The sequence below is a fragment of the Pseudomonas sp. genome (genome assembly GCF_030684895.1).
In the GTDB taxonomy this organism is placed as follows: domain Bacteria; phylum Pseudomonadota; class Gammaproteobacteria; order Pseudomonadales; family Pseudomonadaceae; genus Aquipseudomonas.
Window position 1 is genome coordinate 1 of record NZ_JAUXXP010000039.1, and the last position, 57,671, is coordinate 57,671.

Below are 57,671 nucleotides of genomic sequence, written 5' to 3' on the forward strand. Positions count from 1 at the left end.
TGATGGTGATACCGCCCGGGTCGAGCTTGATGAAGCTGCCCCCGGCCTTGAGGGTCAGCTCGATGCCCGCTTCGATGACCATTTTCTGCCCGGCCTTCAGATGAATCTCGCGGCCCGCCTTGGTCAGTTGTGCGGTGCCCAGTTTGATGTGCTGGTCTGTAGCCACCGTCAGGTGGTCCTGGGGTTTGACCTCCACCTTGCGGTCGGCGGTGACGGTGAGGTGTTCCTCGGCCAGCAGTTCGGTGTAGCTGTTCTTCTCCACGGTGTCGTGGCGCTCGTTGCCGACGCGGATCTTCTGGTCGTGTTCGATGTTCTCGTCCCAGTCGCGCTGGGCATGAATGTAGATCTGCTCGGCGCCCTTGCGATCCTCGATGCGCAGTTCGTTGTAGCCACCACCGCCGGGGCTGCTCAGAGTCTTGAACACGCTGCGCGTCTTGTTCGCCGGCAGGTCATAGGGCACCACGTGTTCGGCGTGGTACAGGCAGCCGGTGACCAAGGGCTGGTCGGGGTCGCCTTCGAGGAAGGTGACCAGCACTTCCATGCCGATGCGCGGGATGGCGATAGCGCCGTAGCCATCGCCGGCCCAGCTGGAGGAAACGCGCAACCAGCAGCTGGTCTTATCGTCTGCCTGGCCTTCGCGGTCCCAGTGAAACTGCACTTTGACCCGACCGTATTGGTCGCAGTGGATCTCTTCACCCGCGGGGCCGGTGACCACGGCAGTCTGGCTGCCGAGCACCTTGGGTTTCGGGTGCTTCAGTGCTGGGCGATGCAGCACATCCCAGGGTGTGGCGCTAAAGCGGTTGCGGTAACCCTGCTGGAAGCCGTCACTGACCTGGGTGTGGCTGGTGACGGACTCTTCCAGCACCTGCGGCTGTTTGCCTTCATGGCTGATTTCCGTCAGCAGCCAGAGCTGGTTCCAGTCATCACGCGGATGCGCGCTGAGGTTGAGGAAGTGGCCGCTGACCAGCAGCGGCTGGTCGCTTTCACCAGTGGCCAGTTCGTAGTCACTGCGGTGGCGTTCCAGGTTGCGTTTGGCCAGGTGTTTGCCGCGCTCGCGCTCGACAAAACGACCGGGGTAGTCGTAGTCCTCGAGGTCGGGTTGGAACTCGCTGTTGAAGGCCGCTTCCATCAGCAGTTTGGGCTTTTCGAAGTTGTAGTCGCGGCGGGTGACGCGGTTGCTGCGGGTTTCCAGGCGCAGGGCGAAGCGCTTGATCACTGGCTCGTCGGCAACCAGGCCGGAATCCTGCTGGTACGCAGTGGGCGCCAGCTTGGGGAACACCGTCTGGTCGTCACCGAAGACCAGCACATGGCTTTGTTCGCTGTGCTGGAAGTGGTAGTGAATGCCTTCTTCCTCGCACAGGCGCTGAATAAAGTGCAGGTCGCTTTCGTCGTACTGCACGCAGTATTCGCGCTCCGGGTAGACGCTGGGGCCGAACTGGAATTTATAGGCATTGCTCTGAATGCCGTGCTCTTCGAGCACCTGGCTGATGATCTTTTCCACGCTCAGGTGCTGGAAAATCCGCTGATTGATGCGATGCGCCAGGTAAGCCAGCTGCGGACGTAGAGTGATGTGGTAGCGGGTCATGCGCTTGCCGGAATCACCCTGGGCGACGCGGTAGACCAGGCCATGCACTCCCCCACCATCCTGGGTAAAGGCAAGAAATGCCGGTTGGTGCAGCAGGCTTTCCAGATCGAGATCAGGGCGCTCGCTGATCAGCGTCAACTCGAATACAAAGGGCTGGCTGATGGCTTCACGGCCGGTGAATTCGAGTACCTGCAGATCGTGGCTGAGGCCATCAATCGCCAGGGTGAAGCGGTTAGGTGCCAGGCTTGTGGCAAGGTTGGCGGCGTTGCCAGTCAAGGCGCGAACGACTGCAGAGGCTGATACCGCACTGCTTCTGGCGTTGGAGGCGACCGCTGCAGCCGATGTTGGCGATGTCACGACCGCAGCAATATGCGTTTCGGGCTTGGGGTGAAACAGAAAATTACGGCAAAACACACAGTGGATTTCGTCGTACTGTAGGCCGTTCTTGCTCAATTCATTAAAAACATCGCTCAGGGCAATGCTGCTGTTCTGCAGTAGCAGGGTCGGAGTTTTGCGGTTGCGCACGGTGAGGATGTCGACCCCTTCGAGCTTGGCACCATAGGCAATGCTCGAGTACTGATCGTCGCTGTATTTGGAAACCAAATAATTGCGGGTGGTCGTACCCGGCCCCTTGCGCTCGTGCACCTCAACTTCACCGCGCATCACATTGCCCAGCCCAGGGTCTTGCAGGGTCTTGCCATCCGGTCCATAGAACACCAGCGAGCTGTTAGCAGGCACGGACAGGTGCATGCCGGGCACATAGGCACCGTGGCTGGTGATGATCAGTTTCTTGCTCGGTTGTCCTGGCGCTTTTTGGAACAGGTAGAAGTGTTCGCCAAGCGCAGTTGCATTCGCTGGAGTAGGTTTCACGCGAAGACTCCTACATGGCCACGTTGCGGCTGGACAAGCACAGCGCTGAGGGGATTGACGTAACTCTGATTGGCGGCGTTGAACATGCTCTTCTCCTTAAGCCTTACACGTCAGCCGGGCTGATATTCAGCCGCTGCATGCGGTACAGCAGGGTGCGGCGCGGCAGGCCCAGCTCACAGGCGGCGCTGGTCTGGTTGCCACGGTTCTTGCGCAGGCAGTCGAGCAGCAGGCTGCGTTCGACGCGCTCCATGCGCTCGCGCAGGTTCATGCCGGGGTCATCGTTGCCGCCGGCCTGGCGCAGGTCGAAGTGTTCCGGCAGCAGCTCGCCGCCTTCACACAGCAGCACGGCGCGTTCGACCTGGCCTTTGAGTTCGCGCACGTTGCCGGGGAATGGGTAGCGGGCCAGGTGATCGAGGGTGCTGTCGGCCCAGCGGCACTGGTTGCGCTGCAAGAAGGTGCTGGCCTTGTCGGCGAAGTAGCGCGCCAGGGTGAGGATGTCCTGATCGCGCTCACGCAGGGCCGGCAGCTCGATGGGGAACTGCGCCAGGCGATAGAACAGGTCCTCGCGGAAACGGCCTTCTTCCACCAGGTTGCGCAGGTTGTGGTGGGTGGCGGCGACGATGCGCACATCGACTTTGTGCGTGGCGGTGGAGCCCAGCGGGCGTACTTCGCCTTCCTGCAATACGCGCAGCAGTTTGGCTTGCAGGCTCAGCGGCATATCACCGATTTCATCGAGGAACAGGGTGCCGCCATTGGCCGCATCGAACAGGCCCTGATGGTCGCGGTCGGCGCCGCTGAAGGCGCCTTTGCGGTAGCCGAACAGTTCGCTTTCCAGCAGGTTTTCCGGCAGCGAGGCGCAGTTCTGCACGACAAAAGCTTTGCTGCGGCGCAGGCCACAATCGTGGATGGCGCGGGCCACCAGCTCCTTGCCGGTGCCGGTTTCGCCGGCCAGCAAAACGCTGACCGGGTTGTGCAGCACTTTGCTGATCAGTTGGTAGACGCTGCGCATCGCCGGGCTGTCGCCAATCAGGCCGTAACCGCTGGCGCAGGGCGTGCTGACCACGGCAACCGGCTGTTCGCTGCGCGGCGAACGCAGGCGCTGCAGCAGGTGCAGTTGGGCGACAACAAAGCTGCCCAGATGGCCGAGTGAGTCGGCAAACCCTTGAAGTTCACGCGCGCGCTGGCTGGCAATCAACAGCAGGCCAGTGACGCTTTTCTGCTCATCCAGCAGCGGCTGGCACAGCAGGCTGCGCCAGGGCTGTTGCGCCTCGGGGAGGAAACCGGTCTGGTGCAGGCTGCTGTCCAGCTCATTGAGGCTGAGGGTCTGGTTCTGACACAGGCAATACTGCAGCAGCTGTTCGCCGTCGTAGTCGCTGGACAGGCTGGCGTCGGCGCGCGGTTGTAGCTGGCCGTCCTGCCATTCGGCAGACAGGGTCAGGCGTGTGTGGGTGTCGTCGAGCAGGTACAGCTGGCTCAGTTCGCTGCCGGACAGCTGCGCAGCGCTTTCCACCAGGCCGCCGAGCAGGGCGTCGCTGTTGGCCGCGCGCGCCAGCGTGGCGAAGCGTTGCAACAGCGCTTCGGCATAGCGTAGCGGCTGCGGCACCTGGCTGAACATCAGCGACACGTTAAGCGAACTCACAAACCACCGTTCCTTCGCCGTCCAGGGTGGCGTGTACGCGCTGCAGGCTTTCGCCACTGGCCATGGCGTCGAGCAGGCGGTCGACCACCAGCGGTTGCAGGTGCTGGTCGATCAGGTGATCGATCAGACGCGCACCGCTGTCGCTGTGGCTGCAACGTTCGGCGAGATGTTCCAGCAGCGCCGGGCAATGGCTGAACTGCAGCTGACGGCGCTGCAGGCGCTCGCCGAAACGCGCGAGCTTGAGGCCGACCAGCTCGTTGAGCACCTCGCCATTGATCGGGTAGTACGGCACCACGCGCATGCGCCCGAGCAGCGCCGGCTTGAAGTGCTGAGTCAGGGTCGGGCGAATCGCCTGCTCCAGGTCTTCCGCAGTCGGGCGTTGGCCGCCCTGGCAGAGGCTGGCGATACGCTCGCTGGCGAGGTTGCTGGTCATCAGGATCAGGCAGTTGCGGAAGTTGATCTCGCGGCCTTCGCCGTCGTTGGCCACGCCTTTATCGAAGATCTGGTAGAAGACGTTCATCACGTCCGGATCGGCCTTTTCCACTTCATCGAGCAGCACCACCGAGTAGGGTTTCTGCCGCACGGCTTCGGTGAGCATGCCGCCTTCGCCATAACCCACGTAGCCGGGTGGCGCGCCGATCAGTCGGGAGACAGTGTGCTTCTCCTGGAACTCGGACATGTTGATGGTGGTGAGGAAGCGCTCGCCGCCGTACAGCAGATCCGCCAGGGCCAGTGCGGTTTCGGTTTTTCCGACGCCGCTGGGGCCGACCAGCAGAAACACGCCGACCGGCGCATCGGCGCGATTGAGGCCGGCGGCGGTGGCGCGCATGGTGCGGTCCAGCGCGGCGATGGCTTGCGCCTGGCCGCGTACGCGCAGGCCGAGGTCGCGGGCGAAGGTCAGCACCTTGCTGTTGTGCTCGCGGGCCAGCTGGCTCAGCGGTACGCCGGTCCAATGGCTAATCACTTCGGCCACCAGACGCGGGCAGACCTCGAAACTGACCAGGCGCTCATTCACCTGGGCGCTGGCCAGTTCAGCCTGCACGGCGCGCAGTTCGTCTTCCAGTTGTTCCAGCTGCAGCGCCTGGCCGTTGCTGTCTTCAGCTTTGGCTTCGGCGTCGGTAGGGTTATGGCGCCGGCTGGCGCATTGCTTGCGCAATTCCAGCAGGCGCTCGGCCAGCTCACGCTGCACTGCCCAACGGGTTTCGATCTGCTCCAGTTCGGCGCGGGCCTGGCTCAGACGTGCTTCGAGTTGTTCGAGGATGTCGCTGTCGATGTTCAGGCCGGCTTGCATATCCCGGCCCATGGCCTCGCTCTGCCGTTCACCTTCGGCGATCTCGCCACGCAGGCGCTCCAGGGCTTCCGGGGCTGCGGCCAGGCTGATGCGCACACGGGCGCAGGCGGTGTCCAGTACATCGACGGCTTTGTCTGGCAGCTGGCGGCCAGCCAGGTAGCGCGCAGAGAGTTCGGCGGCGGCAACCACGGCGTCGTCACGCAGGTAGATGCCGTGGCTTTTCTCGTAAACAGGCGCCAGGCCACGCAGGATGGTTACGGCTTCATCGACTGTTGGCTCATGCAGCTGTACCGGCTGGAAGCGCCGGGCCAGGGCCGGGTCCTTCTCGAAGTACTTCTTGTATTCGCTCCAGGTGGTGGCGGCGATGGTGCGCAGCTCGCCACGCGCCAGGGCGGGCTTGAGCAGGTTGGCCGCGTCACCACTGCCGGCCTGGCCGCCGGCACCGATCAGGGTGTGGGCTTCATCGATAAACAGGATGATCGGCTTGGGCGAGCCTTTGACCTCATCGATCACGCCCTGCAGGCGGCGCTCGAACTCACCTTTAACGCTGGCACCGGCTTGCAGCAAGCCGAGGTCCAGGCACAGCAGTTCGACACCTTTGAGTGCATCCGGCACTTCGCCTGCAGCGATACGCAGGGCCAGTCCTTCGACGATGGCGGTTTTACCAACACCGGCTTCACCGACCACAATCGGGTTGCTTTTGCGGCGGCGGGCGAGGATGTCGATCATCTGGCGGATCGCTCCGTCGCGGCACAGCACCGGGTCGAGCTTGCCGTCGCGAGCCTGCTGGGTGAAGTTGTGGGTAAAGCGCGAGAGGTTCGATTCGCCACCGGCTGCGGGTTTACCTGCAGCGGTTTGCGGTTGCTGGGCCATGGCGAATTCGCGCAGGCGCTCGGCATTCAGCTTGGCCAGCAGTGGTTGATAGTGGCTGCCGGCGTAGCGCATCGGATTGCGCAGCAGGGCGAGGATCAGCGCGGCTTCATCAACCTGGCTCTGGCCGAGCTCCAGGCTGGCGACCAGCAGGGCGTCCTGCAGCCATTGCACCAGTTCGGTGGCAAATACCGGGTTGCGCGATTCACTGTGTTCGCCGCGCGGTTGCAGGGCGCGGGCCAGCTCGCCAGCGTCCACTTCGGCATCCTGCAGGGCGCGCGGCAGCAAGCCTTCCGGGCGCTCAAGCAGGCCGAGCAACAGGTCTTCCACCAGAATCTTGCTGCCACCGCGCACCACGCAGCGCTCGGCGGCGCATTCCAGGTCATGTTTGCTGGCAGCGTCGAGGGCTTGCACCAGTTGCTGTAAATCGACGTTGATCATTTCATCAATCCTTAATGGGGGCGAGCTGCACGGTTAATGGCGAGCCGCGTTGGTTCTGTGACTGCGCCAGGCAAGGCGTGGGACGCCGGCGATGGCATTCCCTCGGCAAGTCCCGCAACGCGGCATGGCGCAGTCACAGAACCAACCCGTAGGGGCGCGGCCAGAAAGCCGCAATCCAGCGTTATTCGTCGTTCATTTGGAGTCACCAAACTTCACTCCTCATGCCTTGGCTTGCGGCTTTCTGGTCGGCGCCGCGGCCGTCATTAACCGTGGAGCTCGCCCTGGCGCTGCCGAGGGTGACCACGCCGTCGGCGTTGTCACGCCCCAGCCAAGTGGTCCAGCCCAGCAGGCAGGGGTTGTCCGCGCCGAGGCGCAATTCGCGTATTTCGTCCTGGCGCAGTTCCAGGCGGATGTCGTAGTCCAGCGGGTCGCGCAGGGTGAAGCGCACCAGCGCGCAGAGCGGTTGGTAGCCGCTGCCGATGGGCAGAAATTCATGGAAGCGATCCCAGTTCAACTGGCGTACATGGATGCGGAACTTGCCGCCGCGGTCACGCACGAACTCGCCGAGCACTAGGCTTTCTCCTAGTTGGCTGTTGGCCAGGCCGAGGCGGTTGCGCTGCTCACCGAGGATTTCCACCTGACGCTCCAGGCACTGCTCGATATGCAGGTCGGCATGCTTGAAGTAGTAACGCAGCACCGATTCGATCAATGCTGCCGAGTGCGCGCGCAAGCTAAGCAGGCCGAGGTAGGGCAGTAGGCGTTTCCAGTTCAGCTCTTTGGCCTGGCGAATGGTTTCGCCGCCTAAGCCGATCAGCGCAAACAGGTGCGCTGAGAACGCGTCGGCCGCGCCGCTCTGAAAGCGCGTGTGGTAGCGGTATTTCTGCCAGGTGGGCAGCAGTAGGCGTTGCAGGCGGTTATTGAACAGGTCGAGGAAGTCGCGGGTCGGGTTACCATCTTCGCTATCGCCCAGTGCCTGCTCGCCGTAGAACGCAGGGAGCGGTGAGCCGGCCCCGAACAGGCTGACCAGGTTGATGCGCAGGCGCGCGCGCAGCTCACCGTGTTCTTCGAAGAATTGCACGCGATCAATATCGCTACCGGGGAACCCCATGCTCGGGTTGGCCTGCAGTTCCAGTCGCTGATACAGCGCCTCCTCATCCAGTTCAGGATGAGCAGCCTGCAAGCGTTCCAGCACCAGCTGCACACCCTGGAACAGGCTGTACTCGCGGATGCCCCGGCTAAGCCGGTTTAGAGCAGGGGCTGTTGCCCCATGCGCGGCGTCCATTGGTACACCTCTCCCTGTGTGCTCTGTACGCGCAGCTCGTGGTACGAGTTCAAGCTGGCATACAGGGCAAAAAATTCATTGAGTACGGTGGCGAAGAGGAACAGGTCGCCCTCGCCTACATAGCCCTCTGGGTTGATCGTCAATTGGGTGCGCACGCCACGTACCGGCAAGCCGCGGTGCAGGCGATCGACGTGCTGGTGGCTGATGCTTTTCAGACCATCGAGCAGGCGCTTGCTGACCTTCTCCGCGTGCTGGTCGTAGTAGCGTGGCAGGTCATAAGTTTCGAGAATGACTTTGAGTGCCTCGACGTTGGCCAGCGATAGGTAGTTCAGCGACATGTTGCTGATCAGTTTCCAGAGAAAGTCGCGGTGCAGTGGCGGTGCATAGCTCGGCGTCACGGCACTGATATTGCGGAAGGTGAGGAACTCCGGGGTGTCCTCACTGGGCATGCAGATATCCCCCAAGCCCAGCTGACGCGGCAGGTTCTGGTTGGTGCAGGTCAGCTCAATCGACAGGGTTTCATGCTGATCGAGGTTACGCAGGCCGAAGCTCAGGTAGGTTTCCAGACCATCGCCCAGTAGTGACGGCTGCTGGCGCACACTGTAGTGCGGGCGCGCCAGAGGCACATCGAAACTGGCGTCATGTTCGAAGGATTCAAACGGTACGTACTCTTCATAGCCCTTGCCGCCGGGCTTCCAGCCGGTGACGCGATCCACCGAGAACACCCCGCAATGCTCGGAGTCGAGTTCCGAGGGCAGCAGCAGGTATTGGTCCTGTTTGCCGTCGAGGCGAATCGGGATGGCGTCGTGGGCGAACAGGTTAACCACCGGCGTGCAATACAGGCGCACGTTATCCAGGGTCGGGCGGATGCGTTGCACGCCAGCCTTGTGGATATCGAAACGCAGCTCGATGCCGCGCGCCTGCTTGAGTACGTCTTCGGGCACGCGCTTGAGCACATCCAGGCCGAGCAGGTCGACGAACAGGAACTTGTCCTGGAAGGCGAAATATTCCTGCAGGTAGCGGTAGCCACGGAAGGTGTTCAGCGGGTAGGGAATCAGCGCCTGATCTTCGGCAAAACCCACCGGCTGAACGTTGCTGGCCGGCAGCTGCAGTGGCAGCAATGGGCGATCATCCGCGCCCTGTAAGGGCTTGCCGGCCGCATTCAGCAACACCAGCTGCACACCGCCGAGGTGGCGCAGCAGGCTCAGGTACAGCAGCTGACTGATATAGCGCTCACCGGACAGGTGCAGACGCAACTGCTTGAGGTCGAGATCACCCAGATGGCCATCGGCACTCATCGCCAGGCGCAGGCTGAGCAGCGCACCATCACCCTTGACCGAGTAATCCAGGCCATTCAGGGCCAGTGGCAGCACTTCGGTGGCAAAGGCGGTGCGGAAGCGGCAGGTCACGCCCTGGATCGGCTTGGATTCCACCGGCGTATGGCGTGGCACCAGCAAGGCACCGCCAGGGCGTTTAAGCGGGTCGAACTGCAACATGCTGAACGCCGGCAGCGGGCGCATATAGTTCGGCCACAGCAAGTGCATCAGCGAATGGGTCAGCTCCGGCAGCTCGTCATCAAGCTTCTGCCGCAAACGCCCAGTCAGAAAGGCGAAGCCTTCCAGCAGCCGCTCGACATCCGGGTCGCGCCCGCTCTGCCCAAGAAACGGCGCCAGCGCCGGGCTGCGCTCGGCAAAACGCTTGCCGAGTTGGCGCAGGGCGGTGAGTTCGCTCTGGTAGTAGTGGTTAAAAGACATTCAGCAGTTCGTCCTTGTGGCTGTGTCGGCTCAGCCGCCAATCAGCACGGTGCCGGAACCGGCGATCACCGGGTTGCCATGGCTGCCCACGGTGCCGAGCACGGTGGCGGGCTTGTTGTTGATCAGCACGGTGGGAATGACCGCGCTGGCCAGGGCGCTGCCGCAGCCGGTGGGGTCGCCCATGCGGGCGGCGGGCAGGCTGTCGAACAGCACGTCGGGGGAGCCGGCGACAATCGGGTTGGTGCCGTGGCCGGGAATCGGGCAGGCGGTTGGGTCGCTGACGCGGGCTGCGGGTTTACCGGACATGGGCTCTCCTTAATTGACCTTGACCTGTCCGCTGCCATCCAGGCGCGCGGAGAAACTGACTTGGCGTTTAAAGCCGTCCACTTCCAGCAGGCCTTCGATGGCAAAGGCCAGGCTTAGCGGGTTGTTGTCGCGGGGCAGGGAAATCACCCGCACGTCGCTTAAACGCGGTTCGTACGCTTCGATAAAGCGTTCGATGGCGATACGCGCCTGCTGCAGCGAATCGTGCAGCGACAGGCGCATATCGTTGAGATCGGGCAACCCGTAGTCGGGCAGCGTTTGCACGCTGCCCGCCCGGGTGCTGAGCATTTTCGCCAGGTGGGTAGCCACCGACGCCATGGCGGCGACCTCGCGGCTCCAGCCAGCGCGCTGGCTGGCTTCACCGCCGAGGCGTTCGAATAGGCTTCCGTAACCTGACATAAGGATGCTTATTCCTTGTCCAGCTTGCCGACGAGCGACAGGGTGAAATCGGCACCCATGTACTTGAAGTGCGGACGCACGTTGAGGCTGACGCGGTACCAGCCCGGCTCACCATCCACATCACTGACGATCACCTGAGCGGCGCGCAGCGGACGGCGGCTACGGACTTCGGAGCTCGGGTTTTCCTGGTCGGCAACGAACTGGCGGATCCACTTGTTGAGTTCCAGCTCCAGGTCGGTGCGCTCTTTCCAGGCGCCGATCTGCTCGCGCTGCAGCACTTTCAGGTAGTGGGCCAGACGGTTGATGATGAACATGTACGGCAGCTGGGTGCCGAGCTTGTAGTTCAGTTCAGCCGTTTTGCCTTCTTCGCTGATGCCGAAGAACTTCGGCTTCTGCGCCGAGTTGGCGGAGAAGAATGCGGCGTTGTCGCTGCCTTTGCGCATGGTCAGGGCGATAAAGCCTTCTTCGGCCAGCTCGTATTCACGACGGTCGGAGACCAGCACTTCGGTCGGAATCTTGGTTTCGATTTCGCCCATGCTTTCGAAGTGGTGCAGCGGCAGGTCTTCTACCGCGCCACCGCTCTGCGGGCCGATGATGTTCGGGCACCAGCGGAACTTGGCGAAGCTGTCGGTCAGCTTGGAAGCAAAGGTGTAGGCGGTGTTGCCCCACAGGTAATGCTCGTGGCTGTTGGCGACGTTCTCTTTGTAGACGAAGGTCTTCACCGGGTTGTCTTCCGGATCGTACGGGTTGCGCAGGAGGAAGCGCGGTACGGTCAGGCCGACGTAGCGGGCATCTTCCTGCTCGCGGAAGCTCTGCCATTTGGCGAATTGCGGGCCTTCGAAGTGATCTTTCAGATCCTTCAGGTCCGGCAGGCCGGTGAAGCTTTCCAGGCCGAAGAATTTCGGACCGGCAGCGGCGATAAAGGGCGCGTGGGACATGCTGGCGACACTGGCAACGTATTGCAGGGTCTTGACGTCTGGAGCGCTCGGGTCGAAGAAGTAGTTGGCGATCAGGGCGCCGACCGGCTGGCCACCGAACTGGCCGTATTCGGCGGTGTAGATGTGCTTGTACAGGCCGGACTGGGTGATTTCCGGGCTGTCTTCGAAGTCATCGAGCAGATCCTGCTTGGAGGCGTTGATGATCTCCAGCTTGATGTTTTCGCGGAAGTTGGTGCGATCCACCAGCAGCTTGAGGCCGCGCCAGGAGGATTCCAGCGCCTGGAATTCGGCGTTGTGGAGGATTTCGTCCATCTGCCGGCTGAGCTTGGCGTCGATCTCCGCGATCATGCGGTCGACCATGGCCTTTTTCACGGGCTCATTTTCGTTCTGCGGCTTCAGCAACTCTTCGATAAAGGCCGACACGCCACGCTTGGCGATGTCATAGGCTTCGTCGTCCGGAGTCAGTTTGGTCTCGGCAATGATGCGGTCGAGGATGCCGAGGTCGGCGGCGCTGCGACCGCTTTCTACTGCTGCACTAGTGCTCATGAATTAGCTTCCTTGTTAATTGAATCAGGAGTCCAGCTTGCCTTGGGCAGCCAGGCCGAGTTCGCCGAGTACGCGGTCACGCGAGTCGTCGTCAGCCAGCACGCTTTCGATTGCCTTGCGGAAGGCCGGGGCGTTGCCCAGTGGACCTTTCAGAGCAACCAGGGCGTCGCGCAGTTCCATTAGTTTTTTCAGCTCAGGGACCTGATCGACCACATTGGCCGGGTTGAAGTCCTTCATCGAGTTGATGCGCAGCTGCACCGCCATGTCGTCGCCTTCGGCGTCGTCTTGCAGGCGATTAGGCACGGCGAAGGTCAGGTTGAGTTCCTGCTTGGCCAGCACTTAGTCGAAGCTGTTCTTGTCGATGCTGATCGGCTTGCGGTCTTCGATCTTGCGATCGTCGGCGCGTTGGGTGAAGTCACCCAGAACCATCAGTTTCAGTGGCAGTTCGATCTCTTCCTGAGCACCGCCGGTGGCGGGTTTGAAAGTGACGTTGATGCGTTCCTTGGGGGCTACCGAGCCTTCTTTGGCCATGGTCATTCTCCGTTACGGTTATGGCCCGAGGGCCTAGTCCAGTACCACTTCAAGATCGAGGTGGCACAACCTGCGGTAGATCTCTTCCTTGCTTTCACGTACCGCGTGGTTCTGCGGCAACAGCTCACAACAGCTGTGCAGCATGCGCAGTACGTCCAGGGCGAGATCGGGTTCCCAGTCGCCGAGGCCGGTGGCCTGTAGCGTCTGGTCGAGCGATTCGAGTTGGGTTTTGGCCAGTTCGTATTTCTTTGCGCTGTAGCACAGGCGCGCCAGGGTCAGCTGCCAGAAGAAGCGTTCGCGGCCACCGCGCGCCTTGGCCAGGCCGAGCTTGAGTTGCTGCACGGCGGATTTCAGGCCGTCCTTGCGCAGCTTGGGCAGGGTTTCCTGCAGGGCGATATCCCAGGCCGGCAGCGCGTTGCCGTCGTTGGCTACGGGGGTGTTGTCGCTGACCGGGGCCTGCACATGCGGCATCACGTGGGAGCTGAGCCAGGCGCGGGTCTGTGCATCGGCGAAGGCGCTGCCGTCGTGGAAGCGCAGTTCTTCCAGGCCGCTCATGCGCTGCATAAACAGTGCGAGCTGGATTTCCACTTCACGCATCGCCTGCTCGGCGTCCAGTTCGTGCAGGCACTGCCAGACCAGATGCTGGCCGTCGAGCCAGAACGGCGCGCGGGCGATGCTGGCTTCCAGGTCGACCAGCAGATCGGCGTATTGGCCGTTCTGGTAGCGCTCCTGATAGCTGGCCAGCTTGTCGGCCGGCAGGCCGCGCAGCGCGGTGATCTGTTCGGCATTGCGCTCCGGCAGGCTGTCGATGGGCAGCCAGAGCAGGGTGCGCGCCAGGCGCAGGGCGCGCAGGTCGCTGGCTTTCTGCTTGAGCCAGTAGGCGCAGAGCGGACGGGCCTGGTCTTGCAGGCTGCGCAGGCTCTTGTGCGCTTCCTTTTCGCTTTCCACCGGCGCGCCGGGGGTGAGCATCTGGCTGGCAGCCTGCTTGACCTGAGCAATCGCCGCACCGACCGAGCCGGGCTCTGGCTGACCCTGGCTGGCGCGCTTGACCAGCTCATCCAGGCGTCGGCACAGCGGCAGCAGCAGCGGTGCATCTTCGCCCAGATGTTCGGCCAGGCAGGCTTCCAGGGCGCGTAGCTGCTCGGCCAGGCTGCGGAACAGCGCCAGTTGCTCGCCAATCGGTACGTGCTCGGCCAGCGCCTGTTCCAGGCGTGGAATCAGCCAGCTGATGGCGGCGGCGCGGGTGCGCGGTTTGCGGGGGTGCAGCTCGACCCAGTGATTGAGGCACAGGTAGTGCAGCAGGCTGAAACCGGCTTGCAGGCCGGGGAAGGATTCGCGTTGGTAAAGCCCCCAGATCAGCCAGGCGGCGACGCGCAAATCCTTGGAGTGGCCGCTAAGCAGTATCTCGCTGTTTTCGCGGACTTTTTGCCAGTCAATCGCCGCCGTTTCGTGCAGCGCCGTGGCCTTGCCCAGCTCATTTTCGAGAACTTCGTATTCGCTGGAATAACGCACGTCATTACCGGCAAAGTTCCCTTCATTGATAGGAAGTTTGGCCAGCTCTAAATAATGAGCAGTGAGTTTGTTTGAATAGGTCATTCCATGACTCGATTATCGCTGCAGGTAACTTCAAAGAAGCGGGTGACGCTTCTGAAGACCATCTTGCTGCGCTGTAGGTGCGCAAGAAGTTGCGCACTTAAATGTGCAACAAGTTGCGCACGTCCTAGTGAGGTGGGCATCCTAGCCCCATGAAGAGTGTCGGACAACCGCTGAAAGTGTGAAATATGTAACAGTGATGGATATTTGCCGATTAATAACTGGAACGATAGTTCCTAAAAATTGTGAGTATTTCGTCACAATAAGACGGGTCTGAAAAGTTATGTAGGGATATGGCTCTATATATGTAAGTAATTGCTTACTGGCAAAGTAGTGGCACGTCACAAAAGTTGTCTGGTTGCTGCAAGTTAGTGTGATGCAGTGCAGGTTTTGCCGGATTGGCCTGTGACGGCTGTGCTGCGGCCGAGCCCGAACGGGTTCGGCGCGGGGAAGGGCTAAACCGTTGGTCGGTTAAGCGCTGCCGGGTTCCGCCCAGAGACTCACATCGAGCTGATGTTGCTCGCCCGCCGCCAGCACGCGGATGTCGTCCAGTACGTTGGCGTGTTCGATACAGAGCATCCCTGGCCAGGCATCGGCGGCGAATTGCGAGAGGCGTTGCGCCTTGTCGATCCAGGGGTTCCACAGCACGGCCGAATTCGAGCCACTGCTGTGCAGCTGGATGCGTCGCTGCCACGCGCGGTCGAGGATGCTCAGCTGTGCTGGGGTGTCCAAGTAGATGCGGTCGGTCTCGCCGCTGAACTGCAGCAGGCCGTCCTGCTGGCGTTGCTGCCAGTCTTCCAGGGTTTCGATATAGCGGCAGCCGTGCAGGCCTTCGACCGCGACGTTGTGGACATCGCTGACGGCAAAATAGCTGTGCAGCGCCTGGCTGATCGCCAGCGGCGTATCGCCCAGGTTGCGGCTGTTCAGCTGGATATGCAGGCGCTCATCCAGGCGAATGCTCAAGCGCAGCTCGGCGGCGTGGGGCCAGTCGGCCAGTGGCTGGGTGGCGCTGTTGTAGATGAACTCCAGGTGGATGCCGTCATCGCGGCTGTCGATGCCTTTCAGCTGCCAGTCGAGGTTGCGTACCAGGCCGTGGGCAGGCGCAGTTTCTGGCTGTAGATGCATGGCCTGCACTGCCGGCGGGTTGCGTTGCAGGCTGCCGAACCAGGGCCAGCACACCGGCACGCCGCCGCGCACACCCTGGCCGCGCTTGTAGGCCGCTTGCTCGCTGAGCCAGATCAGCGGCGGTTGATCATCCGCCTGGTAGCTGAGTATCTGCGCGCCTTGTTGGCTGATCAGTAGCTCATAGGCGCCATAGCGCGCGCGCCAGCAGGTCAGCTCGTCCAGTTCAAGGCGTTCAACATGGGATCTGGCCATCGGCGTACTCGTAGAAGGAAGAATAAAGAAGGCTATTGGAGCCCAGCTTGCGCGCAGAAAGCAAAACGCCCGTCAGTGACGGGCGTTTTTTGGCTGGAGTCAGGCTTACTTGCCGTAGACCTGTTCCGGCAGCCAGGTGATCAGCCCTGGGAACTGGTAGGCAATCACCAGCAGCAGGATCTGGATCATGATAAACGGCAGCACACCCTTATAGATGGTACTGGTGGGCACCGATGCCGGGGTGACGCCGCGCAGGTAGAACAGCGCAAAGCCAAACGGCGGGGTGAGGAACGAGGTCTGCAGGTTCAGCGCGATCATCACGCCCAGCCACACCGGGTCCAGCCCCATGGCCAGCAATACCGGGCCGACAATCGGCACCACCACGAAGGTGATCTCGATAAAGTCGAGGATAAAGCCCAGCAGGAAGATCACCACCATCACCAGGAAGAACGCGCCAAGCACGCCGCCGGGCAACTGGGCAAAGATGTCCTCGATCATCGCTTCGCCGCCGAAGCCACGGAACACCAGGGAGAACAGCGAGGCGCCAATCAGGATGAGGAACACCATGGCGCTGATTTCGGTGGTGCCATAGGCCACTTGGCGCAGTTGGCCGAAGTTCAGCTTGCCCTTGTAGAAGGCCAGCAGCATGGCGCCGAGGGCACCCAGTGCAGCGGCTTCGGTGGGGGTCGCGTAACCGGCGAGGATCGAGCCGAGTACCGCACCGATCAACAGCAGCGGCGGCACCAGGGCGTTGATCAGCTTGCCCCATTCGATTGGGCCCAGTTCACTTTGCGGCAGGGCCGGCAGCTTCTTCGGCTGGAAGATCGCCACGCCGATGATGTAGGTGATATACAGCCCCACCAGCAGCAGGCCGGGCAGCAGCGCGCCGACGAACAGGTCACCGACCGAGACGGTCTTCGGCGAGAAGATGCCCATCTTCAGCTGCGCCTGTTGGTAGGCGCTGGACATCACGTCACCCAGCAGCACCAGCACGATGGACGGCGGGATGATCTGCCCCAGGGTGCCGGTGGCGGCCAGGGTGCCAGTGGAAATCGCCGGGTCATAACCACGCCGGAGCATGGTCGGCAGCGCCAGCAGGCCCATGGTCACCACGGTGGCGCCGACGATGCCGGTGGATGCCGCGAGCAGCGCGCCGACCACGCATACGGAAATCGCCAGGCCGCCGCGCAAGGTGCCGAACAGCCGGGACATGGATTCCAGCAGGTCTTCGGCGACCCTGGATTTCTCCAGCATCACCCCCATAAACACGAATAGCGGCACCGCCAGCATGGTCTGGTTGTTCATGATGCCGAACAGGCGGTTGGGCAGGGCGTTCAGGTAGCCGCCATCGAAGGTGCCAGTGAGGATGCCGATGCCGGCAAACAGCAGCGACACACCGCCGAGGGTGAAGGCCACCGGGTAGCCGGCCATCAGGGCCGCGCAGATGCTGATAAACAGCAGAATCGCCATCAACTCAGCCATGCTTCACCTCCGCGGCTGGTAGGCGGCCGGTGAGGATATTGGCGAATTTGATCAAGTCGGAGATTCCTTGTAAGACCAGGCTGACCACCAGCACCAGGATGATGCTCTTTTGCAGGTAGACGAATTTCAGCCCGCCCGACTCGCTGGAGCCTTCCAGGGTCGACCAGGAATTGCTCACGTAATCCCAGCTGGACCAGCCGAGGAACAGGCACACCGGCAGCAGAAACAGCAGGGTGCCGAGGCTGTCGACCAGCGCTTTACGTTTGGCGCTGAACGCCTGATAGAAAATGTCGACGCGCACATGGCCGTTGCGTTGCAACACCCAGGCGGCGGCGCCCATAAATACCAGGGCGTGACCGTACAGCACGGCTTCCTGCAAGGCGGTAGCGCCGATGCCGAAACCGTAACGCAGGATCACCACGATGGCGGTGCCCAGCACCAGAAACAGGGTCAGCCAGGCGCAGGCCTTGCCGAAACCGGCGTTGAATGAATCGATCAGACGGGCAAGGCCGAGCAGCAGAGGGGGTTTATCGGACATTATGAGTCCTTATGGTTATGGGCTTTGTGAGCAGGCAGGCCGGCGATTCTAGGCAGGCCGGTACGCGTGCGGCAATGGCACTACAACTTTAGTCGTATCCGCTAGGCTTGAGAGTCACTTACCCCTATGTTACTCAGGCGCGGTGGGTCCGCAGCGATCCTGTGGTCAGACCACTACAACAATAAAGGAGCTTTGCATGAAACGTCGTCAAATTCTCGCAGCAGCAGGCGTAGGCCTTGCAGCAACGGCCCTGGCCGGTTGCAAAGACAAGGCGGAAACCGCTGGTAAGCCCCAAGAAGGCGCGAGCAGCCAAACCTTCAACTGGAAAATGGTTACCTCCTGGCCGAAGAATTTTCCCGGCGTAGGCGTCGGTGCCGAGCGCTTCGCCAAGCTGGTTGAAGAAATGAGTAACGGCCGCTTGAAGGTCAAGGTCTATGCCGCTGGCGAGCTGGTGCCGGCGCTGGAAGTATTCGATGCAGTCAGCCGCGGCACCGCCGAAATGGGCCACGGTGCGCCTTACTACTGGAAAGGCAAAGTGCCGGCTGCGCAGTTCTTCTGCGCCCTGCCATTTGGCCCCAACGCCCAGGAAATGAACGCCTGGCTGCACAAGGGCGGCGGCATTGAGCTGTGGGAAGAGGTCTACAAGCCCTTCGGCGTCCTGCCGATGGCCTGTGGCGCGACTGGCGTGCAGACCGCAGGTTGGTTTAACAAGGAGATCAACGGCGTTGATGACTTCAAGGGCCTGAAGATGCGTACCCCAGGCCTGGGCGGCGAAGTGCTGACCAAAATGGGCGGTACCGTGGTCAACATGCCGGCCGGTGAAATTTTCACCGCGCTGCAAACCGGCGCCATCGACGCCACCGAGTGGATCGGCCCATACAACGACCAGGCTCTGGGCCTGCACAAAGCCGCCAAGTATTACTACACCCCGGGCTGGCAAGAGCCGAACGTAACCTTCGAGTTGGACGTCAACATCAAGGCCTGGGAAACCCTGCCGGCGGATCTGCAGGCCATCGTCCGCGCCGCCGCTCGTGATGTGAACGGCGACATGCTCGACGATTACAACGCGAAGAACATGGAAGCCCTGGAGCAGCTCAAAGGCGAGGGCGTTGACGTACGTCGTCTGCCGGATGCCGTGCTGGCCAAACTCAAGGAAGTAGCCGCCGAAGTGGTCGACGCCAGCGCCGCCGCCGATCCGGTAGCCAGCAAGGTGTGGGCGCAGCAGAAGGCTTATCTCAAGCGTCTGTACGAGTACGCCGAGCTGAACGAGAAGGATATCTACAACATCCGCGGCTAACCTAGAACCTGTCTCGGATCTGCTGCGCGTCGGCAATACTGCGTTAAAAACAGCCTCGGAATGCTCATTTACAACCAGTAAATTCCGCTTCCTCGGCTGTTTTTGCCTTGTGTCGCTCTAGCTCGCGAGATCAGAAACAGGTTCTTAGCGCACAGCAAAACGCCGGCTCTTGAGCCGGCGTTTTCGTTTCACCATCCGCAATCAGCGCCGTGCTGGCACCGGGCGCGTGCGGCCGCTGCCGTCGATGGCGACAAACACGAACACCGCTTCGGTGACCTTGCGCCATTCGCTGGACAGTGGGTCGTCGCTCCACACTTCAACCAGCATCTGGATCGAACTGCGGCCCACTTCCACGGTTTGCGTATAGAAGGACAGTTGCGCGCCCACCGCTACCGGCACCAGAAAGGCCATGCGGTCGATGGCCACGGTAGCTACACGGCCGCCGGCTACCTTGCTGGCCATGGCAGTGCCGGCCAGGTCCATCTGCGACACCAGCCAGCCGCCGTAGATATCGCCAAAACCGTTGGTTTCACGCGGCAGTGCGGTGATCTGCAAAGCCAGGTCGCCTTGCGGGATGGGGTCTTCCTGTTCGAAATCGTGCATCTATCTAGGCTCGCGGCGCGGTTGTTGTTATTGGCGCGGTGCTGGGCTTGGCGGTGGCGGCGAGTCAGGCTCTGCGGCTATCGCGGGTGGCCCTGCAGGCCCACGGGAGTGCGGGCGCAGCGAGTATAGCGACTCGGCAGTCGCAGGGCGACCATGGCACTTGGCCGCCTGGACTTTGTAGTCATTTCATCGACTGCGGCAAAACATTGGCTGCGTTCATCTAACTGTCACATTGCTTACATAGAGTCGTCATGCGGCCTACCGATACTTGGCCCCGTTCAATCCAACACTAGTTTTCCAGGAGTAAGGCATGAAACTTAAGCGTTTGATGGCGGCCATGACGTTTGTCGCCGCTGGCGTGGCTACCGCCACTGCGGTTGCTGCTGTCGATCCGGCTCTGCCGAGCTACACCAAGACTTCCGGCGTGTCGGGCAACCTGTCCAGCGTGGGCTCCGACTCCCTGGCCAACCTGATGACGTTGTGGGCTGAAGAGTTCAAAAAGGAATACCCGAACGTCAATATCCAGATCCAGGCCGCCGGCTCAAGCACCGCGCCACCCGCGCTGACTGAAGGCACCGCCAACCTCGGTCCGATGAGCCGTCCGATGAAGGATGCCGAGATCCAGGCGTTCGAAGAGAAATACGGCTACAAGCCGACTGCCGTGCCGGTGGCCATCGACGCCCTGGCGGTATTCGTGCACAAGGACAACCCGATCAAGAGCCTGGATATGGCGCAGATCGACGGGATTTTTTCTGCCACTCGCCTGTGCGGCGGCAGCAATATCAAGACCTGGGGCGATGTGGGTCTGACCGGCGAGTGGGCGGATAAGCCGATTCAGTTGTTCGGTCGTAACTCGGTATCGGGCACTTACGGTTACTTCAAGGAAACCGCCCTGTGCAAAGGCGACTTCAAGGCTAACGTCAATGAGCAGCCGGGTTCGGCTTCCGTTGTGCAGTCGATCTCCAGCACCATCAATGCCATCGGTTATTCGGGCATTGGTTACAAAACCTCCAGCGTGCGTGCGGTACCGCTGGCGAAAAAAGGTGGCGAAGCCTTTGAAGCCAACGAAGAAAACGCCCTGGCTGGCAAGTTCCCGCTGGCGCGTTTCTTCTACGTTTACGTCAACAAGGCACCGAACAAGCCGCTGAGCCCGCTGGATGCCGAGTTCGTCAAGCTGGTGCTGTCCAAGCAAGGTCAGGACGTAGTCGTGAAAGACGGCTACATCCCGCTGCCGAAAAAGGTCATCGACAAGACCATTGCGGAGCTGGGTCTGTAAAGACTGCCTGGTTGGCAAGGACGCCTAAGTAAGTCGCACGCCCGCCTTCGTTTACGACAGGTGGGCGTTGTTTTGTCAAAGCGCTGTAACTTTTCTGTCACAAAGGCTCGCTAGAGTTAGCGCCTTGTATAGCGACAGAACTCCTTATGGCGCGCTCATGGCTGCGCAGAGACGCTCTTACCTATGAATGACTTGGCTAGTGAAACCATGACCGCCACCAGCAAATCCCTCGGGCTGGACTTCAACACCCCGGCCCTGCAGCGCAAGCGGCGTATCCGTGCGCTGAAAGATCACTTCGCCCGCTGGGCAGTATCCATCGGTGGTATGGCGGTACTCGGTGCCATCACCCTGATCTTCTTCTACCTGGCCTACGTGGTTATGCCGATGTTTCAGGGCGCCAGCCTGGAAAGCCGCAAGCCGGTGCAGGCGGCCTGGCTGAGTGAAGCCGCTGCGCCGCTGCTGCTGACACTGGAAGAGCAGAACCAGATGGCCATGCGTCTGGACCAGAACGGTCAGGTGCAGTTCTTTGATGCGAAGAACATGCAGCCGCTGAACCGCGTGCAACTGCCTATCCCGGCGGATACGCGCATCGTTTCGGTCGGCCAGGATGAGCCGGGCAGCAATCGCGTTGCCCTGGGCCTGTCCAACGGCCGGGTGCTGGTGTTTCAGCACCTCTACAAACTCAGCTACCCGAATGACGTGCAAACCATCACGCCGAGCATCAGTTATCCCTTCGGTGACACGCCGATTGAACTCGATGCCCAGGGCCGTGAGGTCGACCACATTGGTCTTAGCCTGAGCCGTGGCACGCTGATGTTGGTGGGCTCCACCGGTACCGCATTGCATGTGTTGAAGCTCGGTCGCGAAGAAAACCTGATGACCGGTGAAGTGACCCTCAGTGAAGAGCGTATTGCCCTGCCGCAGATCGCTGAGCCGATCAAGGCGCTGCTCATCGACCCACGGCAGATGTGGCTATACGTGATCAACGGTCGCGCTACCGCCGATGTCTTCGACATGCGCAGCAACAGTCTGAATGGTCGCTACAAGCTGCTTGCTGATGCCAAACTGGAAGTCAGCAACGTTACCTCGCTGCTCGGTGGCATCTCGCTGATGGTCGGCGACAGCGGCGGTGGTATTACCCAGTGGTTTATGGTGCGCGAAGAGGACGACAAGGCTTCGCTGACCTCGATTCGCAGCTTCCAGCTGGCCGGCAACCCCATTGTGCAGATACTCCCGGAGGAGCGCCGCAAGGGCTTCTTCGCCCTGGATGCCAAGGGCAATCTGGGTATCTTCCACAGCACCGCACACCGCACGCTGCTGGTTGAGTCGGTTGCTGAGGGCAAGGCCTTGGCCGCCCTGTCGCCGCGCGCCAACCGCGCGCTGATCGAGTCGGACGGCAAGCTGCAGCGTTTCCTGGTCGACAACCCGCACCCGGAAATTTCCTGGAGCTCGCTGTGGGGCAAGGTCTGGTACGAGAACTATGACGCGCCTGGCCACGTCTGGCAGTCGACCTCCGCCAGCACCGACAACGAACCCAAGCTGAGCCTCGCGCCGCTGGCCTTCGGTACGCTGAAAGCCGCGTTCTACGCCATGCTTCTGGCGGCGCCGCTGGCCATTGCTGCCGCGCTCTACACCGCCTACTTCATGGCCCCGGCGCTGCGCCGCAAGGTCAAGCCGGTGATCGAGCTGATGGAAGCGCTGCCGACGGTGATCCTCGGCTTCTTCGCCGGCCTGTTCCTCGCGCCCTATGTGGAAGGCCATCTGCCGGGGATTTTCAGCCTGCTGATCTTTACCCCGATCGGCATTCTGCTGGCTGGTTACCTGTGGAGCCGCCTGCCGGAGTCGATTCGCCTGAGTGTGCCGGACGGCTGGGAGTCGGCGATGCTGATCCCGGTGATCCTGCTGGTGGGCTATGTGTCGCTGGCCATGAGCGGCCATGTGGAGAACTGGCTGTTCGACGGCAACATGCGCATGTGGCTGAGCAATGACTTGGGCATTCCGTTCGACCAGCGCAACGCCCTGGTCGTCGGCCTGGCCATGGGCTTTGCGGTGATCCCGACTATCTACTCGATTGCCGAAGACGCCGTGTTCAGCGTGCCGAAGAGCCTGACGTTCGGTTCTCTGGCTCTCGGTGCCACGCCGTGGCAGACCCTGACCCGCGTGGTGATTCTCACCGCCAGCCCAGGCATCTTCTCGGCGGTGATGATCGGCATGGGTCGCGCCGTTGGCGAAACCATGATCGTGCTGATGGCCACCGGCAACACCGCGATCATGGACATGAACATCTTCGAGGGTCTGCGCACCCTGGCCGCCAACGTGGCGGTGGAAATGCCCGAATCGGAAGTCGGTGGTACTCACTACCGCGTGCTGTTCCTCTCGGCGCTGGTGCTGCTTGGCTTCACCTTTGTCATGAACACCCTGGCGGAGCTGGTGCGCCAGCGTCTGCGCGTCAAGTACGCCTCGCTCTAAGGATTGGGAAGGTATATGTCCGTGAAACAGAACAACCTGAAAACCTGGTTCAAGAGCGGTACGCCGTGGATCTGGATGAATGCCGGCGCGGTGTCCATCGCCGTGATCATGACTCTCGGTCTGATGATGGTGATCGCCGTGCGCGGCCTCGGTCACTTCTGGCCGGCGGATTTCGTTTAGGCTCACTACCAGATCCCTGGCCAGGAAGCCAAAGTAATGGCTGGCGAGATCACCCAGATCGAAGAAGTGCCGCGCGCCCGTCTGGCTGCTTCCGGCTTGCCGGTGCAGGCTGAAGGCGGCGAGTTTATGACCCGCGAGCTATTCAAAGTGGGTAACCGCGATGTGTATGGCGCGGACTTCACCTGGGTGGTCGGCGAATGGCTGAGCAACCTGCGCACCCCGGAAAACCTCACGGCGCTGGAGCGCCGCGAGTGGGGCAACTTCTACGGCTACCTGGTCAACGTCAAGGAGGCCGGTGAACTGGTCGCCGAAGGCGATGCCAGCTGGCCGGTGCTGCAGGAGCGCATCGAGCGCGTCGAGCAGCTGCACAAGAACCTGGTGCGCCTGGAGAAGAAAGACATCGGGCGGATCAACGCGGGCCTGGAGCGCATCCGTCTGCAAACCCGCAAGCTGGAGCTGCAGGGCAAGCTGGATGAAGTCGCCCAGGCTGAGCTGGACGCAGAACGCGCGCAGTGGGATGCCGAGTACAAGGTGCTGGAAACCAAGCTGATCGCCCTCAATCAAGCGTTCAATCGCGACAGCGTCACGCTCAAGACGGTTGATGGCCGTGAAGTGACCATCAGCCTGGGCAAAGTGGTGCGAGCCTTCCAGCCCAATGCCATGGGCACGGCTGACAAGCTCGGCTTCTACTTTGCCAAGCTGTGGGAATTTGTCAGCGACGACCCACGTGAGGCCAACACCGAAGGCGGCATCTTCCCAGCGATTTTCGGCACGGTGATGATGACCCTGATCATGGCCGTGATTGTTACCCCGTTCGGCGTGGTGGCGGCCATTTACCTGCGTGAATACGCCAAGCAGGGCCCGTTGACCCGGGTAATCCGCATCGCGGTAAACAACCTGGCGGGTGTGCCGGCCATCGTTTACGGCGTGTTCGGCCTGGGCTTCTTCGTCTACGTGCTGGGTGGCTCGCTCGACCGCATGTTCTTCCCGGAAGCCGCACCGGCACCGACCTTCGGTACGCCGGGCCTGCTCTGGGCCTCGCTGACCCTGGCGATCCTCACCCTGCCGGTGGTGATCGTGGCCACCGAAGAAGGTTTGGCGCGGATTCCGCGGGCGGTGCGTGAGGGCTCTCTGGCCCTCGGTGCGACCAAGGTGGAAACCCTTTGGCGCGTGGTGCTGCCCATGGCCAGCCCGGCGATGATGACCGGCCTGATTCTCGCCGTGGCCCGCGCCGCTGGCGAAGTGGCGCCGCTGATGCTGGTGGGCGTGGTCAAGCTGGCGCCGAGCCTGCCGGTGGATGGCAACTACCCGTACCTGCACCTCGATCAGAAGATCATGCACCTGGGCTTCCACATCTACGACGTCGGCTTCCAGAGCCCCAACGTCGAAGCCGCGCGGCCGCTGGTGTACGCCACCGCGTTGCTGCTGGTGCTGGTCATCGTGGTGCTGAACATGGCGGCGGTGTATATCCGCAACCACCTGCGCGAGAAGTACAAGGCGCTGGATCACTAATCATCGCGCCGCGGCCTGCTGGCCGCGGCGGCTTAACGCATTTGTTAGCGTAGGGAGCATCCCATGCAGCACGAAACACATACACACGGTATCGACATGGCGGCCCTCGGCCGCGACCGCCAGGGCCTGAACATGGCCAACGAGCGCGTGGCCATCGACGTACCGGGTCTGAACCTCTACTACGGCGACAAGCAGGCGCTGTTCGACGTCAAGATGAGCATTCCCAACCAGCGCGTGACGGCCTTTATCGGCCCGTCCGGTTGCGGTAAATCGACCCTGCTGCGCACCTTCAACCGGATGAATGATCTGGTCGACGGTTGCCGCGTGGAAGGCGAAATCAACCTCGACGGCAAGAACATCTACCGCAAGGGCGAAGATGTCGCCGAGCTGCGTCGTCGCGTCGGCATGGTGTTCCAGAAGCCTAACCCGTTCCCCAAGAGCATCTACGAGAACGTGGTGTACGGCCTGCGCATCCAGGGCATCAACCAGAAGCGCGTGCTCGATGAAGCCGTGGAATGGGCACTGAAAAGCGCGGCGCTGTGGGATGAAGTGAAGGATCGTCTGCACGAGTCGGCGCTCGGCCTGTCCGGTGGTCAGCAGCAGCGCCTGGTGATCGCCCGTACCGTGGCGGTCCAGCCGGAAGTGCTGCTGCTCGACGAACCCTGCTCGGCCCTCGACCCGATTTCCACGCTGAAAGTCGAAGAGCTGATCTACGAACTGAAATCCAAGTACACCATCGTTATCGTGACCCACAACATGCAGCAGGCGGCGCGGGTCTCGGATTACACGGCGTTTATGTACATGGGCAAACTGATCGAGTTCGGTGATACCGATACGCTGTTCACCAACCCGGCGAAGAAACAGACAGAGGACTACATCACCGGTCGTTACGGCTGATGGCAAGCCCATCCTAAGCAGAGACGTTATTCGGTTCATTCAAGGGTTTGCACATGATCAACAAAGAAAACCTTACCCAGCACATCTCCCAGCAGTTCAACGTCGAGCTGGAGGAGGTGCGTAGCCACCTGCTGGCGATGGGCGGCCTGGTCGAGAAGCAGGTCAATGACGCGGTCACCGCGCTGATCGATGCCGACTCCGGTCTGGCTCAGCAAGTGCGCGAGATCGATGACCAGATCAACCAGATGGAACGCAATATCGACGAGGAGTGCGTGCGCATTCTCGCCCGTCGTCAGCCGGCCGCGTCCGACCTGCGGTTGATCATCAGCATCTCCAAGTCGGTTATCGATCTCGAGCGCATCGGCGACGAAGCGACCAAGATCGCCAAGCGCGCGATCCTGTTGTGCGAAGAAGGCGAAGCACCGCGCGGTTATGTGGAAGTGCGGCATATCGGCGATCAGGTGCGCCGGATGGTGCAGGAAGCGCTGGACGCGTTCGCCCGTTTCGACGCCGACCTGGCGCTGTCAGTGGCGCAGTACGACAAGACCGTCGACCGCGAATACAAGACCGCACTGCGTGAGCTGGTGACCTTTATGATGGAAGACCCGCGCTCGATTTCGCGCGTGCTCAACATCATCTGGGCTCTGCGTTCACTGGAGCGCATCGGCGACCACGCACGCAATATCGCCGAACTGGTGATCTACCTGGTCCGCGGCACCGACGTCAAACACATCGGTCTGACTCGTATGCAGGAAGAAGTGCAGGGCACCAAAAAAGGCCACTGAGTCGGCTGTTGTGGGCGGCGTTGACGCGCTGCCCGTGCGGGCCTACATGGCCAAGATGCACCTGATCGCGACATATGGTGCATTTCGGTTGGCCTTTGGCCAGTAGCCGTGACTATGCTTAAGGCCATCAGAACAGGAGTGGCCGATGAGCAAAGTCAGCGTGCTGGTAGTGGACGACGCAACCTTTATCCGCGATTTGGTGAAGAAGGGTTTACGCGACCACTTTCCAGGCATCCAGATTGAGGAAGCCGTCAACGGGCGCAAAGCTCTGCAGATGCTGACGCGCCAGCCGGTTGACCTGATTCTCTGTGACTGGGAAATGCCGGAAATGTCTGGCCTGGAACTGCTCACCTGGTGCCGCGAACAAGAAGCCCTGAAGATCGTCCCGTTTATCATGGTCACCAGCCGCGGTGACAAAGAGAACGTGGTGCAGGCGATTCAGGCCGGCGTTTCCGACTTTATCGGCAAACCCTTTTCCAACGAACAGCTGATCACCAAGGTGAAAAAGGCCCTCAGCCGTGCCGGCAAATTGCAGGCGCTGATGTCCAGCGCGCCGCCGAAAATGCTCAGCAGCGGCTCTTTTGCCAACGACTCGCTGTCCGCCCTGACGGGCGGCAAAGCCGATGTAGTCAAACCCGCAGCAGGGCCAGCGGTGCAAGCTGCCGCGGCCTTTGCCGGCAAACCTGCTGCCAAAGCAGCGGCTGCCAGCGCGCCCAGCGGGCGTGGTCAGGGCCAGTTGCGCTTGCCCGGTGGCGCCAGCATGTCTTGCGTGATCAAGGCCCTGAGCCTCAAGGAAGCGCTGCTGGTGGTCAAACGCACCGAGGAGCTGCCGCAGGTGCTGGAAAGCGCGGTGCTTGATCTGGAGCAGGGCGAGGCGGCAGAAACGGCGCGACTCAATGGCTATCTGCATGCCGTCGCGGCCTTTGAGCCAAAACCGGACAGCGAGTGGCTGCAACTGACCTTCAGATTCGTCGACCGCGACCCGCAGAAGCTCGACTACATCTCCCGGCTGATCGCTCGAGGCACCGCGCAGAAGCACTTCAGCCCGGGTGCTTAGGTTGGGCTGCGCTGTACACCGGCAACCTACCTGCGATCTCCCCGTTATCTGTTGCACGCAAGCCTTAGCCCGGATGCCATCCGGGGAAAGCCTGGCGAGCCATGCCGACCGATGGCGGTGAGCCGGTTCACAGCCTGACCCTTAGTGCCTCGCACGGCGGCGGTAGCGCTGCTAATCTCAAGGGTCCGGACACAGACAAATCATAAGATCCGAGTCGTTATGCTAGGGCGTTTGATACTTCTCTGCAGTTTGTTGACCCTTGCCGGCCAGGCAGTGGCGTTGACTATTTATAAGTACACCGATGCCAACGGCGTGGTCACCTATACCGACCAGGCCGCGCCCGGTGCGCAGGTGTTCGTGTTTCGCGACCGCATGGTTGAGCGCCTGGACAACCAGGTAAAGCTGGAAACCAAGAAACACGAAGCGGGTGAAACCCTGTTGGTACGCAACGACCTGTACGCACCGGTGCAGATCGAACTGCGTCTGGAAGCCACTGACAACGTCACCGGCGTGCCGAACAAGCCGATCAGCTGGGTGTTGCCGCCGCGCAGCAATATTCGCCTGGCCACCCTGGCTCCGCGCGATGCCAGCAAACCCATGCGTTACACCCCCAAGCTGCGTTACGCCATGGGCGATCCGCGCCTGCTACCGACGCAGAAGAGCTACCCGTTGCCGTGGCGCGGTGGCCCGTTCCGTCTGACCCAGGGCGCCAATGGCCAGTACAGCCACTTCACGCCGAAAGGCCGCTACGCCATGGATATCGCCATGCCCGAAGGCACGCCGATTGTTGCGGCGCGCGGCGGCATTGTGGTGAAAACCGAAAATCAGCAGGGCGGTCGTGGCAACAACCCGTCCGGCAACTACGTACGTATCCTCCATGACGACGGCACCATGGGCGTTTATCTGCACCTGATGAAGGGCTCTGTGGCGGTCAGCGAAGGCAGCCGCGTGCACGCCGGCAGCATACTCGCGCGCTCCGGCAATACCGGCAACAGCACCGGCCCGCACCTGCATTTCGTGGTGCAGCGCAATGTCGGCCTGGCGCTGGAATCGATCCCCTTCAACTTCGCCCAGCCGGTCGACAGTCTGCCTAACTTCGCGGTGGGTGGGGAGTAACCCATCCTACAAGGCGGCGAGGATGCTCAATCGAGCTTTAGCACCTTGGCCAGCACGATCTTCGGGCCTTTCATCTTCTTGACGATGATGCGTAGGCCGTCGACTTCCAGCACTTCCTCTTCCTCGGGCATGCGCTTGAGGGTTTCGTAGATCAGCCCGGCGAGGGTTTCCGCTTCGACGTGATCGAGGTCGACGCCGAGCAGGCGCTCGACTTTGGCCAGTGGCGTGTCGCCGCGTACCAGCAGCTTGCCCGGCTGATAGGCGAGGATGCCGCGTTCGGCCTTGCGGTGTTCGTCCTGAATATCGCCGACCAGGGCCTCGAGCACGTCTTCCATGGTCAGGTAGCCAATTACCTTGCCGTCGGCTTCCTCGACCAGGGCGAAGTGCGAGCCGCCCTGGCGGAACTGTTCCAGCAGGTTGGACAGCGGCATATGCCGGCCAACCCGCTCGATGGGGTGCATCAGCTCGGCCAGCTTCAACGCCGAGGGCAACATCTCCAGCAGCGACAGGTGCAACAGCAGATCCTTGATATGCAATACGCCGACATACTCGCCGCTGGTCTCGTCGTAGATCGGGTAGCGGCTGTACTTGTGCCGGCGAAATACGCTGAATACTTCATCCAAGGCAGCCGTCAGTGGTAGGTAGACCAAGTCCTCGCGGGAGTTGGCCCAGTCCACCACTTCCAGTTCGCCCAGCTCCACGGCCGAGGCCAGTACGCGCATGTCCTGGTCGCTGGGGTTGCTGGCGCGGCTGGAGTGCAGGATCAGCTTGAGTTCGTCGCGGCTGTAGTGGTGCTCATGGTGCGGCCCCGGCTCGCCCTGGCCGGCCACGCGCAGAATGGCGTTGGCACTGGCGTTGAGCAGGAAAATCGCCGGGTACATGGCCCAGTAGAACAGGTACAACGGCACGGCCGTCCACAGCGAGAGCAGCTCGGGTTTGCGGATGGCCCATGATTTTGGTGCCAGCTCGCCGATCACGATATGCAGATAGGAAATGATCGCGAAGGCGCTAAAGAAGGCGATGCCATGCACCAGCTTCGGTGACTCAATGCCGATGGCGGCGAGCAGCGGTTCGAGCAGGTGGGCAAAGGCGGGTTCGCCGACCCAGCCGAGGCCGAGGGAGGCCAGGGTGATGCCCAATTGGCAGGCCGACAGGTAGGCGTCCATCTGGTTGTGTACGGTGCGCAGGATATGCCCGCGCCAGCCGTGGGCTTCTGCCAAGGCATCGACCTTGGTGGCACGTAAGCGAACAATGGCGAACTCGGCGGCGACGAAGAAGCCGTTGAGCAGCACCAGAAACAGGGCGAAGAGGACGAGGCCGAAATCGGCGAAATAGTTGCTGGCGACGTAACTCGTGGAGGGGTCCATAGAAGGTTCGGGTAGTGAATGACCGCTAAAGGGTGGGGGCTGGCTGCCGGCTTTGCAAGTACGCTGCGGTTACTGGCCGCGCCGCACCACTTGCAGCATGGGGAAGTGGCAGGTGAAGGTGCTGCCCTTGCCCAGACGGCTGGCGATATCCAGCCGCGCGCGGTGGCGCAGCAGCACATGCTTGGCGATGGCCAGGCCCAGACCGGTGCCGCCGGTGTTGCTGGCGCGGCTGGAGTCGACCCGGTAGAAACGCTCGGTCAGGCGTGGCAGATGTTTGGCCTCAATACCCAGGCCGCTGTCCTGCACGCTGAGGTGCGCACCCTGTTCATCGCCCCACCAGCGCACATGAATCTCGCCTTCGTCCGGGGTGTATTTCACCGCATTGAACACCAGGTTGGAAAAGGCGCTACGCAGTTCCGTCTCGCTGCCCTTGAGCTTGATATGCGGATCGGCTTCCAGGCTGATGCGGTGATGACGCTCGCCGGACAGCGCCTGGGCATCGTTCTTGATACTCAGCAGCAGCAGATCAACGGCCACCGGTTGGTTGTCCGAGGGGTAGTCGGTGGCTTCCAGCTTGGCTAACAAGAGCAGGTCATTGAGCAGGTTCTGCATCCGCCCGCCTTGCTGCTGCATCTGCTGCAGCGCCCTCAGCCAGCGCGGATTAACGTCCTCGACGTTATCTAACAGGGTTTCCAGGTAGCCGGCGATCACCGTCAGTGGCGTGCGCAGCTCGTGGGAGACGTTGGCGACGAAGTCCTTACGCATCTGCTCCAGCTGATACAGGCGGGTGATGTCGCGCACCAGCATCAGGTGCTCACGATTGCCGTACTGGGTGATATGGAATTGCAGGCGCAAACGGTCGCTGACCGGCGACGGCAGCTCCAGCGGCTCGTTGTAATTGTGGTTCTCGAAATACTCGATAAAGCGCGGGTCGCGCACCAGGTTGGTGATCTGTTGGCCGCTGTCCTGTGGGGTTTTCAGGCCCAGGAGTTTTTCGGCGGCGATGTTCCACCATTCCAGGTTGCCGTCGCGGTCGAGCATGATCACCGCATCTTTCAGCGCGGCGGTCGACTCCTGTACGCGGTCGATCACTGCCTGCAGGCGGCCACGGACTTTCTGGTCGCGGCGCTGCAGGTGATAGATGCTGTCGAACACTTCGCCCCACAGGCCGTAGCCATCGGGCGGTGCTTCATCACCCTGGCGGGTGCGCAGCCATTTGTGCAAACGCAACAGTTGTTGCAGGTGCCAGCCGAGGTAGCCGGCCAGGCCGAGTAGCAGGGTCCAGGCGTATTCGCCAGTGATCAGCCCGAGCAGCAGGCAGACACCGACCAGCAGCAACAAGCGACGTATCAGGGGGCCGCGCCAGTCTTGATTCAATTCAAACTCATCCGCCAATCAATCCATGGTTGCCAGGTCGTGCAGTGGCTCAGCTCTTGGTGGAGAAACGGTAACCCGTGCCACGTACAGTCTGCACCAGGTTTTCGTAAACCTCGCCAAGCGCTTTGCGCAGGCGGCGGATATGCACGTCGACGGTACGCTCCTCGACATACACGTTGCCACCCCAGACCTGATCGAGCAGCTGACCACGGGTGTAGGCGCGCTCCTGGTGGGTCATAAAGAACTGCAGCAGGCGGTATTCGGTGGGGCCCATTTCGGCCGGTTTGCCGTCGATGGTCACGCGGTGGCTGACCGGGTCGAGTAGCAGGCCACCGACTTCGATCGGCCCCTCGCTGTCGGTCGGGCCGGCACGGCGCAGCACGGCCTTGAGGCGGGCGACCAGTTCACGCGGGGAGAACGGCTTGGTGATGTAGTCGTCGGCGCCGACTTCCAGGCCCTGGATCTTGTTGTCCTCTTCGCCCTTGGCGGTGAGCATGATGATCGGAATATCGCCGGTCAGCTCATCGCGCTTGAGGCGCCGCGCCAGTTCGATGCCGCTGGTGCCGGGGAGCATCCAGTCGAGCAGGATCAGATCGGGTTTGCGGTCGACGATGATGGCGTGCGCCTGCTGGGTGTTCTCCGCTTCCAGGCACTCGTAGCCGGCCATTTCCAGGGCTACGGCGATCATTTCACGGATCGGTGCTTCGTCATCGACGATCAGGATGTTCTTGCCAACCATGGGTCAAGCCTCGGGTCATCTCGCTGTAATGGGCTGCATTAGATAACGGAATTATTGCAGCGATATGACAGGCGCGCGGCAAAGCTTCTTTCTAGCTGCGCAAGGCGTAGTCCAGTACCAGACCGATAAAGATCGCCAAGCCTGCCCAATGGTTGTGCAGAAAGGCATTGAAACAGGCCATCGGCTTGCGGTTGCGGGTCTTGTGAAACTCCCAGGCAAAGCAGCCGGCGGCCACCAGCAGGCCGAGGTGGAAGTACAGGCCCAGCTCGAAGCGCGCCGCCGCCAGCATCAGGCAGAGCAGCGCCAGCCCCTGGAGGATGACGATAATCAGGCGGTCGGCATCGCCAAACAGAATGGCAGTAGAGCGCACGCCGATCTTCAGGTCGTCTTCGCGGTCGGCCATGGCGTAGTAGGTGTCGTAGGCCACTGTCCAGAGCAGGTTAGCGATATACAGCAGCCAGGCTTCCGGCGGCAGATTGCCGGTTTCGGCGGTAAACGCCATCGGCATGCCCCAGGAAAACGCCGCACCGAGCACCACCTGTGGGTAGAAGGTGTAGCGCTTCATAAAGGGGTAACAGGCGGCCAGAGCCAGGCCGCCGAACGACAGCCAGATGGTGGTGGCGTTGGTAAACAGCACCAGCACAAAGCTGGCCGCCACCAGCACGGCGAACAGGATCAACGCCTCGCGCGGTTGGATCTTGCCGCTGGCCAGCGGCCGCGCCTTGGTGCGGCTGACATGGCCGTCGAAGTTGCGGTCGGCATAATCGTTGATCACGCAGCCGGCGGCGCGCATCAGCAATACGCCGACTACGAAGATAAACAGGTTTTTCGCGCTCGGCACGCCCTCGGCCGCCACCCACAAGGCCCACAGCGTTGGCCACAGCAGCAGGTAGATGCCGATGGGCTTGTCCAGGCGCATCAGCTGGATAAAGTCCCAGGCGCGCGGGTGCAGGCGGTTGAGTGAATGCAGCAGGCGGGTATACATCGAGCGCGTCTCCATGCGAGGTGCGGCTGATTATACGGAGGGCGTAGGGTGGATCACGCTTTATCGATCCACCAGGGTGGCTGCAAGGTGGATGTAAAAACGACATCCACCCTACGGCGTGTCGAGCTCGGCGGCCTGCCAGAATTCGGGGAGGAACACCTCGGCCACCAGCACCCCCAGTGCACCACGGCTAAAGCACGAGCGGCGTGCCCACAGGCGCTCGCTGCAGGCGTCTGCTGGCAGCCACTGCGCCGGGTAGCGGCATACCTGCAGTTCGCCACGGTCAAAGGCGCGGTCACTGAACAGCAACTCACCCAGCGAGCGGCTGCCGAGTTGCTCCAGCGCCAGGCCGGAGCCTTCCAGGGCGCTGCGCGCCGCCACGCTGCGGGCGAATACCCAGGGCTGGCCGTGACCGCGTAGGTACACCTCGCGCACCCAGCCCTGGCTGCCGCTGACTACGCCCAGCGCGTTGCACTCATCGCTGCGCAGGCGCTGCCAGCCTTCATGCAGCGGGGTGACGCTGAAGCCATCGGCTGACAGCGCGGTCAGACGCCGCGTCAGCGAATCCTCATTGAATAGCCAATCGCGCACCGCAGCAGTGGGCGCAGGGTGCAGTTGGTTGGCGGTCAGCCAGCGCGGCGGATGAGCGAGAGCGGCGTGGGGCACGGGCAGGTTTCACCGTAGGCAGAGGCGCGCGAGTCTAACATGGGCCTTGGGCCCGGACAGGTAGCAGCAGGCGCGGCGATTGGCCGCTACGCCGGGCAGAACCCGACTTTGGTTGGCCTCTATGGCGCGCTATTCATCGCCCGGCGGCTTGGCGCCCCTGCACATATGCGGTAGTTTCCCCGGCGCAATAGCCGTGTGATCCGCCTGAGGTAGTTATGAAGAAGTGGCAATGTGTAGTCTGTGGACTGATTTACGACGAGAGCCAAGGCTGGCCTGATGAGGGCATCGCCGCCGGTACGCTCTGGCAGGATGTCCCGGAAGACTGGCTGTGCCCCGACTGTGGCGTGGGCAAGCTTGATTTTGAAATGATCGAAATCGGTTGAGTCCAGGCTGTGACAAGCGGCGACCCAAGGGTCGCCGTTTTGTTTAGCGAGTGCGCATACTGAATACCCCGAATGAGCTGAATAAGCGCCGAGGTGTTTATGCGCAAGTGGCAGTGTGTGGTGTGCGGTTTTATCTATGACGAAGCCCTCGGCCTGCCCGATGAAGGCATCGCCCCTGGCACGGCCTGGGAAGATATTCCCGCCGATTGGCTGTGCCCCGATTGCGGCGTCGGCAAGATGGATTTCGAGATGATCGAGATCGCCTGAGCCGCGTCAGCCCTGAAATCTATTACGGCCGCCGCAGTGCGCGGCCTGTGTGAGGAATGCAGCATGAGCGCACCTGTCGTCATCGTCGGCACCGGCCTGGCCGGCTACAACCTGGCCCGTGAGTTTCGCAAGCTGGACAGCGAAACCCCGCTGCTACTGATCACCGCCGACGACGGTCGCTCGTACTCCAAACCCATGCTGTCCACCGGCTTTGCCAAGAACAAGGACGCCGATGGCCTGAGCATGGCCGAGCCGGGCGCCATGGCCGAGCAGCTCAAGGCGGAAGTACGCACCCACACCCGCATCAGCGGCATCGATGCGGGCCACAAGCAGCTGTGGATCGGTGAAGAGGCCGTGCCCTATCGCGACCTGGTGCTGGGCTGGGGCGCCGAGGTGATTCGTGTGCCGGTCGAAGGTGATGCCGATGATGCGATCTTCTCGATCAACGACCTGGAAGATTACGCGCGCTTTCGCACGGCGGCGGCCGGCAAGCAGCGCGTCCTGCTGTTGGGCGCCGGGCTGATCGGTTGTGAGTTTGCCAACGACCTGAGCCTGGGTGGCTATCAGGTCGAGCTGGTCGCACCCTGCGAACAGGTGATGCCAGGCTTGCTGCATCCGGCTGCCGCCGCTGCAGTTCAAGCTGGTCTGGAAGGGTTGGGCGCGCGCTTTCACCTCGGCCCGGTGCTGGCCAGCCTGAATCACCAAGGCGATGTGTTGGAAGCGCACTTGTCCGACGGCACGCTGATCGAGTGTGACTTGGTGCTGTCTGCCGTAGGGCTGCGTCCGCGTATCGAGCTGGCGGCTGCGGCCGGGCTGGCGGTCAACCGTGGGGTGGTGGTCGACCGCCAGCTGCGCACCTCCCACGCCAATATCTACGCCCTGGGTGACTGCGCCGAGGTTGACGGGATCAACCTGCTCTACGTCATGCCGCTGATGACCAGCGCGCGTGCCCTGGCGCAAACCCTGGCCGGCACCCCGACGGCGGTGAGCTACGGGCCGATGCCGGTCACGGTAAAAACCCCGGTCTGCCCGCTGGTGGTTTCGCCGCCACCACGCGGCCTGCAAGGCGAGTGGAGCGTGGAGGGCAGCGGCGCCGATATCAAGGCGCTGTGCCATGACAGCAGTGGCGCGCTGCTCGGTTATGCGCTGACCGGTACGGCCGTGCAGGATAAATTGGCCCTGAATAAGCTGCTGCCTGCGCTTTTGGCCTGAATGGCGGGCGTTCTGTCGGATATGCCACAAAATTGCCTGGTTTAACTGTCGGACAAGACTGGCGCAGGGCCCAATGGCATGCCATCCTCCCTCAGTCTGCCGCAGCCTAGAGCTGTTGCGGCGCCTTGGTATCTGCTCGCGCAGAGCAGCCCGGACACAACAACAAAAAACCGTAAAGAGGCATTTATGCGTAAACCGGAACTCGCCGCCGCTATCGCCGATAAGGCGGATCTGACTAAAGATCAGGCAAACCGTGTACTTAACGCGGTACTCGAAGAAATCACCAACGCACTGAACCGCAAGGACAGCGTCACCCTGGTGGGCTTCGGTACTTTCGTGCAACGCCATCGCGGTGCTCGCACCGGTAAAAACCCGCAAACCGGCGAGCCGGTAAAGATCAAGGCCAGCAACACCGTCGCCTTCAAACCGGGCAAGTCCCTGAAAGATGCTGTAAATTAAACACAGAGCGTTTCATTTTCTGTGGATAAGTTCTGCAAAGCCCCGTAATTCGGGGCTTTGCGCTATCCGAGGTAAGTGAAATTATCGAAACGGTGTTTCATTAAATACTCAAAAGAAAAAGTGATCGCATTGAAGCAGTAGCGTTTCATTATTGACGCCCATTTAGCCTGTCTATAGGCTTCCGTGCTCGTGAAAAAAGCGCGGTGTTTCATTTGAAGAATTCAGTCTTTTCGCTCACTACCGTCGTCTTCGATAAATTGGGCGGTATAAAACTAAAGCTAGTAACTGAAAGTAGTCAGGTTGATATATTTGCCGGCGCGTATGCTTTGCAACGATTCGACAATGGTTCGAAGCCAAATACCATACGAGTTGATCAGAGCTCAATTCTGATCCTGTATCGGTTCTGTGAAATTCAAAAAATAGATTTGATTGAGCGCATCGCAAATCTTAATCCGCTTACTATCGGTGAAATTGAGTCTTTCTCATCGTATTGCGGCTTTGCTCAACAGAGCGGCGAGCAGGTTAATCCGAATTGGTATGGTGCCCGCATGCGAGGTGCTAAAAAATTTATAGATTACCTGTGGCTGTTCTATGAGGGACGGTGCGCTCGAAACTTAGAGCAACTCAAAATTGCTAAGCGTTCGTATGAGAGGATGACTGCCGGCTTCAAGTTGTATATGAAAGCCCCTTACAGGGGCGATAAAAAAGACAGGGTCGGCCTTACTCCTGCACTTCAGGCTAAATTCATTGCAATTATTGACCCTGATGAGAGCAATAATTTAAATCCTTGGAAGATTTATAAGGTGCGATGGAGAAATTATATTCTCCTGCTTCTATTGATGTTGGGCGGAAATCGTAAAGGTGAGACGTTGTTGTTGAAGCTGAACAATTTCCAGCTTACAGGAATGCGAAAGTATTACGACATCGTCAAGAACAAAGATGTGATTGATTATCCTCGCGCTGAGTCCCCCTCAGTTAAAACACTCGGCCGGCAGGTGGTGTTGCATGATCAACTGGCCGCATTAGTTGAACACTACATTGTGAATGTCAGAAAAGAATTCATCGGCTGGCAGTCAACAAGCTATGTCTTCCTGTCTTACCGGGATGGGCGTCCTCTTTCAGTGCAGACTCCTAATTCAATCCTGAATGAACTTATAAAACAATATCCAGAATTTGTGGGTCTTCTCAGCCCCCATCGCCTTCGCAATACGTTTCATGATCTTTTGAATCAGGCACTGGATAGAAAATTTAAGGGTGAAAGTGGTTTAAGTCGTAAGGTTTTAAAAGCACCTATTCAGGAGGCGGCAGGCGGTTGGGCTAAGAATAGTAATATGCCTGAGCATTATGCTAAAGGATCGATACAAGCCAAAGTAGCTGAGTTACAAGCCCTACTCCAGCAAGAAGCCCTTAAGCCACAACTGGTTGATTAAATGAAAGAACTCCATAGTCAGAGGGTGTTGTCCGGCAACGATGAACTTTCAGATTTTTTGCCGGGAGGCACTTTTGTAAAAAGTCGATTGGGCTATGACATCGAATTATTTGATGAGTATGGTGGCTTTCGGTCTGCAATAAAACTGCCGGATGATACGGGTGAGTTTGTTTATCTTACATCACAGTATCTTAATCTGTTGGATTTTGAGTTAAGTGAGATTGCGAGGAGTTATCTAAGATATATCTTGGAGAGATATCATGCTTCAACTGTTAGAATTAAATATAAGTTTCTTGATTTGTTTGCCCGTGAGATGTCCAAAGGAGTTCATATCAACGACTTCTTGGAAAATATTTCTGTGCTTGAAAATAAAGAAAAGGCAGCATATATCTCTGCTTGTAAGGAATTTTTGAAGTTTCTATTGCTTTGCGGCTATGAAGATCTTTCACTTGAAGTGTATGAGGATTTCCATAAACTTCGAAATTATTCAGGTAAAGAAAATGCCTATTTAGCTCTATTTGTAATGGATGATGCCAGAGGGCCATTTACTAGAGAGGAAGTTTCCGTACTGTCAGGTCAGGTTAATAACCAGGCACTTCCGTTGGAATTTCGCTTGGTGTTAGATCTGTGTTTGTGTTTTGGGTTGAGACCAATACAAATTTCTTTATTGAAAAGAAAAGATTTTATTAAAGATAGTAGGAGCGGATTGTATTATCTTAACGTGCCGCGCGTGAAGCAAGATTCGCGCAATCGGCGAGTTCAATTCAGCTCTCGAATACTCACGGAAAGAACTGCAAGTCTTATTCAGTCTTACATAGATTCTGCAAAAAATCCCGATGGTATTGATCCTGCAGAGCTACCACTTTTTATTAACTCAAAATCGATAAATTTAGAACGAGACGGAAATACCTTAGGAAGTCACTACTGGGAAGATGCAGAGCGGTTGTCAAGTGACTATTTCTCAGATGAGTCAAAGCGGGCCATACTCTACCAAAAGTCGAGTGGCAAAATTAATTATATCCTTTGGGGAAATGAACATAGGCTGCCATTTTCCCCTCGTACCGGAAAGAAATTCAGTTTGTGTGCATATAGATTTCGTTACACGGTTGGCACGCAAGCAGTAATGTCCGGTTGTTCGCCAGAAGAGCTTGCCGATTTACTCGATCACAATGATACGAATAGCATTAAACACTACTTCAGATTCACTCATGAAATGTGGGAGATTCTAGAAAATGCTACGTTGAGTCGCATTGAACAGAAGCAATTCACAGCTGCTTGGATGAGAGAAGGTGACCTTGTAAATAATATATATAGTCACGTATGTGAACCAAGAAATTTCAATGTCATAGGAAAGTGTGCGTCTCAATCTATATGCTTCGAGGAGCCGGCGGTATCTTGCTATTCGTGTGACAGATTTTGTCCTAATAAAGATGTTGTAGCACATGAAAGTGCTTTGGAGGGTTTGGTAGAGCGAAAAGATCGCTTGCTAACCGTCAGCACCGCTAATGTAGTTTCAGTTATAGACCAGGCCATAGCTGGTTGCCGTGCTGCAATCGCCTACTCTGAAGGGCAGGACGTGGTTCTAATTAATGTGAAGGAAGTCTGAGTGCAAAATATAATGGCACAGGATATTTTGCATGAGGAGCTTCGGATTAAGCTAAACCGCCTTGCCAGCAAAGCCGAGGAGAGATTCTCAAAACTCAGTTGTTTCAATGGGTCAAAGTGGGAGGATCTCTCCTGGTTATATAACGGAAGGCATAATGTTTATTTGCTGGCTCGCGGAGAAACTAATGCAGAGTTAATGCTACTTAATAAGGTCTTCTTGGTAAGTTATCTCTGGGACAGAAGGGCGGACCACAAGGTGGTATCAGCTGGTCGCGTTATGGACTTATCGGCTGCGGTAAAGTATATGGCTGCTCAGGGTGTTGTTAACCTTAGAGGGCTTGATCAATCTTCCTACATGACAACGTTTAAATATATTCAAACACGCTATAAATCACCTGCTAGTGCATGTAGATCGCTAAATTATTTTATCAGATTCATCTTTAATTCTTCCTTGACCGTTAGCAATTTTGACCTCATCGGTACGCAGGATCTTCAAGAGAAAGATAAGTATGGCCGTGTTGCCCTTGGAGATAAACTGCCGCTTCCAGAATTGGTCAAAGCAATCATAGCGTTGAAGTGGGCAGTGCAAGACCAGTGGGATGGCAGCTTTCGTGCTCAGATGGATATGTTGTCGGTTCTGACTCAGGCATTTCAATATGGATTAGGCCTAAGAATCGGGGAGGTTCTGCGGTTACCTAAGAACTGCTTAGTTACAATAAACAGTGAGTTATATTGTCGAGTATGGACAGAAAAAGGTGCGGAGCCAATCGCCAGGTATGTCCCTACTATCTGGAGAGCCGCCCTCTGTGAAGCGGTTCTCCGAATTGATGCCATCTGCGAACCCTACAGAAAAAGGGCTTTGAGCATTGAAGATGGTTCCTATGCCGAGACTCTCGATTATCGCTTTCAGGGAAGAACAGAAGCAATTGATCGGCATATTGAGTCTACCCTAAACTGTCTATCTAAGAAAATAGAGTCTAATGTTTCAGCGTCTGAAAGACAGTTGCGCCTCCTGAAGTATCTGCCGGATGAAGAACTTGTTGAGCTCAAGAATTTGCGTGAGTACTTACCATTTGCCTCGAATTCGCACGACTCTACTTCACTCCTTAAATTCTACAAAAAAAACGGATTTAAGATAACTTCAAAATCACTCGGAAAGGTAAAGTGCGTTTATTATGTACGAGGATCTGATGTTAAGCAGCGACTTGCTCAATTGATAGAGTTTCGCCGCAATATTGTTTTATATTCTGAGTTTTTTGAGGTGCTCCATAAACGACCACCTGCAGGAAGTCGGTCTAAGGATGTACACGCTCTAAAAGATAGGTTGCAGTCGCAAAGCCTGGCTTCTTTGGAAGCCTTTGTCTTGACGGGGGAGTCGTGTCTTTATGGTGCGAGGATAGTATATCTTAGTCGTGACGATGCAGTTGCCGCAATAAGAAATATTGTCAGTGGTGGGTATGATTATCGCGCTTACATTCCGATATTAGATGCTGAGGAACTTTATCCAGAGCTGTTCAACCAGAAGACCATGACCTACATTGCTAATGCAAATGCGGCTGGGTTCTACTCGTTTCTTAGAGTCTCGGAAGAACGAATCAATTTTTATAGGCCAGTCGCGAAAAGCAATAGAGTTAAGCATTCTGCCGTATCTGGGTTCTTGGTTGAACAGGCCAGCATTAAAAGTGCCGTTGTAGATGCTTTTGTATCAGTTAATACAAAAGTTAAGTCAGAACTAATCCAGGGAATTAAAGAGGAACTTCTAGCGGATGGAGTAGAGATTGGTTCGGCTACATTTGGGATAAATCAAAAAGTCTCTGATTATTTATTTGTTGTCCCAAGCAATCTTGGCGGTGTGTATAACGAACACATTCCATCTATCCTTGGCTATTTTTCTGTTCTATATGCGATAAAACCAGCTAAGCAGGGGCAGTCAGCGTTTGTCCGTTACGGTGTTGTAGCCAATGAAGAGATTGTAAGTACGTTTCAGACCCACAAGGGACGACATTGGCAAACTAATTCACTTTTTCGGGCGGGCTTGGCTGCAAGTATTGTGAATAAGTGGATGGGAAGATCTGATAGTCAAGGTGATCATTACGATCATCAGACTGCTAAAGAACGTGCTGAGAAAGTCGGTGAGCTTATGCTCTCTGAGCAGTCCCGCTTTATTGGTGATCTGGCGAATAAGGTCAAGGCTTGGACTGACAATGATATTCCGACCCAGAATGTGCAGACCTTTTTGACTGATATGCTGCAAACCGTACATTACGGTCCGCTTGGGCATTGTTTTCGTGATATTAATTTGAAGCCCTGCGAATTTCATCTGAAGTGTCTGACCGGCAATTCAGGAAAAGGCTGTAGAGAGTTCGTTGTAGATCTTTTAGATCCAGTTCAAATAAAGCAAGTCGAGTCAGAGCGTAATAGATCAGAAATTGAGTTGGCGCGGCTTTTTGAAGCCTTGAATAGACCCGGTATCCCGGTAGAGTCTGTTGAAATGCATATCGAACATCAAATGGCGATTTTTAGAAATGCTTCTTATATTTTAGATAATTCTGAGGTGGTGCTTAACGAAATTCAAGTTGAAAAGAGTAAGGACTATCAGCCATTTAGGACCAATGGCTCTGTTCCAAGCGACTGTGTATTCCAATGTGGAGTAGCTTGATTGTGACTACGTCTACTGAGCAATGGGGTAAAGCTTTTTCGGTATTGCAACAATTTGAAAGACAGCTGATAGATCCTTCAAACTTTGGGTGGAAGTATATTACCGATAAGTCTGGTGTATCTAAGCCGACCCTTTGGCGAAACAAGGAATTTGAAAAAGAGTTTCAACGTATTAAGGAAGTTGTCAAAAGTTATGCTCGTGGTGAGAAACAGTTCGATCAAGAGGTTTCACTGAAAGCGGCCAGAGATCGTGATCGAGATCACCAGATCGAGGTGCTCAAGGCACAGGTCCAGGAGTTGACGAAGCAATTAAATAGGGAGCGCGAAAGACTCATATACGCCTCTATGATTGCTCGCCGTAAGAATATCGATCCTGCGGAATTCTTAGATGAGAGCCCAGTGTTTCGTAAGCCTGCCAAAGGCGGCTCGGTGGTCAAGCTGCCATCAAAGGGGCACTAGCCAAGTCGGGTGCCATCATCTGGCTTTGTACTGGCATTTAAGGCCAAATAGCTCTTGCTGTACTTTTGCTCCGCGGCCAGCCCCTCAATGCCACCCTGTCCTCGAAACCGATGGGGTTGAGCTTCTCATCTCGGTCGATGCGGCGCATAACTAACTACTTGGCGTTGGCGGAGAGATAGAGTTCCGGCACCGCAATTCCCGCCGCCCTTGCCGCGGACATACAACGGTACTCGTTTACCGCCAACCTCGATAACTCCTCCTGGCCGCCCTTGATGATCAGGCCAGAGGTTTTCGAGGCGAGACCTGGCACATAGCAGGCTGCCAACCACATAAGTAACCCGAAAATACTGGCCACAATCGGCGGAGGTATCCTGTTTTCCAGTGTTCGCATAAAAGTGCTCGATAACGCAGCCACAGCGTTTGCGCCAGTCGCTATGTTTAGCGTACTTTTTGCAGTTCGCTCTGCACTAGTTCTAGCAGCGGCTCCGGGCCGAACTTCGTCAGCAGCGTGCCGTTGACGAAGAAAGTTGGCGTGCCTTGAATCCCCACTTTCTTAACGTCCGCTGCGTCTTTAGCCAGGATGTCGTCGATAGCCGGCGAGTTCATCGTGGCGCGGGCCTTCTCGACATCCAGGCCAACTGCTGCTGCGGCTTCCCAGGCCTTCTGCGCTTTCGCGTCGTCATGCCACAGCGGCTGGGCCTCCAGCACGGCTGCTAGCACAGGCTCGTAAAGCCCCTGCATTCGCGCCGTCTCCAGCAGGCGCACGGCCTCTTCTGAACCTTTGTGGAACAACACATAGCGCACGACCAGACGCACGTCCTGTGGGTACTGCGCCATGATTTGCTTTACGTAGGGGAAGAACGCCCGGCAGCTTTCGCACGATGGGTCGAAGAACTCGACGATGGTGACCGGCGCCTTGATTGGCCCAAGGGTTGGCGAGTGGAAACGTACCAACGAACTGCTCGCCTGGGTGACTGCTTGAGTCTCCTGAGGTGCTGAAAAACGCTGATAGAGCACTGCCGCAGCGATAAAGCCGGCAATGGTTACAGCGCTGATGGTCAGTACGATGGCACGTCTATTCATACAAGGGTTCTCCGGCGAATCAGGGCAAGAAGCAAGACGATGGCGGTGAAAGCCGCCAGGGAAAGCAGCGGCAGCGGCACGCTACCAAAGATCAGCATATCGGCCCCGGAACAGGAGGTTCCGGCGCTACACGGCTTGAGGTTTTCTGGAAGTATGCCCATGAACAGCAGGGAGTGATACAGGGCGATTGCCCAACCGATAACGGCCAGGGGCAAGGCGTAAAGCCAAACGGCGAAGTCCGCGCGATAACAGGCGACCGTCAGCATTACCCCCAAAGGAAACATGAAGATGCGCTGGAACCAGCACAGCACGCATGGGGTTTTGCCCATGACTTCACCGATAAACAAGGCGGCTAGGGTTGCGGCCACAGCCAGCAACCACACAGAGAGCAGCAAACCCCAGGGGTTAGCGGAGGGGTGACTCTGGCTTCTCATCGTTATTTACTCGCCATTTTCCTTAAATAGGGATGGCACGTTAGCGGGCCCGCAGCAGCTGTCGATTGGCTTTGTGTTACAGCATGCGTCCTGCACAGGAACCGGTCGATTCGCTTGGCGTTGCAACCAGCAGGCACAGCAACTATCGAGCTGGGCGGTTCATCTTGATGACGAAGCTCCCATTAAGGCTGGGGCTGGCAACTACAACGTGAATCGCGCCGGGGGTTTGTAAATACTTTCCGCGCTCTTCTAAGGCGATGGTCAATGACGGTGGCTTTTCCCAACATGGGTGTGCCCGTCATCCGGAAGCGCATTGACTCCGCCAGTGGTGTTCAGGCGCTGGAGGATTCCGCACTCGTCTACGCCCCGCTCAGAAGCGCAGCGGTGGCGCAACTCAACCAGCTGTTTTTGCAGCGCCAACAGGCTGGTCACGCGTGCTTGCACATGCTCAATGTGCTCATCCACTAAGCTATTTACACCCTCACAGTTTTCCTCTGGCCGATCCATCAGCGCCAGCAAACTTCTGATCTCGTCCAGGGTCATGTCCAGCGTTCGGCAGTTGCGAATGAACGTAAGCCGCTCAAGGTGCTCACTGCTGTACAGGCGGTAGTTACCCTCGCTGCGAGCCGGAGCCGGCAACAGCCCCTCGCGCTCGTAATAGCGAACCGTTTCAACCTGGCAATCGGCAAGCTTGGCCAGCTCTCCAATTTTCATGAAATACCTCTTCGACAAACGCTTGACCCTGTAGTGGCTTCAGGGTGTTCACTCTGCATAACTGATCAATGAGGATACCCCCATGGCTGGCTGCTGCAGTGATGAACACAAACCTGAAGCGGTTTCAAATGATGTCTGCTGTGACCCCAATGAGGCAATTAAGTGCTCCTCCGCTACAGCCTCAACGGTAAATGCCGTAGCTGGCTCCAGGCTCAGCAGCTTTCGCATTGCGCAAATGGACTGCCCTACCGAACAGTCGCTGATTCAGGACAAGCTGAGCAAGCTCGCAGGCGTAGATAAGCTCGACTTCAACCTGATCAAACGGATTCTTGGGGTATGGCACAACTTGCCGTCGACCGCCCCCATCGAGGAGGCGATCTTGTCCCTGGGAATGCAGGCAGAACCGCTCTCTGCTGAAGGGCAAGCCCGCATCAAAATTGAACAGATGGACTGCCCAACGGAAGAAAAGCTGATCCGCGACAAGCTCTCCTCAGTGCCCGGCATCAGCGCGCTGGAGTTCAACCTGCTGCAACGCGTACTGACGTTTAGCCACACAGCAGAAGCATTGCCAGCAGCACTGGCCGCGATTCGCGACCTTGGTTTCACGCCAGTGGTTGAGGATTCAGCAACAGCAAATGAAGAAGCGCAAGGAACCCCGCGCAAGAAAGCCTGGTGGCCCTTGGCGCTCTCGGGCGTGGCCGCCGTATCGGCGGAAGTGATCCACTTTGCCGAGCTTGCGCCAGATTGGGCTGTGGCTGGCGTGGCGCTGCTCGCCATTCTGCTGTGCGGCCTAACGACCTATAAAAAGGGCTGGATCGCGCTGAAGAACCGCAACCTGAACATCAATGCGCTGATGAGTATCGCGGTGACCGGTGCGGTGCTGATTGGGCAATGGCCAGAAGCGGCCATGGTCATGTTCCTCTTTTCTGTAGCAGAACTGATCGAAGCGAAGTCATTGGATCGGGCTCGCAATGCCATCCGCGGCCTGATGGATCTGACGCCGGAGCGCGCCACGGTGCAGCAGATCGATGGCACATGGCTTGAAGTTGACGTTAAAACTATCGCCGTAGGCGCATTGGTCAGGGTAAGACCGGGCGAACGAATCGGTCTCGACGGCGAGGTTACGTCCGGCAACTCCACCATCAACCAAGCGCCCATCACGGGGGAAAGCCTGCCCGTAGAGAAAACCATTGGCGACCCGGTTTTTGCAGGAACCATCAACGAAGCCGGCTCCCTGGAATACCGCGTCCTAGCCGCCGCTGCCAACACCACGCTGGCACGTATCATTCACGCGGTCGAAGAGGCGCAGGGTTCACGTGCGCCGACCCAGCGCTTTGTCGATCAATTCGCCAAGGTATACACCCCTGTCGTATTCCTATTCGCCCTAGCTATCGCCATTGTGCCGCCACTCTTCATGGCCGAGCCCTGGTACGACTGGATCTACCGTGCTTTGGTGCTGCTGGTGGTCGCCTGCCCTTGCGCCTTGGTCATATCGACGCCCGTCACCATTGTCAGTGGCCTGGCAGCGGCGGCGCGTAAAGGCATTCTGGTCAAAGGCGGCGTCTATCTGGAAATCGGTGGCAAGCTTGGCTTCCTGGCACTCGACAAAACCGGAACCATTACTCATGGCAAGCCGGTACAGACCGATTACATGCCGTTGGTTGAACAGGATTCAGAACTCTACCGTACTCATGCTGCCAGCCTCGCCAGTCGCTCTGACCACCCGGTTTCGCAGGCAATAGCCAAGCATGCCACTGAGAATGGCCTGACGTTTGCTGCCGTTGAGGGATTCGAAGCCCTGCCGGGTCGAGGTGTTCGAGGCACCATCGAAGGCATAGATTTCCACCTGGGTAACCACCGCCTGGTGGAAGAGCTTGGCCTCTGCTCACCCGAGCTGGAAGCGACGCTGGAGCGTCTCGAACGCCAAGGTAAAACAGTGGTGGTGCTGTGCAATCCGCAGCGTGCCATTGCCCTGTTCGCCGTTGCCGATACCGTCAAGGACTCCAGCCGCCAGGCAATTGAGGAGCTTCACGCGCTTGGCGTGAAGACCACAATGCTGACCGGCGATAACCCGCACACCGCAGATGCGATTGCACAGCAGGTAGGCATCGACGAGGCACGCGGCAACCTTCTGCCAGTCGACAAATTGCAGGCCATTGAAGCATTGCAGGCGCGCGGCTACGTTGTAGGGATGGTCGGCGATGGCATCAACGATGCGCCGGCGCTGGCGAAGTCTGAAATCGGTTTCGCCATGGCCGCCGCCGGCACGGACACGGCCATCGAAACTGCGGATGTGGCCTTGATGGATGACGACCTGCGCAAGATCCCGGCCTTCATCCGCCTGTCTCAACAGACCGCCGTCATCCTCAAGCAGAACATCGTGCTGGCGTTAGGGATCAAGGCCCTGTTTCTCGCCATTACCTTAACGGGGCAGGCGACGATGTGGATGGCCGTCTTTGCCGACATGGGTGTCAGTCTGCTGGTGGTGTTCAACGGCCTGCGCCTGCTTAAAAAGTAGGGTTGGAGGATTGAAGATGAAAGCAGCATTGCAACTCGCAATTGAACAAGCCTTTCAGCAGGCCCGGCAGGCCATGCAGGAACAGCGCAGTACAGATGCCTTTCAATGGCTGGAGCGCGCGCACATCCTGACTCAGCGCCAACCTTTGCTGCATGCCAGGTCACACTGGCTGATGCTCACGCTCGGCTGGCAAATTGGCGATTATCGCGAGGTGGCGGGGCAAATACCGCGCATTGTCGCGGCCCTGCTGTTTTCCAGAATTTGGGTGCCCATCGGCAATACCGGCCGCTCGAGGATCAGTGCTTTCGCGCCCATGCCCATCTCTCAGGAGTTGCAGCGACTTCTCCAAGGAGGAGAACAATGAAGTCACTTCCTGGAGTGACACACTTTATCGCTCCCTGGCGTTGGTGGACGCTAGCGCTGGCCATTGCCTCGGCCGACCAAGCGCTCAAGAGCGCAATTGCGGGGGCGCTACCGGTCGGCAGCGTCATTCCGCTGGCCCCGTTCTTCAATCTGGTTCATTTCTGGAATACCGGTGCAGCGTTCAGCTTCCTGGCTGACGCGGGTGGTTGGCAGCGTTACTTTTTCAGCGTCATCGCCTTGGTCGTTTCGGTGGTGCTGGCTCTGATATTGCGTAAACCCAGAGCCAACAGCGAAGCCCTAGGCTATAGCCTCATCTTAGGCGGTGCCGTTGGCAATCTGATTGATCGAGCCTCGCAAGGCCATGTGATCGACTACCTGGATTTTTACTGGCAGTCCTGGCATTGGCCTGCGTTTAACCTGGCGGATATCGGTATCGTCGGTGGTGCGACCATGTTGATCCTGAGCAGCTTACTGAACCCGAATGAGGAAACCGGCCGAGCCAGAGAATGAAAGACTTGCCCTCAACAGGCGCGGTGCGCTGGGCAGGCCATGCCTGGGTGGGGCCCGGCATCGGCATCTTTCATGGCCGTGCCGGCCACCAGGATTGGCACCACCATCAGGCACATCAGATCTCAGCGGGTCTCGATTCACCTGTATTGGTTGAAACGCCGCTGGGCATTCAAACAGGATCGGCCGTCTTCATCCCGGCCGGCTTGCCGCATCGGCTCAGCGCCAACCGAGTGCTATCGATCTATCTGGATGCAGTGTCCGATGAGGCGCGTGCTTTGTGTGGCAGCGAAACAGCGCGGGTGATTGAGATCGCGCCGGGGGATATCACGCCGATTATCGAGGCGCTACGTGAGCCAGGGCACACTGCACTTCAGGTAAGAGCGGGGGTGCGCCAATCACTGCAACTTTCCGATCCGCCGCCTTCAGATCCTCGTTTGACCACTGTGGTTGAGGCGCTGCGTAGTGGCCAAATGGGACGCGACGAAATGGCCGCGTTGGTGCATTTATCCCCCTCACGGTTTTCCCACTGGTTTGTAGAGCAAACCGGCCTGCCGCTGCGCAGCTATGCGAAATGGTTGCGTCTCACGCAGGCCCTGCAATATGTGGCCAAAGGTGTACGACTAACCGAAGCAGCTCATGCAGCGGGCTTTTCTGACTCGGCGCATTTCTCCCGGACATTCCGGACGCTGCTGGGCATCGATCCTTCTTCCGCACTGGCTGAGGTCGATCTTCAGGAGTCATAGCTCTTTCGTTCAAGCCGAAAGCGGGTCTCCCCACATACAGTCATGGCTCCCTACCCAGGAGCTGAGCGATGCCTATTTTCCTGCGATTCCCCCTACGCTGGCTGAGCTATCCACTTGTGTTTGGTGGCTGTGCCGCCTTCATGCTCTGGGCGCTGTACGCGGGAGTGCCGTATTGGCCCACCACACCGGTAGTCGCCGCGGTGGGTCTGTTAAGCGTCGCGGGGTTAGAGCGCATCCAGCCTTTTCGCGAAGCCTGGCTTGAGGATCATCAAGACACCGCGACCGACCTACTGCACATGCTGGTGAATCTCTCCGTCATCCAGTTCACCGCTGAAATCCTGGCCAGGCTGGGCGATGCAGTGCCAGCTACGGTTCGTCTCTTCCCAGTCGAGAGCCCACTTTGGCTGCAACTGCTGCTGGTCGCCGCCGTGCTCGATCTGAGCCTGTATGCCATGCATCGTATCAGCCACCATGTACCCTGGCTGTGGCGTTTTCACATGATTCATCACAGCGCCGAGCGGCTGTACTGGATCAACGGGGAGCGCCGACACCCCTTGCACGCCGCACTCATGGCCGGTCCGGGGCTGGTGATTCTGCTCGCATCAGGTGCTCCATCCGCAGTGGTTGCTACCTGGTTTGGCATTTTGACCGTGCACTTGGCGTTCCAGCATGCAAACCTGGACTACCGACTGGGATGGCTGCGCCACATCATCGGGGTTGCTGAAATTCATCGCTGGCATCACAAGCGCGACTTTGCGGATGCCCAGGTTAACTTCGGAGAGTTTCTGATGGTGTGGGATCGACTGTTTGGCACGTTCTACGACAGCGCAGGGAAGCTGGGAGAGGCAGAGGTTGGATTGCATGAAAAGGACTATCCCAAAGACTACCTTGGACAGTTGACCGAACCCTTTGGGCGAGACCTTACAAGCCAAGGCTAACGGATTCTCTTGCGAAGGGCTGCCGCTAGGTGCAACACGATGCCCCTAGTGAGTGGCTCTGGCTAGCTGATGAAAGCGCGCGCCCGTTGAGCCGATGCCACCCAACGTAAGCTCGCTCGCCCGCAACCAATGTGAGCCCAAGGCTATGCCAGTCGCAGTTAATCTGAGCTGGAGATCGCATCGATTGCGAGCTCGGCCGAACTCAAACGCGAGCTGATTCAACTACTGGTTCATGGCTCGAAACCATCAGCAGAGTGGTGCACAACCACTGGAATGGGCGACTCATATCCTCTGGAGCAAGTGGCCCATTTCACTGCAATACATAGCGTTGCAGTGAGCTGATCGCCTCTCTAGCGAATGACCTGGGCCAACCCAAGCTGGGCGCTCTCACGGCCTATACGCCGTTTTTGTTGAAAACCTGCACTTAAATGTCGCTTTAAGACAACTTTTATTGCCGCCTTGTGAAGATTACAGAATTGTAATTTTCCAATCATCTTCAAGTTATCTTCAGCTTGCAAGGATAGGGCTCAGCTCCCCAAAGGCGCAGAGCGCTTGAGGGTGCAATACCTATAAGAACGCCATGGCGAAAACTAGACTAATAACTGCCAATATAAAGGAGCAATAAATGCTTAATAAAACCAAACTATCCCTTGCAGTATTTTCGGCGATTGTCAGTGCAGCTCCGCTCATGGCGGCCGCAGAAGAGCAAGCCGAAGGTTTTGTAGAAGGTAGCAGTTTCAATATTCTCAACCGTAACTTCTACATGAACCGTGACTTTCGTAAAGGTCAGTCGAGCAACACTGACAATGGTTATACTGAAGCTTGGGCACACGGCATCATTGGCCAGTTCGAGTCGGGCTTTACCCAAGGCACCGTAGGCTTTGGTATTGATGCCTTCGCCATGCTCGGCCTTAAACTGGATACCGGGGATGGTCGATATGGCCCAGGTGGTACTGTTAATCTGCTGCCGGTAAATAGTGATGGTGAAGCTGAAGATAACTACTCCAAAGTGGGTGGTGCAGTAAAAGCCCGGCTATTCGACACCGTTGTCAAAGTGGGTGATGTGTTCCCCATGACTCCGGTGGTTCACTACGGTGACTCCCGCCTGCTACCGGAAAGCTTTCGCGGCGTTACGGTTGAGAACACCAGCTTTGATGGTTTGACCCTTCAGGGTGGCCGCCTGCATGCCATGAGCCAGCCGCAGGTCAGCACCATGCGTGATGAATTCGCAACCTTCTATGCGGGCTCTGTCGCGTCGCCATGGGTTGCCTATTTCGGCGGTGACTATTCGCTAAATGACAACCTGAGCTTTAGTCTCTATAGCAGCCAACTCAAGGATGCTTGGAAGCAGCACTATGCCGGTACGTCCTTCACCTACCCGCTGACCGACAGTGTTTCCTTGTTCGGTGGTTTGAACTACTACAAAGCTGTCGATGACGGCCAGCAGCTGCTGGGTGAGTTCGATAACGACATTTACAGCGGCAAAGTGGGTGTGCAGTTCGGTGCACACAGCGTTGCCCTGTCGCACCAGCGCAACAACGGCGACGATGATTTCGACTACCTGCGCCAGTCTGATTCCATCTTCCTCGACAACTCTATTCAGTACAGCGACTTCAACTCGCCGAAAGAGAAGTCCTGGATGCTGCGCTACGACCTAGATATGGCCAGCTATGGCGTTCCTGGACTGACCTTCATGACGCGCTATGCGCTGGGTACAGATGCGGACTACTCCGACGCCAACAATGTGTATATGCGTCGTGATGCCGATGGTAATCCGCTGACCGACCAGAAGCGCTGGGAGCGCAACATCGAAGCCAAGTACGTCGTACAAGCTGGCTCGCTGAAAGATATGTCCTTCCGCGTTCGCCAGATGACTACCCGCGCAACGGATTACGAGTCGGATCTGGACGAGGTTCGTCTGATCGTCGAGTACCCACTGAGCGTGCTCTAAAAATGGATGGGCGGGCGGGCTCTAAAAGCCCTGCCCGCTCATGCATAACAAGATAGATAGTTATTAGATTTCAAGAATGTAATGTTGAGCTCACGCTGCTGTTAGCTTCACCCCCGTAAAATTCACTCGAACTTGCAGAACTTGTCCATGAACCTCGACAAGCTACTAATTGAATTTTACGAGGCCTGCCTTATGAAGATGTTGAAAGCTCTAGTTATTGGATCGGTACTTCTTGTCGGCTCCACACAGACTTATGCAGAAGATGGCTATGATCGCTCAATGAAAGCTCAGGAAAAATTTCGAGCAGATCAAAAACGAATTCACGGAACTGAGCCTTCTGCCAAACCGGCGGACGAACTAAAGGTTAAGACCAGCAACCAAAATCGGGCCAATACCGATATTAAAAAAGAAACCAACGCTGACTAACCGCCCACTTCCGAACGATGTTCACCTCTAGAAGCTCCCGAGCTCCTTTGGAAAGAGGTGTACCCTAAGCGCCCTTCGGGGCGCTTTTTTTATTTAATCTTTAATAAAAAAGACTCACTGGGAGTTTAAACCTCCAAGCTAGAAAACTAACTCTACTCTTCCGCAAGTCATTCATGTCTGCAACAAGCCATCGCTGTCAGCGTGTAGCAAGAAGGGCAAAATGATACCGGTGCAGGCCTTTAGATTGATCTGCCTGATATCTGCAAAGGCACTGGCTATCACCCCGATGCTAGAACACGGTGTCATTTGAATACCGCGCCCTTGCACCGTCAGCAGATACCTACTCAATAGCTAGACGCCGTGCCCATCTCAATTTTTCATGATTCAGGCCATCCAAGAGTATCGCCGCGCTCTCCGCTACCTCATGTAAGCTGAAGTTTTTACTCCTTGAGGATGCTATGAGTAGGGATGCGCTTGAACAAAACCAGATACCGATCTATTTCGTTGCGGTCATTGCAGCGGCAATCGGTGGGTTAATAGCTCCTGCAGCTACGCAGAGCCTGAACGCATTAGTGACCCCGACTATCGCCGTGCTGATGTACGCGATGTTCCTGCAAATCCCCTTTCTTGATTTCCGCGAGAGTCTTAGCAACAAACGCTTCATGTCTGCCTTGCTGATCGCCAATTTTGTACTGATTCCACTGTTGGTGTGGGCACTAACCAGAGGGCTCGCAGAACACCCGGCAGTACTAATCGGCGCTCTTCTGGTTTTGCTCACTCCCTGTATCGACTACGTGGTGGTATTTACGCACATAGGCAGAGGCGACTCGCGTGCGATTCTTGCAGCAACCCCCATCCTCTTGCTGTTGCAACTTGTGCTGTTGCCTGTGTATTTGGCTTTTATGCTAGGGGAGCAATCCCAAGTCGTTATCTCGATAGCGCCTTTCGCTGAAGCCTTTCTCGCACTGATTGTCGTGCCTTTATTGCTCGCGGTGGCTACAGCAGCCTTGGCTAAGCGCTCGCGGATCGTAGGTCGCTGGAACACCGTATGGGCATGGATGCCAGTCCCTGCGATGGCGGCAGTTCTCATTGCGGTGGTTGGGTCGCAAATCTCGCCAGTGGTACGTGATATCGACCAGCTTTTACCGGTGATCCCGGTGTATATCGGTTTCATGCTTTTGGCCCCCGTAGTGGGCGCACTCGCTTCAAAAGCTTATAAACTGCCCGCCTCGACGGCGAGAGCGGTTACTTTCAGTACCGCCACACGTAACTCGTTGGTGGTTCTTCCGCTGGCCCTGGCATTACCTGAAGAAATACGAGGGCTTGCAGCCGCAGCGGTCATCACCCAGACACTGGTTGAGTTGGTGGGTGAACTTGTCTACATCCGGGCAGTGCCGATTCTCATCTGGCGTAAAAAAAGCCGCTGAGGACGTCACGGCACAGTCACCGCCCACATTGAGCGGTATTTACGGTAAGCAAAAAGCCCCGCTCAAGAGCGGGGCTTTTCAGTTGCAAACGAATAGCGCTGTGAACTTAGCGCAGACGATGGGCCAAGCGGTAGAGCAATGGCAAAACCAGCAGCGTCAGCGCTGTTGAGGACAGAATTCCGCCAATCACTACCGTCGCCAGAGGGCGCTGAACTTCCGCGCCCGTACCGATGGCAGTGGCCATTGGAATAAAGCCCAGAGACGCCACCAAAGCAGTCATCAGCACTGGCCGTAGGCGCGTCAATGCGCCTTCGCGGATGGCCTCGTCCAGCCCCATGCCGTTCTCACGCAAACTGCGAATGAAGGAAATCATTACCAGGCCGTTGAGCACCGCCACGCCCGACAAAGCAATGAAACCCACGCCCGCGGAGATCGAGAGCGGAATATCTCGCAGCCACAAGGCCATGATCCCGCCTGTCAGCGCGAAGGGCACGCCGGTGAACACCAGCAGGCCATCTTTGACATTGCCGAACATCATAAAGAGCAGTGTGAACACCAGCAGCAATGAGACCGGTACGACAATCTGCAGGCGCTTGGCCGCCGACTGAAGCTGCTCGAAGGTGCCGCCCCAGGTCGTCCAGTAGCCTGTAGGGACGCTAACCGCCTGGGCGATCTTGCTCTCGGCCTCGGCGACAAATGAGCCGATATCGCGACCGCGAACGTTAGCGGTGACCACCACGCGGCGCTTGCCACTTTCACGGCTGATCTGGTTCGGCCCCGGTGCGGACACCACACTCGCCACATCAGCCAAGCGCACAAACCCTGGGCCATCCAACCCATCGCCATTGGCCAGACGAATAGGTAGCTGCTGGATCTTGTCGACATCATTGCGCCACTCGTCCGCCAGGCGAACTTGGATATCGAAACGCCGGTCACCTTCAAACAGTGCACCCGCCTCGCGCCCGCCGATGGCGGTGGAAATGGCGTCCTGAATCTCCGAGACATTCAAACCGAATCGTGCGGCTTTCTCACGGTCGATTTGTACGCTGAGCATCGGCAGACCGGTGGTCTGTTCGACCTTCACATCAGCTGCTCCTGGAATACCCTCCAGCACCTCAGCGATTTGCTCGGCGGTCTCGTTCATCACATCCATGTCATCGCCAAACACTTTCACTGCGACGTCACTGCGTACGCCGGAGATCAGCTCGTTGAAGCGCATCTGAATGGGCTGAGTGAACTCATAGTTGTTGCCGGAAACCTGTTCAACCGCCTCCTGCATCGCCGCAACCAAATCGGCTTTGCTGCGATCAGGATCGGGCCACTGGTCGCGCGGCTTTAGCATGACAAAGTTGTCCGCCACGTTCGGCGGCATTGGATCGGTTGCGACTTCAGCAGTTCCAAGCTTGGCGAACACCGTATCAACCTCGGCAAAGGATTTGATTCGTTGTTCGAGTTGCACCTGCATTTCAATTGCTTGCGAAAGGCTAGTGCCAGGAATACGCAGGGCATGCAAAGCGATATCGCCCTCATCCAGGCTCGGCACGAACTCACTGCCCATCCGCGAAGCAGCTAAACCAGAAAGCACCATGATGACTGTCGCAATGGTCAGCACTAACGGCTTGCTGACCATGACCCAATCTAGCAACGGCGCGTAGCCTTGCTTGACCCAGGCCATTAGCCGATTTTCTTTTTCACTGACGTTGCCATTGAGGAACAGTGCAACAGCTGCCGGGACGAATGTCACCGAGAGGATCATGGCTCCGAACAGGGCTGTCACCACGGTGAACGCCATTGGGTGGAACATCTTGCCTTCCACGCCGGTGAGCGCAAATATCGGCAGGTACACCACCATAATGATCAGTTGGCCGAACAGCAGTGGACGACGCGCCTCCTTCGACGCCGCGAACACCTCATGGAAGCGCTCATTACGGGTCAACGTTCGGCCTGCTGCGGCCTGGGCGTGAGCCAAACGACGCACGCAGTTCTCTACGATCACCACGGCACCATCGATGATGATGCCGAAATCGAGTGCGCCAAGGCTCATCAGGTTCGCGCTGACCTTGTTGCTGACCATGCCCGTAAAGGTGAACAGCATCGACAGCGGAATCACCATTGCGGTGATGAGGGCCGCCCGAATGTTACCCAGGAACAGGAACAGGATAGCGATAACCAGCAGAGCGCCTTCGATCAGATTCTTCTTCACCGTATTGATGGCCTTATCGACCAATACAGTGCGGTCATAGACCGTCTTCGCTATGACTCCTTTCGGCAGGTTGCGATTGATCTCCTTTATGCGCTGGTCGACAGCCTGCGATACATAGCGGCTGTTCTCACCAATCAACATAAAGGCAGTGCCGAGCACCACCTCCTGGCCGTTCTCAGTAGCGGCCCCGGTGCGCAGCTCCTTACCCAGGCCAACCTCGGCCACATCACCGATGCGCACAGGAACACCATCGGTGTTCTTGATGATGATGTTGGCGATGTCAGCGATATTGCCGACTTGTCCCGGAGCGCGGATCAGGTACTGCTCGCCGCTGCGTTCGATGTAGCCCGCACCAACGTTGGCATTATTGCTCTCCAACGCAACCACAATGTCCTGCAGGCTGAGGCCATGTGCGACCAGGCGCTCCGGCTTGGGTGAAACCTGGAACTCCTTGGCATAACCGCCAATGGTGTTGATCTCGGTAACACCTTTGACGGTTCGCAGTTGCGGCTTGACGATCCAGTCCTGAATCTCACGCAAATCCATCGGAGTATAGGCGCTGCCATCCGGCTTCTTCGCACCGTCTTGCGCCTCGATGGTCCACATGTAGATCTCGCCCAGACCAGAAGCGATTGGCCCCATGCTCGGCGACAGATCACTGGGTAGATTGCTACGCGCTTCCTGTATCCGCTCATTCACCAACTGACGAGCGAAGTAGATGTCTGTGCCGTCTTCGAAAATGACGGTGACCTGCGACAACCCGTAGCGTGAGATTGAACGCGTTTCCTGTAAGTTGGGCAGCCCAGCCATTACCGATTCAATCGGAAAGGTCACGCGTTGCTCAGTTTCCAGTGGCGAGTAGCCCTTTGCCTCGGTATTGATCTGCACCTGCACGTTGGTGATGTCGGGAACCGCATCAATCGGCAACTTCTGGTAGCTGTAAACACCCAACGCCGCCATGCCGAGCACAGCCAGCAAGACTAGCCAGCGCTGGTCGATGGCGAAGCGAATTAATCGTTCGTACATGTCAATTTCCCCTAAAGCGCAGCATCACCGCGCTCTCCAGTACGGATGCGCAATGCGTCGGTCAAAGGGGCCACGGCGACGATTCCATCACCGGGAACACCTGTGTGGGCGGCCTTCTCGATGGCATGGACGATCTCATCGGCAACCTCATCGGAGCAGAACGCCAGCAGCACGAGATGCTGATGGGCGTCTGGATTCCATTCGTCTGCGATATATCCATGATCCTTGCCGTGACCACGCGGATGACCATGGGCTGGCAGGATGGTGAATCCTGGTAGATGCGGCAGTGCGTGCAGCGCTTGCTCGACGGCTTCAAGCCGGATCGGACGAAAAATAGCTGTAACTTGTTTCATAGCTCGACTCCGAATTAGTGGTCATGGCTCGCGCCGGCTTTGCCAAGCTCAGCTTTGATCAGGAAGCTGTTCTTCAGCGCGTATCGATCGCCCGCCTTCAGACCCGAGATAACCTCGACGAAGTGGCCGTCGGATTTGCCCAGCTCAAGAGGCCGAGCTTCTAGCTGGTTATCGAAGCGGCCGAACACTACCTGCCAATCGCGAACGGTCTGGATCGCTTCGACCGCTACTGCAACGGGAACGTCGTTCTCCTGGGCAATCACCTCGACCGTCACTGGCAAACCAGGCCGCCATATCCGATCTGGGTTGGCTAGCACGATGCGAGCAGTCGCCGAGCGGGTTTGCGCCCCAACCAGAGCGCTGACATAGGAAATGGAGCCCTTAGCCGTGGCGGCGAATGCGCTGGAGCTCACGACAACGTTTTGCCCTTCGGCGATTACGCCCAAGTCTTTCGCCGCGACGGTTGAGTCCACCCATACGGTCGACAAATCCGAGACGGTAAAGACTGCGGAGTCCTCTTTGAGTACTTCACCAACAGAGATGCTTTTGCTGGTTATCACGCCATCGATAGGGGCACGAATCTCGAATTCGGTGAGATTCTGGCCTTTGGCCGGGGCACCGCCCAGCGAAGCGATTTGTTGCTGGACGCGCTGCACTGCGATAGCAGCTTCCTGCATGGCAACTTGCGCCTGCAGGAAGTCCTGCTCGGCGGAAATCTTCTCTT

At 58.3% G+C, this 57,671-nt stretch carries 46 protein-coding genes and 5 pseudogenes (1 of these 51 running past the window's edge); 24 read left to right on the plus strand and 27 right to left on the minus strand.

Going from position 1 to position 57,671, the window contains the following annotated elements; translation table 11 throughout:
* From tssI to Q8M42_RS07755, 14 genes and pseudogenes are all read right to left on the minus strand, one after another.
* On the minus strand, positions 1-1,828 hold a 1,828-nt coding region (tssI, locus tag Q8M42_RS07695; RefSeq protein WP_305284013.1), incomplete at its 3' end, for a type VI secretion system tip protein TssI/VgrG.
* 216 nt (positions 1,829-2,044) lie between these two features.
* Positions 2,045-2,335 (minus strand): annotated as a pseudogene (locus Q8M42_RS20950) (putative adhesin); the annotation flags it as partial.
* Between the two features lie 223 nt (positions 2,336-2,558).
* Entirely contained in the window at positions 2,559-4,070 is a 1,512-nt protein-coding gene (locus Q8M42_RS07700; RefSeq protein ID WP_304870941.1) for a sigma-54-dependent Fis family transcriptional regulator, read from the minus strand.
* A gap of 10 nt (positions 4,071-4,080) precedes the next feature.
* Complete coding sequence (gene tssH, locus Q8M42_RS07705) at positions 4,081-6,696, minus strand: type VI secretion system ATPase TssH (protein WP_304870910.1); 2,616 nt, start codon at positions 6,694-6,696, stop codon at positions 4,081-4,083.
* A 286-nt stretch (positions 6,697-6,982) separates the two neighbouring features.
* A pseudogene (gene tssG, locus Q8M42_RS07710) lies at positions 6,983-7,978 on the minus strand (type VI secretion system baseplate subunit TssG); the annotation flags it as partial.
* Positions 7,942-9,732 (minus strand): type VI secretion system baseplate subunit TssF, encoded by a 1,791-nt coding sequence (gene tssF / locus Q8M42_RS07715; RefSeq protein ID WP_304870908.1) that lies wholly within the window; start codon positions 9,730-9,732, stop codon positions 7,942-7,944. The pseudogene tssG and the gene tssF, both read right to left, overlap by 37 nt.
* A gap of 30 nt (positions 9,733-9,762) precedes the next feature.
* Complete coding sequence (locus Q8M42_RS07720) at positions 9,763-10,038, minus strand: PAAR domain-containing protein (protein WP_275960178.1); 276 nt, start codon at positions 10,036-10,038, stop codon at positions 9,763-9,765.
* Positions 10,039-10,047: 9 nt separating this feature from the next.
* Positions 10,048-10,455, minus strand: coding sequence for a type VI secretion system baseplate subunit TssE (gene tssE / locus Q8M42_RS07725; RefSeq protein ID WP_269379562.1), 408 nt, complete (start codon positions 10,453-10,455; stop codon positions 10,048-10,050).
* Between the two features lie 8 nt (positions 10,456-10,463).
* A complete protein-coding gene (gene tssC / locus Q8M42_RS07730) occupies positions 10,464-11,939 on the minus strand; it encodes a type VI secretion system contractile sheath large subunit (RefSeq protein ID WP_108489172.1) in 1,476 nt (491 codons plus the stop codon).
* Positions 11,940-11,963: 24 nt separating this feature from the next.
* Positions 11,964-12,470 (minus strand): annotated as a pseudogene (gene tssB / locus Q8M42_RS07735) (type VI secretion system contractile sheath small subunit).
* Between the two features lie 33 nt (positions 12,471-12,503).
* The gene (gene tssA / locus Q8M42_RS07740; protein ID WP_275960179.1) at positions 12,504-14,066 is read right to left on the minus strand and encodes a type VI secretion system protein TssA; all 1,563 of its coding nucleotides are present in this window, start codon (positions 14,064-14,066) and stop codon (positions 12,504-12,506) included.
* 468 nt (positions 14,067-14,534) lie between these two features.
* A complete protein-coding gene (locus Q8M42_RS07745; protein WP_304870901.1) occupies positions 14,535-15,440 on the minus strand; it encodes a D-hexose-6-phosphate mutarotase in 906 nt (301 codons plus the stop codon).
* Positions 15,441-15,545: 105 nt separating this feature from the next.
* A complete protein-coding gene (locus Q8M42_RS07750; RefSeq protein WP_304870899.1) occupies positions 15,546-16,922 on the minus strand; it encodes a TRAP transporter large permease subunit in 1,377 nt (458 codons plus the stop codon).
* The gene (locus Q8M42_RS07755; protein WP_304870897.1) at positions 16,915-17,460 is read right to left on the minus strand and encodes a TRAP transporter small permease subunit; all 546 of its coding nucleotides are present in this window, start codon (positions 17,458-17,460) and stop codon (positions 16,915-16,917) included. Before Q8M42_RS07755 ends, Q8M42_RS07750 begins: the two co-directional genes overlap by 8 nt.
* 196 nt (positions 17,461-17,656) lie before the next feature.
* Between Q8M42_RS07755 and Q8M42_RS07760 the strand changes: the two genes are divergently transcribed.
* The gene (locus Q8M42_RS07760; protein WP_304870895.1) at positions 17,657-18,757 is read left to right on the plus strand and encodes a TRAP transporter substrate-binding protein; all 1,101 of its coding nucleotides are present in this window, start codon (positions 17,657-17,659) and stop codon (positions 18,755-18,757) included.
* Between the two features lie 201 nt (positions 18,758-18,958).
* Here Q8M42_RS07760 and Q8M42_RS07765 read toward each other — a convergent pair whose 3' ends face one another.
* The gene (locus Q8M42_RS07765) at positions 18,959-19,360 is read right to left on the minus strand and encodes an acyl-CoA thioesterase (protein ID WP_160342913.1); all 402 of its coding nucleotides are present in this window, start codon (positions 19,358-19,360) and stop codon (positions 18,959-18,961) included.
* 310 nt (positions 19,361-19,670) lie between these two features.
* Here Q8M42_RS07765 and Q8M42_RS07770 point away from each other — a divergent pair, with 310 nt between their 5' ends.
* The 7 genes and pseudogenes from Q8M42_RS07770 (at position 19,671) to Q8M42_RS07800 (ending at position 28,652) form a co-directional block, all read left to right on the plus strand.
* Positions 19,671-20,636, plus strand: a complete 966-nt coding sequence (locus Q8M42_RS07770) for a PstS family phosphate ABC transporter substrate-binding protein (RefSeq protein ID WP_304870890.1) — start codon at positions 19,671-19,673, stop codon at positions 20,634-20,636.
* 183 nt (positions 20,637-20,819) lie between these two features.
* Entirely contained in the window at positions 20,820-23,105 is a 2,286-nt protein-coding gene (locus tag Q8M42_RS07775) for an ABC transporter permease subunit (RefSeq protein ID WP_304870888.1), read from the plus strand.
* A 15-nt stretch (positions 23,106-23,120) separates the two neighbouring features.
* Positions 23,121-24,797 (plus strand): annotated as a pseudogene (gene pstA, locus Q8M42_RS07780) (phosphate ABC transporter permease PstA).
* 63 nt (positions 24,798-24,860) lie between these two features.
* Positions 24,861-25,694: a phosphate ABC transporter ATP-binding protein PstB gene (pstB, locus tag Q8M42_RS07785; RefSeq protein WP_304870884.1), complete on the plus strand. Its 834-nt coding sequence runs from the start codon at positions 24,861-24,863 to the stop codon at positions 25,692-25,694.
* A 53-nt stretch (positions 25,695-25,747) separates the two neighbouring features.
* Complete coding sequence (gene phoU, locus Q8M42_RS07790; protein ID WP_304870882.1) at positions 25,748-26,479, plus strand: phosphate signaling complex protein PhoU; 732 nt, start codon at positions 25,748-25,750, stop codon at positions 26,477-26,479.
* A gap of 145 nt (positions 26,480-26,624) precedes the next feature.
* Positions 26,625-27,536 carry a response regulator gene (locus Q8M42_RS07795; protein WP_304870880.1) on the plus strand — a complete coding sequence of 304 codons (912 nt, stop codon included), beginning with the start codon at positions 26,625-26,627 and terminating at the stop codon, positions 27,534-27,536.
* Positions 27,537-27,755: 219 nt separating this feature from the next.
* Positions 27,756-28,652, plus strand: a complete 897-nt coding sequence (locus Q8M42_RS07800; protein WP_304870877.1) for a peptidoglycan DD-metalloendopeptidase family protein — start codon at positions 27,756-27,758, stop codon at positions 28,650-28,652.
* Between the two features lie 26 nt (positions 28,653-28,678).
* Here Q8M42_RS07800 and Q8M42_RS07805 read toward each other — a convergent pair whose 3' ends face one another.
* The 5 genes from Q8M42_RS07805 to Q8M42_RS07825 all read right to left on the minus strand — a co-directional run bounded on the left by Q8M42_RS07805 (position 28,679) and on the right by Q8M42_RS07825 (position 33,786).
* Complete coding sequence (locus Q8M42_RS07805; protein WP_304870875.1) at positions 28,679-30,019, minus strand: hemolysin family protein; 1,341 nt, start codon at positions 30,017-30,019, stop codon at positions 28,679-28,681.
* Positions 30,020-30,088: 69 nt separating this feature from the next.
* On the minus strand, positions 30,089-31,396 hold the full coding sequence (gene phoR / locus Q8M42_RS07810; protein ID WP_304870873.1) for a phosphate regulon sensor histidine kinase PhoR: 1,308 nt from the start codon (positions 31,394-31,396) through the stop codon (positions 30,089-30,091).
* 49 nt (positions 31,397-31,445) lie between these two features.
* The gene (phoB, locus tag Q8M42_RS07815; protein ID WP_090379663.1) at positions 31,446-32,135 is read right to left on the minus strand and encodes a phosphate regulon transcriptional regulator PhoB; all 690 of its coding nucleotides are present in this window, start codon (positions 32,133-32,135) and stop codon (positions 31,446-31,448) included.
* 91 nt (positions 32,136-32,226) lie between these two features.
* The gene (ubiA, locus tag Q8M42_RS07820; protein ID WP_304870869.1) at positions 32,227-33,120 is read right to left on the minus strand and encodes a 4-hydroxybenzoate octaprenyltransferase; all 894 of its coding nucleotides are present in this window, start codon (positions 33,118-33,120) and stop codon (positions 32,227-32,229) included.
* A gap of 111 nt (positions 33,121-33,231) precedes the next feature.
* Positions 33,232-33,786: a chorismate lyase gene (locus Q8M42_RS07825; protein ID WP_304870867.1), complete on the minus strand. Its 555-nt coding sequence runs from the start codon at positions 33,784-33,786 to the stop codon at positions 33,232-33,234.
* A 215-nt stretch (positions 33,787-34,001) separates the two neighbouring features.
* On the opposite strand from Q8M42_RS07825, the gene Q8M42_RS07830 reads away from it, so the two are divergent.
* From Q8M42_RS07830 to Q8M42_RS07865, 8 genes are all read left to right on the plus strand, one after another.
* Complete coding sequence (locus Q8M42_RS07830; RefSeq protein WP_090240746.1) at positions 34,002-34,169, plus strand: rubredoxin; 168 nt, start codon at positions 34,002-34,004, stop codon at positions 34,167-34,169.
* 99 nt (positions 34,170-34,268) lie between these two features.
* Positions 34,269-34,436: a rubredoxin gene (locus Q8M42_RS07835; RefSeq protein WP_304870862.1), complete on the plus strand. Its 168-nt coding sequence runs from the start codon at positions 34,269-34,271 to the stop codon at positions 34,434-34,436.
* A 63-nt stretch (positions 34,437-34,499) separates the two neighbouring features.
* The gene (locus Q8M42_RS07840) at positions 34,500-35,648 is read left to right on the plus strand and encodes an NAD(P)/FAD-dependent oxidoreductase (RefSeq protein WP_304870860.1); all 1,149 of its coding nucleotides are present in this window, start codon (positions 34,500-34,502) and stop codon (positions 35,646-35,648) included.
* 186 nt (positions 35,649-35,834) lie between these two features.
* Positions 35,835-36,107 carry an HU family DNA-binding protein gene (locus Q8M42_RS07845; RefSeq protein WP_090250753.1) on the plus strand — a complete coding sequence of 91 codons (273 nt, stop codon included), beginning with the start codon at positions 35,835-35,837 and terminating at the stop codon, positions 36,105-36,107.
* Positions 36,108-36,319: 212 nt separating this feature from the next.
* Positions 36,320-37,537, plus strand: a complete 1,218-nt coding sequence (locus Q8M42_RS07850) for a tyrosine-type recombinase/integrase (RefSeq protein ID WP_257776546.1) — start codon at positions 36,320-36,322, stop codon at positions 37,535-37,537.
* Entirely contained in the window at positions 37,538-39,142 is a 1,605-nt protein-coding gene (locus Q8M42_RS07855; RefSeq protein WP_257776547.1) for a site-specific integrase, read from the plus strand.
* Positions 39,143-41,800, plus strand: coding sequence for a hypothetical protein (locus Q8M42_RS07860; protein WP_167143976.1), 2,658 nt, complete (start codon positions 39,143-39,145; stop codon positions 41,798-41,800). It begins immediately after the preceding gene.
* Positions 41,801-41,802: 2 nt separating this feature from the next.
* The gene (locus Q8M42_RS07865) at positions 41,803-42,258 is read left to right on the plus strand and encodes a hypothetical protein (protein WP_167143973.1); all 456 of its coding nucleotides are present in this window, start codon (positions 41,803-41,805) and stop codon (positions 42,256-42,258) included.
* Between the two features lie 38 nt (positions 42,259-42,296).
* Here Q8M42_RS07865 and Q8M42_RS07870 read toward each other — a convergent pair.
* The 4 genes and pseudogenes from Q8M42_RS07870 to cadR form a co-directional block, all read right to left on the minus strand.
* Positions 42,297-42,553 (minus strand): annotated as a pseudogene (locus Q8M42_RS07870) (HipA domain-containing protein); the annotation flags it as partial.
* Between the two features lie 143 nt (positions 42,554-42,696).
* Positions 42,697-43,341 carry a thioredoxin domain-containing protein gene (locus Q8M42_RS07875; RefSeq protein ID WP_167143970.1) on the minus strand — a complete coding sequence of 215 codons (645 nt, stop codon included), beginning with the start codon at positions 43,339-43,341 and terminating at the stop codon, positions 42,697-42,699.
* Positions 43,338-43,775: a disulfide bond formation protein B gene (locus Q8M42_RS07880; protein ID WP_167143966.1), complete on the minus strand. Its 438-nt coding sequence runs from the start codon at positions 43,773-43,775 to the stop codon at positions 43,338-43,340. Before Q8M42_RS07880 ends, Q8M42_RS07875 begins: the two co-directional genes overlap by 4 nt.
* Positions 43,776-44,036: 261 nt before the next feature.
* A complete protein-coding gene (gene cadR, locus Q8M42_RS07885) occupies positions 44,037-44,489 on the minus strand; it encodes a Cd(II)/Pb(II)-responsive transcriptional regulator (protein WP_167143962.1) in 453 nt (150 codons plus the stop codon).
* Positions 44,490-44,724: 235 nt separating this feature from the next.
* Here cadR and Q8M42_RS07890 point away from each other — a divergent pair, with 235 nt between their 5' ends.
* The 8 genes from Q8M42_RS07890 to Q8M42_RS07925 all read left to right on the plus strand — a co-directional run bounded on the left by Q8M42_RS07890 (position 44,725) and on the right by Q8M42_RS07925 (position 53,365).
* Positions 44,725-47,007, plus strand: a complete 2,283-nt coding sequence (locus Q8M42_RS07890) for a heavy metal translocating P-type ATPase (RefSeq protein WP_167144326.1) — start codon at positions 44,725-44,727, stop codon at positions 47,005-47,007.
* 16 nt (positions 47,008-47,023) lie between these two features.
* A complete protein-coding gene (locus tag Q8M42_RS07895) occupies positions 47,024-47,371 on the plus strand; it encodes a DUF3703 domain-containing protein (RefSeq protein ID WP_167143959.1) in 348 nt (115 codons plus the stop codon).
* The gene (gene lspA, locus Q8M42_RS07900) at positions 47,368-47,880 is read left to right on the plus strand and encodes a signal peptidase II (RefSeq protein WP_167143956.1); all 513 of its coding nucleotides are present in this window, start codon (positions 47,368-47,370) and stop codon (positions 47,878-47,880) included. The genes Q8M42_RS07895 and lspA overlap by 4 nt, the downstream gene beginning before the upstream one ends.
* Positions 47,877-48,623 (plus strand): AraC family transcriptional regulator, encoded by a 747-nt coding sequence (locus Q8M42_RS07905; RefSeq protein ID WP_167143953.1) that lies wholly within the window; start codon positions 47,877-47,879, stop codon positions 48,621-48,623. Before lspA ends, Q8M42_RS07905 begins: the two co-directional genes overlap by 4 nt.
* Before the next feature lie 68 nt (positions 48,624-48,691).
* Positions 48,692-49,561, plus strand: a complete 870-nt coding sequence (locus Q8M42_RS07910) for a sterol desaturase family protein (protein ID WP_257776551.1) — start codon at positions 48,692-48,694, stop codon at positions 49,559-49,561.
* 625 nt (positions 49,562-50,186) lie between these two features.
* On the plus strand, positions 50,187-51,512 hold the full coding sequence (locus Q8M42_RS07915; protein WP_167143947.1) for an OprD family porin: 1,326 nt from the start codon (positions 50,187-50,189) through the stop codon (positions 51,510-51,512).
* Between the two features lie 147 nt (positions 51,513-51,659).
* Positions 51,660-51,938, plus strand: a complete 279-nt coding sequence (locus Q8M42_RS07920) for a hypothetical protein (RefSeq protein ID WP_241693742.1) — start codon at positions 51,660-51,662, stop codon at positions 51,936-51,938.
* Positions 51,939-52,396: 458 nt separating this feature from the next.
* Complete coding sequence (locus tag Q8M42_RS07925; RefSeq protein ID WP_167143944.1) at positions 52,397-53,365, plus strand: arsenic resistance protein; 969 nt, start codon at positions 52,397-52,399, stop codon at positions 53,363-53,365.
* A gap of 106 nt (positions 53,366-53,471) precedes the next feature.
* On the opposite strand, the gene Q8M42_RS07930 is transcribed toward Q8M42_RS07925, so the two are convergent.
* The 3 genes in view from Q8M42_RS07930 to Q8M42_RS07940 are tightly spaced (at most 14 nt apart) and all read right to left on the minus strand, a layout consistent with a single transcriptional unit that may run on beyond the window.
* Positions 53,472-56,594: an efflux RND transporter permease subunit gene (locus tag Q8M42_RS07930; RefSeq protein WP_090256270.1), complete on the minus strand. Its 3,123-nt coding sequence runs from the start codon at positions 56,592-56,594 to the stop codon at positions 53,472-53,474.
* Between the two features lie 11 nt (positions 56,595-56,605).
* Positions 56,606-56,947 carry a P-II family nitrogen regulator gene (locus Q8M42_RS07935; protein WP_090256271.1) on the minus strand — a complete coding sequence of 114 codons (342 nt, stop codon included), beginning with the start codon at positions 56,945-56,947 and terminating at the stop codon, positions 56,606-56,608.
* Between the two features lie 14 nt (positions 56,948-56,961).
* Positions 56,962-57,671, minus strand: partial view of an efflux RND transporter periplasmic adaptor subunit gene (locus tag Q8M42_RS07940; protein ID WP_143003858.1) — the final stretch only. The gene runs 880 nt beyond the window's last position; 710 of the gene's 1,590 nt are visible here — the last part of the coding sequence; its start codon lies beyond the right edge, outside the window; the stop codon is at positions 56,962-56,964.

What these genes read in the sequence shown, in the direction of transcription:
- tssH (WP_304870910.1), bottom strand. Translation starts at nt 6,696, where the DNA reads ATGATCAACGTCGATTTACAGCAACTGGTGCAAGCCCTCGACGCTGCC.
- Q8M42_RS07915 (WP_167143947.1), top strand. Translation starts at nt 50,187, where the DNA reads ATGCTTAATAAAACCAAACTATCCCTTGCAGTATTTTCGGCGATTGTC.
- Q8M42_RS07765 (WP_160342913.1), bottom strand. Translation starts at nt 19,360, where the DNA reads ATGCACGATTTCGAACAGGAAGACCCCATCCCGCAAGGCGACCTGGCT.
- Q8M42_RS07700 (WP_304870941.1), bottom strand. Translation starts at nt 4,070, where the DNA reads ATGTTCAGCCAGGTGCCGCAGCCGCTACGCTATGCCGAAGCGCTGTTG.
- Q8M42_RS07895 (WP_167143959.1), top strand. Translation starts at nt 47,024, where the DNA reads ATGAAAGCAGCATTGCAACTCGCAATTGAACAAGCCTTTCAGCAGGCC.
- Q8M42_RS07750 (WP_304870899.1), bottom strand. Translation starts at nt 16,922, where the DNA reads ATGGCTGAGTTGATGGCGATTCTGCTGTTTATCAGCATCTGCGCGGCC.
- Q8M42_RS07910 (WP_257776551.1), top strand. Translation starts at nt 48,692, where the DNA reads ATGCCTATTTTCCTGCGATTCCCCCTACGCTGGCTGAGCTATCCACTT.
- phoU (WP_304870882.1), top strand. Translation starts at nt 25,748, where the DNA reads ATGATCAACAAAGAAAACCTTACCCAGCACATCTCCCAGCAGTTCAAC.
- Q8M42_RS07800 (WP_304870877.1), top strand. Translation starts at nt 27,756, where the DNA reads ATGCTAGGGCGTTTGATACTTCTCTGCAGTTTGTTGACCCTTGCCGGC.
- Q8M42_RS07890 (WP_167144326.1), top strand. Translation starts at nt 44,725, where the DNA reads ATGGACTGCCCTACCGAACAGTCGCTGATTCAGGACAAGCTGAGCAAG.
- Q8M42_RS07880 (WP_167143966.1), bottom strand. Translation starts at nt 43,775, where the DNA reads ATGAGAAGCCAGAGTCACCCCTCCGCTAACCCCTGGGGTTTGCTGCTC.
- Q8M42_RS07855 (WP_257776547.1), top strand. Translation starts at nt 37,538, where the DNA reads ATGAAAGAACTCCATAGTCAGAGGGTGTTGTCCGGCAACGATGAACTT.
- lspA (WP_167143956.1), top strand. Translation starts at nt 47,368, where the DNA reads ATGAAGTCACTTCCTGGAGTGACACACTTTATCGCTCCCTGGCGTTGG.
- Q8M42_RS07905 (WP_167143953.1), top strand. Translation starts at nt 47,877, where the DNA reads ATGAAAGACTTGCCCTCAACAGGCGCGGTGCGCTGGGCAGGCCATGCC.
- Q8M42_RS07925 (WP_167143944.1), top strand. Translation starts at nt 52,397, where the DNA reads ATGAGTAGGGATGCGCTTGAACAAAACCAGATACCGATCTATTTCGTT.
- Q8M42_RS07745 (WP_304870901.1), bottom strand. Translation starts at nt 15,440, where the DNA reads ATGGCCAGATCCCATGTTGAACGCCTTGAACTGGACGAGCTGACCTGC.
- tssC (WP_108489172.1), bottom strand. Translation starts at nt 11,939, where the DNA reads ATGAGCACTAGTGCAGCAGTAGAAAGCGGTCGCAGCGCCGCCGACCTC.
- Q8M42_RS07805 (WP_304870875.1), bottom strand. Translation starts at nt 30,019, where the DNA reads ATGGACCCCTCCACGAGTTACGTCGCCAGCAACTATTTCGCCGATTTC.
- Q8M42_RS07835 (WP_304870862.1), top strand. Translation starts at nt 34,269, where the DNA reads ATGCGCAAGTGGCAGTGTGTGGTGTGCGGTTTTATCTATGACGAAGCC.
- Q8M42_RS07795 (WP_304870880.1), top strand. Translation starts at nt 26,625, where the DNA reads ATGAGCAAAGTCAGCGTGCTGGTAGTGGACGACGCAACCTTTATCCGC.
- Q8M42_RS07935 (WP_090256271.1), bottom strand. Translation starts at nt 56,947, where the DNA reads ATGAAACAAGTTACAGCTATTTTTCGTCCGATCCGGCTTGAAGCCGTC.
- Q8M42_RS07755 (WP_304870897.1), bottom strand. Translation starts at nt 17,460, where the DNA reads ATGTCCGATAAACCCCCTCTGCTGCTCGGCCTTGCCCGTCTGATCGAT.
- cadR (WP_167143962.1), bottom strand. Translation starts at nt 44,489, where the DNA reads ATGAAAATTGGAGAGCTGGCCAAGCTTGCCGATTGCCAGGTTGAAACG.
- Q8M42_RS07840 (WP_304870860.1), top strand. Translation starts at nt 34,500, where the DNA reads ATGAGCGCACCTGTCGTCATCGTCGGCACCGGCCTGGCCGGCTACAAC.
- Q8M42_RS07930 (WP_090256270.1), bottom strand. Translation starts at nt 56,594, where the DNA reads ATGTACGAACGATTAATTCGCTTCGCCATCGACCAGCGCTGGCTAGTC.
- Q8M42_RS07875 (WP_167143970.1), bottom strand. Translation starts at nt 43,341, where the DNA reads ATGAATAGACGTGCCATCGTACTGACCATCAGCGCTGTAACCATTGCC.
- Q8M42_RS07845 (WP_090250753.1), top strand. Translation starts at nt 35,835, where the DNA reads ATGCGTAAACCGGAACTCGCCGCCGCTATCGCCGATAAGGCGGATCTG.
- Q8M42_RS07830 (WP_090240746.1), top strand. Translation starts at nt 34,002, where the DNA reads ATGAAGAAGTGGCAATGTGTAGTCTGTGGACTGATTTACGACGAGAGC.
- Q8M42_RS07760 (WP_304870895.1), top strand. Translation starts at nt 17,657, where the DNA reads ATGAAACGTCGTCAAATTCTCGCAGCAGCAGGCGTAGGCCTTGCAGCA.
- tssF (WP_304870908.1), bottom strand. Translation starts at nt 9,732, where the DNA reads ATGTCTTTTAACCACTACTACCAGAGCGAACTCACCGCCCTGCGCCAA.
- Q8M42_RS07720 (WP_275960178.1), bottom strand. Translation starts at nt 10,038, where the DNA reads ATGTCCGGTAAACCCGCAGCCCGCGTCAGCGACCCAACCGCCTGCCCG.
- Q8M42_RS07920 (WP_241693742.1), top strand. Translation starts at nt 51,660, where the DNA reads ATGAACCTCGACAAGCTACTAATTGAATTTTACGAGGCCTGCCTTATG.
- Q8M42_RS07770 (WP_304870890.1), top strand. Translation starts at nt 19,671, where the DNA reads ATGAAACTTAAGCGTTTGATGGCGGCCATGACGTTTGTCGCCGCTGGC.
- ubiA (WP_304870869.1), bottom strand. Translation starts at nt 33,120, where the DNA reads ATGTATACCCGCCTGCTGCATTCACTCAACCGCCTGCACCCGCGCGCC.
- tssE (WP_269379562.1), bottom strand. Translation starts at nt 10,455, where the DNA reads ATGTCAGGTTACGGAAGCCTATTCGAACGCCTCGGCGGTGAAGCCAGC.
- phoB (WP_090379663.1), bottom strand. Translation starts at nt 32,135, where the DNA reads ATGGTTGGCAAGAACATCCTGATCGTCGATGACGAAGCACCGATCCGT.
- Q8M42_RS07775 (WP_304870888.1), top strand. Translation starts at nt 20,820, where the DNA reads ATGAATGACTTGGCTAGTGAAACCATGACCGCCACCAGCAAATCCCTC.
- tssA (WP_275960179.1), bottom strand. Translation starts at nt 14,066, where the DNA reads ATGACCTATTCAAACAAACTCACTGCTCATTATTTAGAGCTGGCCAAA.
- pstB (WP_304870884.1), top strand. Translation starts at nt 24,861, where the DNA reads ATGCAGCACGAAACACATACACACGGTATCGACATGGCGGCCCTCGGC.